The organism is Variovorax sp. AC103, from assembly GCF_979254005.1.
The window spans coordinates 1-54484 of sequence record NZ_CEEDFC010000025.1 but is presented as its reverse complement, the minus strand read 5'-3'; the positions used below and the strand labels follow the sequence as shown (position 1 = coordinate 54484).

The window sequence follows — 54484 nt, the reverse complement described above, 5'->3', positions numbered from 1 at the left end:
ACCCGTCGCGCGCGGCTGAAGGCCGAGGCGCTCAAGGCCACCGGCCTGCCGCCCGGCCCCGCGTGGCGCGCGCTGCAGACCGGTGAGGACGTGCCGTTCAACGGCAAGGTGCTGCGCAGTGCCGACTTTGCCGAGACGCAGGTCGACACCGCGGCCGCCGTGCTGGGCGGCGACAACGCCGCTCCGGCGCTGCTGCACGACGCCTGCCAGGGTGCGCAACTGCTGGTGCACGAGGCCACCTACACGCAGGACGTGCTCGACAAGGTCGGCCCCGGCCCGATGCACAGCTCGGCGCGCCTGCTGGCCGAAGCCGCGCAGGCCGCCGGCGTGCCGAACCTGGTGCTCACGCATTTCAGCGCGCGCCATCAGAACGACGAAGGCATGGCGGCGTTGATGGCCGAGACGCAGGCGCACTACGGCGGCCGTGCGTTCCTGGCCAACGACCTGGATGTATTTGCGCTCGACAGTGCCGGCACGGTGACCGTAGCGCGTGCGCAAGAAGAAAAAACGAAGAAGGGAGAAGACCAATGAACAGCACCGAAGAATTCCTGCGCTCCGCCCACCCGATAGCGCCCGCTGTGCGCGCGCAGATCATGGACAACCTGCGCGACATCGAAGCGAAGCACGACGTCACCGTGCTCTTCGCCTGCGAATCCGGCAGCCGCGGCTGGGGCTTCGCCTCGCCCGACAGCGACTACGACGTGCGCTTCATCTACGTCAACCGCCTGCCGTGGTACCTCACGGTGCAGCCGCGCCGCGACGTGATCGAAGTGCCGATCAGCGGCGACCTCGACATCAACGGCTGGGACCTGCGCAAGGCGCTGGGCCTGATGCGCGAGTCGAACCCGACGCTGCTCGAATGGCTGCGCTCGCCCGTGGTGTACCGCGACGACGCGGCGGCGATGCCGCGTTTTCGCGCGCTGTCGGAGGCGGTGTTCTCCAACGCGCGCGGCTGGCACCACTACGCCTCGATGGCGAAGAAGAACTTTCGCGAGCACCTGCAGGCCGACGAGGTGCGCTACAAGAAGTATCTCTACGTGCTGCGCCCGCTGCTGGCCGCGCGCTGGATCCGCGCACAGCCCGGCGTGCCGCCGATGCGCTTCGCCGACCTGGCGCAGGGCACGCTCGATGCGGTGCGCGACGCCGCGCTGATCGACGAGATCAACGCGCTGCTCGAGGTGAAGATGCGCGCCGGCGAAGCCGCGACCAGCCCGCGCTGGCCCGGCATCCATGCGTTCATCGAGTCCGAGCTGGCGGCCAACGCGGCCGAGCCGGTGACGCCGCTGCCGTCGGCCGACGGTTCGGGGCTGGATGCCTTCCTTTGCGAGACGGTGCTGCGCTTCGATGCGGCGGCGGGGGCAAGGGCAACGGTTGCAGACGAAGGAGGCCACGCATGATCGAGCTCGACGGCTCGCAAGGCGAGGGCGGCGGCCAGATCCTGCGCACCAGCCTCGCGCTGTCGGTGGCCACGGGCCAGCCGCTGTCGATCGAGAAGATCCGCGCGGGCCGCGCCAAGCCCGGCCTCATGCGACAGCACCTGGCGTGCGTGACCGCGGCCGCGGCCATCAGCGGTGCGCAGGTCGACGGGGCCGAACTCGGCTCGCAGTCGCTGCGCTTCGTGCCCGGCCCGGTGCGCGCGGGCGAGTACCGCTTTGCGATCGCCAGCGCGGGCAGCTGCATGCTGGTGCTGCAGACGGTGCTGCCGCCTCTGCTGCTGGTCGGTACGCCAAGCACGGTGCACCTGAGCGGCGGCACGCACAACCCGATGGCGCCGCCGTTCCACTTCCTGGAACGTGCCTTCGCGCCGCTGGTGCGTCGCCTGGGTGCCGATCTGCAGCTCACGCTGCGCCGCTGCGGTTTCTACCCGGCGGGCGGCGGCGAGGTCGACGCGCTCATCGTGCCGGCGGCCGGCGCGCTGCAGCCTTTCGACCTGATGGCGCGCGGCGCGCACCAGTCCGGCTACGCGGAATGCCTGGCCCCCGGCCTGCCGCGCCACGTGCCCACGCGCGAGCTCGACACGCTGGGCGGTGCGATGGGCTGGTCTGGCGAGCAGCTGCGCTTCGGCACGGCGAGGCAGAACGAGGGCCCGGGCAATGCGCTGCTGGCCACGCTGGCCTACGAGCACGTCACCGAGGTGTTCACGGCCTTCGGCGAGAAGTCGCTGAGCGCCGAGCAGGTGGCGCACGGGCTGGTGAAGGAGCTGCGCGAATACCAGAAGAGCGAGGCGGCGGTCGGTCCGCACCTGGCCGATCAGCTGGCGCTGCTGCTGGCGCTTGCCGCGTGGCAGGGCCAGAAGGCCTGCGCCTTCACCTGCAGCGAGGTGACGGAGCACACGCGCACCAACTGCGCGGTGATCGAGCGCTTCCTGCCGGTGCGCTTCGCCATCACCGAAAGCCGCCAGGCTTGCACGGTGCAGGTCGCGCCGCTTGAAGGCAAACCCGTTCGCCCAGGCTCAGCCCGCTGAACGGAAAACTCCTTTCCGCCCGTGGGGTTGAACGGGACCGTGCGCGCGTGAACACTCGCGTGGACGCACGATTCCCCCGCAGAAAGACAGCACCATGCCGCTCCAGCCCTTCATCTACAACAGCGTTGCCCAGCGTGTGGTGTTCGGTGCCGGGTCGTTGCAGCACCTGGCGCGCGAGATCGACGCGCTGGGCGCGCGGCGCGCCCTGGTGCTGTCCACGCCCGAGCAGCGGCCGCAGGCCGAGCGCATCGCCGACATGCTGGGCGCGCACGCGGCCGGCGTGTTCGACCGCGCGGTGATGCACGTGCCCATCGAGACCGCGCGTGAAGCCCGCGAGGTGGCGCAGCGCCTGGGCGCCGACTGTGCCGTGGCCATCGGCGGCGGCTCGACCACCGGGCTGGGCAAGGCCATCGCGCTCGACTCGGGCCTGCCGATCCTGGCCATTCCGACCACCTACGCGGGCTCGGAGATGACGCCGATCTACGGCATCACCGAGGCCGGCATGAAGAAGATGGGAAAAGATGTCAAGGTGCTGCCGCGCACCGTCATCTACGACCCCGAGCTGTCGTTGACGCTGCCCGTGGGCATGAGCCTGACCAGCGGCATCAATGCCATCGCGCACGCCGCCGAAGGGCTCTACGCGGTCGATTCGAACCCGGTGATGGACCTGATGGCGCAGGAAGGCATTGCCGCGCTGGGCCGTGCGCTGCCCGCCATCCGCGCCACGCCCAAGGACCTGGGCGCGCGCAGCGACGCGCTCTACGGCGCCTGGCTGTGCGGCACGGTGCTCGGCAACGTGGGCATGGCGCTGCACCACAAGCTGTGCCATACGCTGGGCGGCAGCTTCAACCTGCCGCATGCCGAGACGCACACCATCGTGCTGCCGCATGCGCTGGCCTACAACGCCGAGGCGGCGCCGCATGCGATGGCCCGCATCGTGAAGGCGCTGGGCGGAAGCAGCGCCGCGCAGGCCGTGTACGACCTGGCACGCGACAACGGCGCGCCGGTCGCGCTGCGCGACATCGGCATGAAGGAATCGGACCTCGACCTGGCCTGCGCGCATGCGCTGCAGAACCAGTACCCCAACCCGCGCCCTCTGGCGCGCGATGCGATCCGTGACTTGCTGCAGAACGCCTGGGAGGGTGTGCGGCCCTGATTCGCGGCAGGGCCGCGTGGCGTCTTACAGGCCGGCCTGGCGCGTGAACGACACCGTCGGCTTGTTGTAGGCCGACGGCACCTGGTCGCGGTAGAACGCGCGGCGGTCCAGGCTTTGCAGCGGGTTGTGGGCGGCGGCCACGGCCTGCTCGCGCACGGCGCTGCGATCGAGCGTGGAGTTGACGGCCACGGTGCCTTCGGCGGCGCTGTCCGAATAGGGATTGCCGGCGCGCGCGGCGGCCACGGCCTCGGCCTGCACGTCGGCGCGGCTGGCGTACGAGGTGAGGGCGTGCACGCCTTCGTAGGTCTCGGCGTGGGCGCCGGCGGCACCCAGCATGGCGAGGGCGGAGATGGCGATGAGTTGCTTGGTGTTCATGGTGAGAGTCCCTTGGTCTGTCTCTGTGGGCGGCGGACATTCGTCGTTGCCACGGCATGCAGTGTGAAACCGCATCGTGGTTGGCGATGTGCGTTTGCGCACCGCTTTCGGCGATTACCGGGGGACTGGCGCCTGCGGTGGGTACAGCACCGGGAGGGCTTCGGAGCGGCCGCGCACGGCGAGCATTTCGGGCGTGCCCATCGCCCCGGCCGCGCCCGCCTGCTCGGCGGCAAACAGCGACACGACGAGCCGCGATGCAGCCATCTTGGAGTGGTCCTGCAGCCGGCTTGCGGTGTTCACCACTTCGCCGATGGCGGTGAAGGTGGTGGTTTCGAGGTAGCCCACCTCACCTACCGCCGCGCGGCCCGCGTGCAGGCCCATGCCGAACTCCAGCCGTTGGCCGAACTGGGCCTCGAAGCCTTCGCTCCATGCGTCCATGCGCTCGCCGATCAACTCGGTGGCGCGCAGCGCCTGCCGGCAGGCCGTGGGCAGGTCGGCCTCGAGCCCGAAGATCGCCATCACGCTGTCGCCGATGAACTGGTTGGGCACGCCGCCGCTCTCGCGCACGGCGGCGCCCACGGTGGCGAAATAGCGGTCGAGCACATAGGCCAGGTCGAAGGGCCATTGCCGCTCCGACAGGCCCGACCAGCGCCGCAGGTCGACGAACAGGATCGCCACGTCGCGCTCGCGGCCGAAGTTGCCCACCGGCGCGGGCCGGCCTTCGTTGGGCCAGGGCGCGAACAGCGGCGTCACCTCGATGTCGCCGCGCGGGCGCAGCTGGCAGGCCAGGCGCACGTCGCCCGGTGCGCGCACGCGCTCCAGCGTGCGCTGCTCGTCGCGGCCCGGCTCGCCGACGTGCGCTGCCGGGCCGGCCACGCGCACGCGGCAGGTGGAGCAGCGCGCCCGCCCGCCGCAGATCGACACATGGTCGATGCCGTGCGAGCGGCTCGCCTCCAGCACGCTCCAGCCGCGCGGCACCTGCACCGTGCGGCCGGGGTAGCGCAGCGTGACCGAGGGCTGGCGCGTCCAGCGTGCAAACCCGTTGCGCCCCCAGCGTGCGGCCAGCAGGGCGAGCAGCGCCAGGCCGTAGGTCCACTTGATGTAGCGTTCAGCCGCGTTCAGCGCCTGGCCCTGCTCGGGCGTCGGCAGCACGACCGGCGGCACGCCGGCCCACTGGAACTCGCGCCCCATCGACACGAAGCCCATCGCCGCCGCCAGCGGCAACACCACCGCCACGGCCAGCAGCAGGTGCGAGAAGCGCCGGTATGCCGGTTGCACCCGCAGCGCGAAGTGCAGGCCCAGGCAGCCGTGCGCCCAGGCCGCGAGCATCATGCCCAGCTGCGCGGCGGCGCCCTGCCAGTCCCACAGGCCCCAGACCACGCGCACGTAGGAGCCTTCGATGCCGTAGGCCAGGTAGGCGCCGCGCATGGCCGTGAGGTGGGTGGCCAGCAGCAGCGGCAGCGCGAAGCCCAGCAGCACGCGCAGGCCCTCGAGCGGCGGCATGCGCAACGTGCGGCGCTCCCACAGCGCGACGACGGCCAGCGCCAGGTGCGTGGCGGCCGCACCGTACAGCAGCGCGGTACCGGGCAGGCTGTGCCAGAACTTCTGCACGCCGCGCAGCACGGTCTCGGCCACCGTGAACGAATAGATGCCCAGCGCATGGTTCAGCAGGTGGAACGTGATGTAGGCCATCAGCACCAGGCCGCTCACCCAGCGGAGATTGCGCCGTGTGGGCGGTCTCAGCGAAAAAGGGGAGGGGTGGGAACGTCTGTCCATGAACGGGTTCGAAACGGCACCCGAGCATAATGCGCGCGCCCCCACCGACCCCCGGCATGGCCAAACCCGAATCCGCACCCTCTTCTTCTTCCGCGGCTCCCCGCTCCAGCCTCGCGCTGCGCCACGTCGCGCTGCTCCAGGGCCTGCCCGACCGGCGCCTGGACCTGCTGGCCCAGCAGTGCCTGTGGCACAGCGTGGAGGCGGGCAAGCCCTTGCTGCTGCGCGCCGAGCAGCAGGGCGAGGTGTTCCTGCTGGTCTCGGGCCGGGTGCGGGTGACGACCTATTCGGCCAACGGCCGGCAGGTGACCTTCCGCGACTCCGTGGCCGGCGAGCATTTCGGCGACATCGCCGCCATCGACGGCGGTCCGCGCTCCGCCGACGTGGTCACGCTGGAGCCCAGCGTGGTAGCCAGCCTGGACCGCGCCGCCTTCATGGCCCTGCTGCGCGACGAGCCGCTGGTGGCCGAGCGGGTGATGCAGCGGCTGGCCTCGCTGGTGCGCCAGCTGTCCGAACGGGTGATCGACCTGAGCACCCTGGGCGTGCAGAACCGGCTGCATGCCGAGCTGCTGCGACTGGCCCGTGCCGTGGGCGTCGAAGGCAACCAGGCCCTGCTGGCGCCGGCGCCCAAGCACGCGGCGCTGGCCAGCCAGATCAGCACCAACCGCGAGCAGGTGACCCGCGAGCTCAACGTGCTGGTTCGCAGCGGCGTGCTGCGCAAGGACGACAAGGCCCTGCTGGTGGCCGACGTGGCCCGCCTGGAGCTGATGGTCTCGCAGGTCAGGGGTGACGCCGGCTGAGCCGCAAGGCGCTCAGTGGCAGCTCAGTGGCCGCTCAGTTGTAGCGGCCGTTGCGCCCGCCGATGCTGAAGCGCCCCGCGCCCAGCAGCACCACGGTCAGCGCGCCGAACAGGTACAGGCCCTGCAGTTCCAGCGCCCAGCCGCCTTGCTTGCCCAGCGCAAACAGGTCGGCCATGTGCACCAGGCCGAAGGCCACCAGCATGTTGATGACCACCACCGCTGCGGCGGCGCGGGTGAAGACGCCGGCAATCATCAGCAGCGGCGCGACGATCTCTCCCACGTACACCAGGTAGGCCAGCCCGCCCGGCAGCCCGGCCTTCGCCAGCATGCCGCCGATGAAGCCCACGCCGGCCGACAGCTTGAAGATGCCGTGCAGCAGCACCAGGAAGCCGACCGTCAGGCGGATCACCAGCTTGCCGGCGTCGTCGGTGCTGGTCGGGGACAGGGCGGACGGCGACGATGCGATCGGCGCACGCGGGGTGTTGGCGGCTACAGCCTGGGTGTTCATGGCAGATCCTTGGAAACGGGAAGGGTCCGCCACGGAATGCGGCGGTTGCGCTTCCAGTGTGCGCAGCTGCCGCAATGCGGGATGTGCGTTTACGCACATGTTCTGGCGCAAAGGCCGCCTGGCGCGCTCAGTGGCTGCCGAAATGGCCGGTCCATTTGCGCTCCCAGTCCATCTTCTGGAAATGCGCCGCCATGAAGTCGATGAAGCTGCGCACCTTGGCCGACAGGTGCTTGCGGCTCGGGTAGGCCAGGTTGATGGTCAGGTGCGGCAGGTCCCAGTCGTCCAGCGCGGGCACCAGCCGGCCGGCCACGATGTCGTCGTAGACGATGTAGGTCGGCTGCACCAGGATGCCCATGCCGTCGAGCGCGGCGGCGCGCAGCACCTGGCCGTCGTTCGACTCCAGCAGCCCGGTGACCGACACTGTGCGGGTCTCGCCCGCGCGGCTGAAGCGCAGCTCGTTCGGGTTGTTGGCGTGGGTGTAGATCAGCAGCTTGTGCTGCGCGAGCTCGTCCAGCGTCTTCGGAAACCCGTGCTGCGCAAAGTAGCGCGGCGACGCCGCCAGGATGCGCCGCGTCTCGCCCAGCCGGCGGATCGTCACGTTCGAGTCGGGCTCGTACTCGCGCGTGCGGATCGCCACGTCGATGTTGTTGTCGATCAGGTCGAAGTAGCGGTTGGCCGCCTCCACGTGCACCGTCACGCCCGGGTAGCGCTGCGTGTACTCGCGCAGCAGCGGCGCGATGTGGTGGATCGAGAAAGAAAGCGACGCCGTCACGCGCAGCACGCCGGTCGGGTTCAGCGCGGTGGCGTTCACCGTCGACTCCGCGTCCGACAGGTCGGCCAGGATGGTCCGTGCGCGGCCGCAGAACTCGCGGCCGGTGTCGGTGAGGTACAGGCGGCGCGTGTTGCGCTCCACCAGCCGTGCGCCCAGCCGGGCCTCGAGCGCGCTCAGGTGACGGCTGGCCGCGGCATTCGACAGGCCCAGCGCCTCGGCCGCGCGGCTCAGGCTGCCGGCGTCGGCGATCTGCACGAGCAGGGCGATCTCGGTCCAGCGGTCCATGGGCGTGTGTCTCCGGGCTTTTCGGCCTTGTCTTTTGTCGGGCCGGGGGATTTTGGCGCAGTGCCGGGGCCGACCGTTCCGCTGGGCGGAAAAATCATTTGCGCCCCGGGTGCTTCCAGGGGATACGGCCGGGGCCTACAGTGCGCCGTACCCCCGAGATCCATGGAGACAACCACGATGCGCAACCTCGACCAGGACAACATCACGCAGGCCGTGCTCGCGCGCTTCGCCAACACGCCCAGTCCGCGCCTGCACGAGATCATGACCAGCCTCGTGCAGCACCTGCACGCCTTCGCGCGCGAGGTGAAGCTCACCGAGGAAGAGTGGTTCCAGGGCATCCAGTACCTCACGGCCACCGGCCAGAAGTGCGACGACAAGCGCCAGGAGTTCATCCTGCTGTCGGACGTGCTGGGCCTGTCGATGCTCACCATCGCCATGAACAACGACAAGCCCGCCGGCTGCACCGAGGCCACCGTGTTCGGCCCCTTCTACTTCGAGGGCGCCCCCGAGTACGAGCAGGGCGCCGACGTGGCCAACGGTGCCGCGGGTGCGCCTTGCGACGTGCATGCCACGGTGCGCGGCCTGGGCGGCGAGCCGGTGGCCGGCGCGGTGGTCGACGTGTGGCAGGCCGACGAGGGCGGTCACTACGACGTGCAGCACGAAGCGCTCGACCACTCCGAGAACCGCGGCCGCCTGCGCACCGCACCCGACGGCTCGCTGCACTTTCGCAGCGTGCTGGCCGAGGCCTACCCCATTCCGGTCGACGGCCCCGTGGGCGACCTGCTGCGCGCCACCAAGCGCCACCCGTGGCGGCCCGCGCACCTGCATTTCAAGATCGAGGCGCCGGGCTACGAGCCGCTCATCACCCACGTGTTCCGCGACGGCGACCAGTGGCTCGACTCCGACGCGGTGTTCGCGGTGCGCCAGTCGCTGGTGGCGCCGTGGACACAGCAGGCCGACGGCCGCTGGCGGCTCGACTTCGACTTCGTGCTGAACCCCTTGAAGCAGCCGGCCTGAGTGGCGCCAGCGCCCTGCAGGCCCTGCGCGAAAGGCGATCGCCGCCCGGCCAGCGGGCGTGGCCTCATCCTGCTACGCTCGCCGAGCCCGCCGCCCCGGTGGGCTTTTTTCTGCGTTGCGTTTTCCCATGGCCTTTCCCCTGATCACCGACCCGCATTTCTATGCGGTCGCCATTCCCGCCGTGCTGCTGCTCGGCATCAGCAAGAGCGGCTTCGGCGCCGGCTTCGGGTCGCTCGCGGTGCCGATGATGGCGCTGGCCGTCACGGTGCCGCAGGCGGCCGCCATCCTCATGCCGCTGTTGCTGCTGATGGACGTGCTGGGCCTGGCGGCGTTCCGGCGCGACTTCGACCGCTCGCTGCTGAAGTTCCTGATTCCGTTCGGCCTGCTGGGCACGGTGATCGGCACGCTGCTGTTTCGCATGCTGTCGGCGCACACGGTGGCGGGCATCGTGGGCGTGTTCACGCTGCTGTTCCTGGCGCAGCGCCTGCTGTTCCCGCCCAAGCCCGACGACCCGCTGCCCTCGCGCGGCGTGGGCGCGGTGCTGACCACGGTGTCGGGCTTCACCAGCTTCATCGCGCATGCGGGCGGGCCGCCGATCAACGCCTACGTGATCCCGCTGCGGCTCACGCCGGTGGTGTTCACGGCCACCATGGCGTACTTCTTCTTCGTCGTGAACCTCAGCAAGTGGGTCCCGTATGCGTGGCTCGGCCTGATCGACCTGCGCACGCTGGCCACCTCGCTGGTGCTGATGCCGATCGCGCCCTTCGGCGTGTGGGTCGGCATTCGCATTGCACGGCGCATCGATGCGACGTGGTTCTATCGCTTCGTGTACCTAGGCATGCTGCTCACCGGCCTGAAGCTCGTCTACGACGGCTTCCTGGCCTGAGGCCGGCGCAGCCACACCCCTTCGGGATGCAGCCAGGGGCCAGCTCAGTACTCGACGATCGACTTGAAGCCGCCGAAGATCATCCGCTTCGCATCGAACGGCATGGTCTTCGGGTCCATCGACGCGATGCGCGGGTCGGCCATGACCTTGGCGTTCACCGTGTCGCGGTGCTTGCGCGACTTGTAGCTGATCCAGGAGAAGGCGACCGTCTCGTCGGCCTTCTGCTTCACGCTCTGCGGAAAAGAGGTGAGCTTGCCGGGCTTCACGTCGTCGGCGATGCACTCCACGTATTCGAGCGCGCCGTATTCCATCCAGACCTTGCCGGCCTTGCGCGCGAGCTTGCGGTAGGCCTCGACGTTGGCGGTGGGTACGGCGACGATGAATCCGTCTACATAGCGGGCCATGGTGCTTCTCCTGAACAAAGGGTGGAAACGTTGAAGGAAGAAAAGCGGCACTTGCATCGCGTGCTGCTCATGAGGCCGCCGTGCCGCGGGGTGCTGCTTCTTCGTTGTTCGGCGCCGGCCCCGGCATCGCGGAGCGAAGCATCAAGACCCCGATGAGGCCCGCGGCCGCCGCGAACACGGCGCCGACGAGAAACGCCAGGTTGTAGCCGCCGGTGAGCGCCAGCGGCAATTGCGCGCCGGCCGCTTCCATCGACGCGGTGCGCGCCGCCGCGGCGCTGGCCAGCACCGCCAGCCCGAGCGCGCCGCCCATCATGAAGGCGGTGTTGACCACGCCCGAGGCCAAGCCCGAATCGGCGGGGCTCACCTCGCTCATGGCGGCCAGCAGCACCGGGTTGAACGCCATGCCCGCGCCCAGGCCGAGCAGCATCATGCCGGGCAGCACGTCGACCACGAAGCTGCCGTTCACCGGTGCGCGCGCGAACAGTGCCAGGCCGATGGCGGCGAGCCACAGCCCTGCGGCCAGCGGCTTGCGGATGCCGAAGCGCATCACGATCCTAGCGGACAGGCCCAGCGAGAACACCGCCATGATCACGTTCGCCGGCAGGAAAGCCAGGCCGATCTGCATCGGCGTGTAGTTCAGCACCAGCTGCATGTACAGCGCGGAGATGAAGAACCACGCGAACATGGCCGCGGCCCACAGCACGCCCACCACGTTGGCCACCGACACGCTGCGCAGGCGGAACAGGCCCAGCGGCATCAGCGGATGCCGCACGCGCGACTCGATGGCGATGAACGCGGCCAGCAGCACCACGGCGGCGCCGAGCATGCCCAGCGTCTGCGCGGAGCCCCAGCCGGCCTCGTTGCCGTTGACCACGCCGTACACCGCGAGCATCAGCGACAGCGTGACCGTGACCGCGCCCGCCACGTCCAGCTTTTCGCCGTGCGCATGGCCGCGCGCGCCGGGCAGCAGCGCCACGCACAGCGCGTACACGGCCACGCCGATCGGCAGGTTCACCAGGAAGATCCAGTGCCAGCTCAGCGTGCTCGTGAGCAGCCCGCCCAGCAGCACGCCGATGCTGCCGCCGCCCGCGCACACGAAGCCGTACACGCCCATGGCCTTGGCGCGGTCGGCCGGTTCGGTGAAGAGATTCATGATGAGCGAGAGCGACACGGCCGACACCACCGCGCCGCCCAGCCCCTGCACCGCGCGCGCCGCCACCAGCAGGCCCTGCGAGGTCGACACCCCGCAGGCCAGCGAAGCCAGCGTGAACAGCACCAGGCCCGCGAGGAACACGCGGCGGTGTCCGTACAGGTCGCCCAGGCGCCCGCCCAGCAGCAGGAAGCCGCCGAAGGTCAGCATGTAGGCGTTCACCACCCAGACCAGCGAGGTCTCGCTGAAGCCCAGGTCGGTGCGAATGGAGGGCAGCGCCACGTTCACGATGGTGGTGTCGAGCACGATCATCAGAACGCCCAGGCACAGCACCATCAAGGCGAGCCAGCGCTTGCGGTTGTCGGGTTGCGCAGTCATGAGAGGTGGAGCTCCTCGAAGCGTCGCTTCGCTTACTTTTCGGTGGCGGCCTTCAGATTGGCGAGGCCTGCTTCAAAGTCCTTGCCGATCATCTGGTCCATGTTGAAGAAGATGCCCATGAGCTTGGCGATGTACGGGTTCTCTCCCTGCATCGACCAGGTGACCTGGGTCGCGTTGCCTTGGGGCTGCAGCGTGAACTCCGCGAGGTTGTGGCCTTCCAGGGGCTTGGTGAAGTCGAGGTTGATGCCGACCTTCGACGCAGGCGTCGACTCCACGATCTCCATGCGCCCCGCACCCGCCTTGCCGTCGCTCTCCCAGGCATAGGTGGCGCCCTTGCCGCTGGCGGCGCCGCCGAAGCTGCGCTTCATGGCGGGGTCGAGCTTCTCGTAGGGCGACCACGTGCCCCAGCGGTGGAAGTCGTCGATCAGCGGAAAGATCTTCTCGGGCGGTGCGTCGATGCGCGCGGTGCGTTCGACGCGGAAGGTGCCGGGCCGCGTGGCCGCGAAGATCAGCAGCGCGGCGACTGCGACGACGATGGCGAGTGCGATGGTCTTGAGCATGGAAAGCGTCTCTGGAGGCTGTGTATGAAAGTGAAAGGCGTGCGGGGATGGATCAGCCGGGTTGGTGCACCACCAGCAGCCAGCCCAGGCCGAAGCGGTCGTTCAGCATGCCGAAGCTGGAGGTGAAGAAGGTGGGCATCAGCGGCTGCAGCACCTGGCCGCCGTCGGCCAGCGCGTCGAACCACTGGCGCGCTTCGGCGTCGGTGCTGGCGGTGAGCGCGAGCATCACGCCCTTGAACTCGGCCTGGCCCGAGCAGCGGCCGTCGGAGGCCATGAGCTCGGTCTCGCCGATGCGCACCACCGCGTGCATCACCTTGTCGCCGGCGGGCATGGCGCCGCCGCAGCCGGCGTCGGCGTTGTCCGAAGGCGGGGACGACGGTGCGGGAGGGGCCTCGCTGTAGCGCATCAGCTGCACGACCTCGGCACCGAGCGCCTTCTTGTAGAAGCCGAGCGCTTCGTCGCAGCGGCCTTCGAACGAGAGGTAGGACTGGACTTTCATGGCAATTCCTTTGGAAGGATGAGGGTGGGTCGGCAGGCCCCGGTGTCATGGCCGCAAACCATCTGAAAGGATCGAAGACAAGTTGTGTACACCGTCCACAAAGAATAGCAGGGATAATGGACAGTGTCCACATGGAATTTCGATGAAGCTCAACAACGTCCCTGAAAGCCTGCCTGCCGCCCGCAGCACCTACCGCCACGGGGATCTGCGCCGGGCCTTGCTGGATGCGGGCATCGAGCTGGCGCGTGACGGTGGCCCCGACGCGGTGGTGCTGCGCGAAGCCACGCGGCGCGCGGGCGTGGTGCCGAACGCGGCGTACCGGCATTTCGGCAGCCGCCAGGAACTGCTGCTGGCCGTGCGCGGGGCGGCCCTGGCCGCGGCGGCGGGCGCGATGGAAAAGGAACTGGCCGTGCTGCCCTGCGACCAGCCGCCCGCCGACTTCGCGCGCGCGCAGGTGCGCGCCATCGGCACCGCCTACCTGGGGTTCGCGCAGGCCGAACCGGGCCTGTTTCGCACCGCGTTCGTGATTTCCGACGAAGGCCGCGGCGAAATCGGCCCCGACAAGGCCGGCGCGAGCGGGATGGACCCGTTCCAGCTGTTGGGCAAGGCGATCGACCGGCTCGTGGATGCCGGCGTTCTCGACCCGGCACGGCGCCCGAACGCCGAGTACCTCGCGTGGTCGGCCGTGCACGGGCTGGCGCTGCTCATCATCGACGGGCCGCTGCGCGGCATGGGCGCCGAGGTCATCCAGCCGCTGGGCCAGCGCCTCATCGACATGGTCGAGCGCGGGCTCTAGAAGCCGGGCGCTGCAAGGCCTAGAGGTAGATCTTCTGCAGCAGCTTGATCAGCGTCTCGCGCTCGCGTGCGCTGAGCCTGGCGCTTGCTTCGGCTTCCAGCTGCACCACGGCCTGCTCGGCCTCGCGGATCAATGTCTCGCCGGCCGGCGTCAGGTGCAGGCCCACGGCGCGCCCGTCGTGCGGATGCGGCCGGCGCTCGATGAGGCCGCGGCTGTCCAGCGTGGCCACCAGGCTCACCAGGTTGGGCGGCAGGATCTCCAGCGTGTTGCACAGCTGGCGCGACGTGGCGCCCGGGTTGTGCGCCAGCAGCGAGAGCACGGAAAAGTCGATCTGCTTGAGCCCGTAGGGCGCCATGCGTTCCGAGAAGAGGTCGGTGACGATGAGCCATGCGCGCCGGGCGTTGTAGCCGACCAGGGTTTCGAGCATGCGGGCATCGAGCCGGTCCGGCTTGCCGGGCGGCGCCGGTTCGCTCCTGGCGGCAACTGATTTGGCGGGGGTGGATTTCCGTGGCGTCGACATGGCGTGAGCGTAACGCGCGGCAGCGGGCACCAGCGCTACTTGTCGGCACCGGCGGGCGCAGCCGCGTGCGTGAGCGCCACCGTCTCGCAGGCCTTCTTGACGATGCCCAGGCGCATCTCGAACTCGGGCAGCACCCAGCGCCGGAAGGCGGCCGCCGAGCGAGCCTTGCCCGCGTCCTCGGGCGCCACCGCCTCGATGCGCGCCCAGGCCCACGCCATCATCGTGAGCATCGTCACGCGCAGGTAGTCGTCCGCCACTTCGTACGGCAGCACCGGGTTGGCATGCGCGGCCATGGCCACGGTGGTGCCCAGGTAGCGCAGCTGCGCCAGCCGGCGCTGCACGTCGGCATCGGCCTCGCGCGAGGCGTCCAGCGTGTCGCGCAGCTCGAGCAGCACGCCCGACATGCCGGCGCCGCCGTCGGGCAGCACCTTGCGCACCAGCAGGTCGATGGCCTGGATCTCGTTGGTGCCCTCGTAGATCATGGTCACGCGCGCGTCGCGCACCACCTGCTCGATGCCCCATTCGCGCACGTAGCCGTGGCCGCCGAACACCTGCAGGCATTCGCTCGCGCCCTGGAAGGCCTGCTGCGTGCACGCGGCCTTGAGCACCGGCGTGACGAACGAGCACCAGCGCTGCGCGCGCTCGCGCGCCTTGGGGTCGGCGTCGTGCGCGGCCACGTCGAGCATCAGCGCGCTGCGGTAGGCCAGCGTGCGCGCGCCGTCGATCCAGGCGCGCTGCGTGTCGAGGATGCGGCGCACGGCCGGGTGCTCGGCGATCAGGTCGGCGCTTTCGCTGCCGCGGCTCGCGGGCACGGGGCCAGGCGCGCGCATCTGGCGGCGTTCGGCGGCATAGGCGTCGGCCTTCTGCCAGGCGGCGTCGAGCAGGCCGATGCCCTGCAGTGCCACATGCAGGCGCGCCGAATTCATCATCACGAACATCGCGGCCAGTCCGCGGCCGGGCTCGCCGACCAGCCAGCCGGTGGCGTCGTCGAAGCGCATCGTGCAGGTGGGGCTGCCGTGCAGGCCCATCTTTTCCTCGATGCGCTCGCAGTGCACCGCATTGCGTGCGCCGTCGGGCAGCAGCTTGGGCACCAGCGCCAGCGACAGGCCCTTGGGGCCGGCCGGCGCATCGGGCAGGCGGCACAGCACCAGGTGCACGATGTTCGGCGTCAGGTCGTGCTCGCCGCCCGAGATGAAGATCTTGCCGCCGCTCACGCGCAGGCTGCCATCGGCTTGCGGCACGGCGCGCGTGCGCACCTGGCCCAGGTCGCTGCCTGCGTGCGCCTCGGTGAGGCACATGGTGGCGAGCCATTCGCCGCTCGCGATCTTCGACAGGTAGCGCTGCTTCAGCGCGTCGCTGCCGTGGTGCTTCAGGCAGGCATAGGCGCCATGCAGCAGGCCGGGCGCCATCGTGAGGCCGTGGTTGGCGGCGGCCAGCCATTCATAGAGCACGGCTTCGAGCACCGCCGGCAGGCCCTGGCCGCCGTCTTGCGTGGCGGCCGACAGCGCGGGCCAGCCGCCGTCGACGAAGGCCTGGTAGGCCGCGCGAAAGCCGGGTGGCGACACGACTTCGCCGTTGGCAAAGCGGCAGCCGATTTCATCGCCGCCGCGGTTGATCGGCGCCACCACTTCGCCGACGAATCGGCCGGCCTCCTCGAGCACCTGCGACTGCAGCGCCTCGTCGACTTCGGCGAAGGGCGCGAGCGCACGCAGGCGCGCGGGCGCGTCGAGCACGGCGTTCAGCAGGAAGCGGATGTCGTCGGGGCGGGGCTGGTAATCCATCGGGGGCTCGGGTTCGGAACAGGTTCGGGAACTAGGGGGCCTTGCAGACGAAGCTGCTGGCGCGCTCGGTGTCGCCGCCGGCGTAGGTGGCGACTTGCGGATAGGGGCACAACGGCCGCGTGCGTTGCGCCGACCAGCCGGCCGGCACTTCGGCATTGGGCACCGGCGTGCCCGCGCCGCGCGCGGAGGCGGTGACCGAGGCGGGCGCCTTGCCCTGCTCGACCCAGTCGACCAGCGCGCTCAGCATGTCGAACTGGTCGGTGGCCGGGCCGCCCGCGCAGTGGTTCATGCCGGGCACCGGAAAGTAGCGCGCGAACGAAGACGCATCGCCGCCGTTCGCGGCCTGCACGCGCTCGTACCAGGCGGCGGTGTCGTCCGACGAGAACACCGGGTCGCTGGTGCCGTGATAGACGATCATGCGGCCGCCCTTGTCGCGCAGCGCGCCCAGGTTGGCGGCGTCCGGCGGCGTCATGAACGACAGCGCCGATTCGCGGAACACGCCGTCGGTGGCCGCGATGCGCGGCGCGTCGCGGTCCATGTCGAAGCCCAGCGCGAAGGGCAGGCCCTGCGGCCGGTCGGCCTGCGGTGGCGTGCTGAAGATGAAGGCCACGGCGCCCGCGTCGCGCGTGGGCGGGCTTGCGAACTTCCACTCGCGCCAGTTGGCGCCGCTCACGCCCGCGTCGAACGGGAAGCTGCTGTAGATCGGCTGGCCCGCGCTGTTGCGCGCGCCCTTGAACACGTTGGCGAGCGCGTTCTTCTGCGGTGCGCCGAGGCACATGCCGTCGCGTGCACCCACTGCACCGGCGGCGCAGGTGGGCACGTCCCGCTGGATGTCGAAGCGCGTCTTGCAGGCCTGCACGTTCGACACGATGCCGTCGGCCAGGCCGTCCAGCGCATCGCAGCGCTGCAGCACCTTGTCGGCCACCAGCTTCATCTCCGCGGGCGTGAAGGCGCTCTGCAGGTCGGGGTCGCCGGTGGGTGTCTTCGCACGCGCAACGGCCGCGTACTGCTGCGCGCCATAGAGCTGCGCCACCGCCGCCTTCGGCAGGTTGAAGCCGGGGTCGCCCGCGAGGATGCCGTCGTACTGGTCGGCCGATCGCACCGCCGCCACCATTGCGTGCCGCCCGCCGTTGGAGCAGCCGCCGAAGTAGGAGCGGTCGGGGCCGCGGCCGTAGGCCTTGGCGATGAGGTTCCTGGCCATCGGCGTGAGTTGCGCGACGGCGTTGTAGCCGTAGTCCAGCCGCGCCTGCGGGTCGAGCCCGAAGCGCGGGCCCATCGCGCCGGCATGCCCCGCGTCGGCGCTGATGACGGCAAAGCCCATCTGCAGTGCGCTGCTGCTCGGGCCGCCCCCGCCGATGCCGCCGAGCGCGGGCACGACCACGCCGTCGAGCCCGCCGTTGGCCTGGTAGAAGAAGCGCCCGTTCCAGGCGGCAGGCAGCCGCATCTCGAAGCCGATGGCGTAGCGCTGGCCGTCCACGGGGCTCGTGCGTTCGTTCATGCGGCCCTGCACCAGGCAGTGCGCGGGCGCGGCCATGGCCACGCCGCCGACCGTGACGGTGCCGGCGGGCACGTCGGTGACCGAGGTGTAGACCGTGCCCGGCAGCGCGGCGCGGGCGGCCAGGTCGGTGCAGGCCCGCAGCGTGCCGGGGCGCGCGGCGGCCAGCGGCGCATGCGGCGCAGGCGCACGGCTGGCACACGCCGCGAGCAATGCGGCAACGCCGAGCGCGGTCGCGCACAGGCCAAGGGGAAGGTGGCGCTGCTGTGTCATGTCGTCTCCTTGCCGCGAACGCTGCGGCGTCTTGGTGTCAGGCCGCCTTCTTGGCTGCACCCAGGTAGGTGTCGATCACGCGCGAGTCGACGGCCAGCTTCTTCGCTTCGCCTTCGAGGCTCACGCTGCCCATTTCGAGCACGTAGCCGTGGTCGGCCACTTCGAGCGCGGCGCGCGCGTTTTGCTCCACCAGCAGGATGGTCACGCCCGTGGCACGCAGTGCGTCGACCGTGCGAAAAATTTCCTGCACCACCAGCGGCGCCAGGCCCAGGCTGGGCTCGTCGAGCATCAGCAGCGTAGGGCGCGACATCAGCGCGCGGCCCACCGCCAGCATCTGCCGTTCGCCGCCCGAGAGCGTGCCGGCCAGCTGCGCCCGGCGTTCCTTCAGGCGCGGGAACAGCGTGTAGACCTCGTCGATGCGGTCGCGCCATTGCTTGTTGCGCAGCCGCACCTGGCGGAAGGCGCCGAGCACCAGGTTGTCTTCCACCGGCATGGTGGCGAACAGCTCGCGCTTCTCGGGCACCAGCGCAATGCCGAGCATCACGCGTTCTTCGAGCGACAGCGCCGCAATCGGCTGGCCCATGAACTCGATGACGCCCTTGGCGGGCAGCACGCCCATCAGCGCATTGAGCAGTGTGGACTTGCCGGCGCCGTTCGGGCCGATCACGGTGACCACGCTGCCCTGGTCGGCCTCCAGGTCGATGCCGTGCAGCACCTCGGCGCGGCCGTAGCCTGCGTGCAGGTCGCGGATGCGGAGCAAGGGGGGTGTTTTCATCTCGGATGCTCCAACGCGCTGCGTGTGACGCACGATGCATGAAACCGGCAGGGGCAAAGGCCAGGAACACCGCGGAACCGGCTTTGCCGGGCCGCCAGTGTTGCCCCCGGCGAGGGGGAAGGAGAAGCGACACGAAGTGCGCGAAGCCTGGGGGAGTGCTTCATCCTAATGCTCCGTGCCCAGGTACGCGGCGCGCACCTTGTCGCTCTGCTGCACCTCGGCGGGCGTGCCCTCCATCAGGTGCGTGCCGAATTCCATCACCACGATGTGGTCGCAGATGTCCATCACCAGCCCCATGTCGTGCTCGACCAGCAGGATGCTCATGCCTTCGCCGCGCAGTTGGCGCAGCACCTGGCCCAGCGCTTCCTTTTCCTCGTGGCGCAGGCCGGCCGCGGGCTCGTCGAGCAGCAGCAGGGCCGGGTCGGCGCACAGGGCGCGCGCAATTTCCAGCAGCCGCTGCTGGCCCATGGCCAGGTTGCCCGCGATCTCGTGCAGGTGGTCGCCCATGCCCACGCGCTGCAGCTGGCGCTCGGCCTCGCGGAACAGCGCGCGCTCTTCGGCGCGGTCGATGCGCAGCATGGCGGCCACGGCACCCTTGCGCCCGCGCAGATGCGCGCCCAGCGCCACGTTTTCCAGCACCGTCATGTCGGCCACCATCTTCACGTGCTGGAAGGTGCGCGACACGCCGCGCTGCGCGATCTGCCGCGCGCCCAGCCCGCCGATGGCCTCGCCCCGAAAGCGCACCGCGCCGCCCGAGAGGCTGAGCACGCCGGTCACCAGGTTGAAGGTGGTCGACTTGCCCGCGCCGTTCGGCCCGATGAGGCCGACGATCTGACCGGCGCGTGTCTGGAAGCTGATGTCGTTCACCGCCACCAGCCCGCCGAAGGTCTTGCGGATGGCCTGCACGTCGAGCACCACCTCACCGGCGGCCGGCTTGGCGCGCGCGGGCAGGTCCTTGGCGCCTTGCCAGTCGACGCTGCGGCGCGGCCGCGGCAGGCGCCGGTCGATGAATGCCCAGAGCCCGTCGGGCAGGTACTTGAGCACCAGCACGATCATGATGCCGAACACGATCAGCTCGTAGCTGCCGGCCGTGCCGATGAGCTTGGGCAGCAGCACCTGCAGCTGGTCTTCGAGCAGCTTGACGATGCCCGCGCCGGCAATGGCACCCCACACGTGGGCCGCGCCGCCGAGCACGGCCATGAAGAGGTACTCGATGCCCATCTTCAGCCCGAAGGGCGAAGGGTTCACCGTGCGCTGGAAGTGCGCGAACAGCCAGCCCGAGATCGAGGCGAGCATGGCCGCGAGCACGAAGATCCCGATCTTGAAGCGCAGCGTGTTCACGCCCATGGCTTCGGCCATCTGCGAGCCGCCCGCCAGGGAACGGATGGCACGGCCGCTGCGCGAGTCGAGCAGGCGGATCACCGCGAACGCCGCCAGAATCGCGAACGTCCACACCACGCCGTAGAACAGGCGCTGCTGGCCGAACTCGAAGCCGAACAGCGACAGCCCTTTCACGCCCAGGATGCCGTCGTACTTGCCCAGCGCGTCGAGGTTGCCCATGAGGTAGTACAGCGCCAGCGCCCACGCGATGGTGGCCAGCGGCAGGTAGTGGCCCGACATGCGCAGCGTGATCGCGCCGATGAAGGCGGCGCTGAGGCCGGTGAGCGCGAGCCCGATGAACAGCGTGACCCACGGCGACAGGCCGGTGTTCACCGTGAGGTAGGCGGTGGTGTACGCCCCGATGCCCACGAACGCCGCCTGCCCGAAGGAGGTGAGGCCGCCCACGCCGGTGAGCAGCACCAGGCCCAGCACGGGCAGCGTGTAGATGCCGATGTAGTTGAGCTGGATGATCCAGAAGTCGGGCAGCGGCAGAAAGGGCAGTGCGATGAGCACCACGATCAGCGCGAGCGGGCCCCAGGTGCGCAGCGCGCTCTTGTCGGGCACGCGGGCCGACGAAGGGTTCAGGAGCGCTTCCATGTCAATGCTCCTCGTCCGAATGGCCGCTGGTCAGCGAGCGCCACAGCAAGACCGGCAGGATGATGGTGAACACGATCACTTCCTTGAACGAGCTGGCCCAGAACGAGCCGAACGCCTCGATGACGCCCACGGCCAAGGCACCGAGCAGCGCACCCGGATAGCTGGCGAGCCCGCCGATCACGCCGGCGACGAAGCCTTTCAGCCCGATGAGAAAACCCGAGTCGTAGAACACCGTGGTCGTCGGTCCGATCAGCAGGCCCGACAGCGCGCCGATCAGCGCCGCCATCGCAAAGGTCAGTTGGCCTGCGGCCTGCGTCGAGATGCCCATGAGCCGGGCGCCCAGGCGGTTGACCGCCGTCGCGCGCAGCGCCTTGCCGTACAGGCTGCGCTCGAAGAACAGCCACAGCAGCACGATCAGCGCGGCCGACATCGCGAAGATGATCAGCGCCTGACCGCTCACGTTCAGCGGGCCGAGCGCCATGCGCTCGTCCCAGAACGGCGGGTTGCGAAAACCTTCCGCGCCGAAGAACAGCAGGCCCAGGCCCGTCATCGCGAAGTGCACGCCGACCGAGACGATCAGCAGCACCAGCGAACTCGCGCCCGCCAGCGACTGGTAGGCCACGCGGTACACCAGCGGCCCGAAGGCCGTGACGATGAACACCGTGAGCAATGCCTGCACGCCGATCGGCAGGTTGCGCGGGCCGGCCCAGGCCGACACTGCGCAGATGACGGCCGGCAGCACGAAGGTGCGCAGCGCGGCCTTCAGCCCGCTGGCCGCGCTGCCGCTGTGGCGCCAGGTGGTCGCCAGGTCCATCAGCGCGGCGACGCCGGCCAGGATCAGCAGCAGCCACACCGTGCCCGGCGTCTTGCCGGTCTGGAAGATCGCCAGCGTCAGCGCGCCGTACGCCACGAATTCGCCCTGCGGGATGAAGATGACGCGGGTCACCGTGAAGACCAGCACGATGCCCATGCCCAGCAGGGCATAGATCGCGCCATTGGTGAGTCCGTCCAGCGTCAGGATGCTGGCGATCGAGAAGTCCATGGCGTGGGGTACAGGCTGATGCGTTGAAGGCTGCCGAAGTGGATTACTGCTCGACCTTGAACGCGCCGTTCACCACCTTGAGCATCACGCCGGTCTCGGTCGTGTAGCCCCAGTGGTCTTGCGCGGTCCAGTTGAGCACGCCGTGCGCGAGCACGGTGCGGCCCATGCCTTCGAGCGCGTCGCGCAGCGCGGCGCGGAACTCCGGCGTGCCGGGCTTGGCCTTCTTCAGCGCGACCGGCACGGCCTTCTCGAGCACCGTGAGCGCGTCGGCCGAGTGGCCCGCGAACTGGTTGCGCGAGCCGGGGCCGTACGCCTTCTCGTAGCCCTGCACGAAGGCCACGGCGGCGGCCTTCGACGGGTGGCTGTCGGGCAGCTGTTCGGCCACCGTGGCGGGGCCCGACACCACGAAGGTGCCCTCGGCGTCCTTGCCGGCGGTGCGCATCAGGTCTTGCGTGGCGGCGGCGTGCGTCTGGTAGACCTTGCCCTTGAAGCCGCGCTCCATCACCGCCTTCTGCGGCATGCCGGCGCCGCTGCCCGAGGCCACGATCAGGATGGCGTCCGGGTTGGCCGACGTGAGCTTGAGCACTTGGCCCGTCACGCTGGTGTCGGCGCGCGCGAAGCGCTCGGTGGCGACGATCTTGATGCCGTTCTTGGCGGCCTCGGCGGTGAGTGCCTTCAGCCACAGCTCGCCGTAGGCGTCGGTGTAGCCGAGGAAGCCGACCGTCTTCACGTTCTGCTTCTTCATGTGCGCGACCACGGCGTAGGCCATCACGTCGTTCGACTGCGGCAGGCGGAAGAACCACTTGTCCTTGCCCGGCGGCAGGCCGGCCGGCGCGGTCGACAGCTGCGGCGTGCCGGCTTCGGCCGTCACGTCGGCCATGGGAATGGCCACCGGGGTGGCGCTGGAGCCGACGATCACGTCGACCTTGTCTTCGGTCACCAGGCGCTGCGCGTCCTTCACGCCGGTGGTCGGGTCGGTGGCGTCGTCGAGCACCACCACCTTGAGCGTTTCGCCCGCGATGGTCTTGGGCCAGATCGCGATGCCGTTCTTCACCGGAATGCCCAGGCCCGATGCCGGACCGGTGAGCGGCTGCACCACGCCGATGGTGATGTCGGCATGGGCGGCGCCCATGGCAATGAGCGCCAGCACGGCGGCCAGGGTGGTCTTCTTGAAGGTCATCGTTGTCTCCTGATGTGGAAGCGGGAAGAAGGAAGGCTCAGCGCGGCGCCATGCGCAGGGCGCCGTCGAGGCGGATCACCTCGCCGTTGAGGTGGCCGTTGGTGACGACGTGGCAGGCCAGCTCGGCGAATTCCGAGGGCTTGCCCAGGCGCGGCGGAAACGGAATGGACGCGGCCAGCGAGTGCTGCACCGCCTCGGGCAGTTCCAGCAGCAGCGGCGTGGCGAACAGGCCCGGTGCCACGGTGCACACACGGATGGCGTGCTGCGCCAGGTCGCGCGCCATCGGCAGCGTCATGCCCACGAGCCCGCCCTTGGAGGCGCTGTAGGCCTGCTGGCCCACCTGGCCGTCGAAGGCCGCGACGGACGCAGTGAAGAGCATCACGCCCTTTTCACCGTTGTCGAGCGCGGCAAGCTTGGCGCAACGCGCCGCGAACAGGCGCGCCATGTTGTAGCCGCCGATCAGGTTGATGTTGACCACGCGCACGAAGTCTTCGAGCGGCGCGGGGTTGCCGTCCTTGCCGACGATGCGCTTGGCGCTGCCGATGCCGGCCACGTTCATCAGGATGCGCGCAGGGCCGTGCGCGGCCTCGGCCTTGTCGAGCGCGGCGTTCACGCTGTCGGTGTCGGTGATGTCGCAGACGCAGGCCACGGCGCGGTCGGCGCCAAATTCTTCGCCGATGTCGGCGGCCACTTTCTCTGCGAGCGCGGCGTTGCGGTCCAGCACGGCGACCTTGGCGCCCAGGCGCGCGAGCTCGCGTGCGGTGGCTTCGCCCAGGCCCGATGCGCCGCCGGTGACGAGAGCGGCTTGTCCTTCGATCTTCATGGTGTGTGGTCTCCTGGAATGTCTAGCGCGGTGTGAGGGTGAAAGGCAGGGTTCCCGCGTGCATCGCATCGGCCAGCGCGGCGCGGTGCTTGAGCACGGCGCGCTGGTTGATGGAGCCCTTGTCGGTCACTTCGCCCTTGTCGATGGACGGCGGCTCGGCCATCAGGTGCAGCCGCGCGATGCGGTTGGCGCTGCCGGTGCCCATGGCCGCCAGGTCGTTGGCAACCTGCTGGAAGTGCGCCTGCACCGGGGCGCTCTCGAGCACCTGCTGCATCGGGGCGTCGGTGCCGAGACCTGCCAGTTGGCGCACCTTCTGCGTCGGAAAGATCAGCGCGCCGACTTCCTTCAGGTTGATGCCGGTGAGCACCGCGTCCTGCACGTAGGGCGCGCCGGCCGCGATGATCTTCGCGCGCAGCGGGCCCACGCTCACGAAGGTGCCGGTGGCGAGCTTGAAGTCTTCGGCGATGCGGCCGTCGAAGCGCAGTCCGCGGTGGATGTTGTCGTCGGCGATCCACTTCACGGCGTCGCCGGTGGAGAAGAAGCCTTCGTCGTCGAAGGCCTCGGCCGTGGCCTCGGGCGCACGCCAGTAGCCCGGCGTGATGTTGGGGCCGCGGTAGCGCACCTCGGTCTTGCCGTCGACGTCGATCAGCTTGAGCTCGATGCCCGGCGCGGGCAGGCCCACGTCGCCCGACTTCACGTCGGGGCCCGTCACGTACAGCGCGAACGGGCCCGATTCGGTCATGCCCAGGCCGGTGCCCATGACGATGCGCTCGCCCACTTCGGACTCCTGCGTCTTGTGCAGGCTGTCCCACACGGGCTGCGACAGCGCGGCGCCCGAGTAGAAGAACATCTTCACGCGCGACAGCAGGTTGCGGCGCAGCACGGCGTCGGTTTCCATCGCCTGTGCGATGGCCTCGAAGCCGGTGGGCACGTTGAAGTAGATGGTGGGCGCGATCTCGCGCAGGTTGCGCAGCGTCTCGGCCATGCCGCCGGGCGTGGGCTTGCCGTCGTCCACGTAGAGCGTGCCGCCGTTGTCCAGCACGATGCCCACGTTGTGGTTGCCGCCGAAGGTGTGGTTCCAGGGCAGCCAGTCGACCAGCACCGGCGGCTCGTCGCCCAGCGCGGGAATCGACTGGCGCAGCTGCTGCTGGTTGGCGCACCACATGCGGTGCGTGTTGATCACGGCCTTGGGCATCTTGGTGGAGCCCGAGGTGAAGAGGAACTTGGTGATGGTGTCGGGGCCGGTGGCGCGCATCGCTTCGTCGATGGCGGGCGTGGCAGGCGTCGAGGCCAGCGCGTCGAACGAGGTGACGGCGCGGCCCTCGAGCGTGCCTTCGGCGATCACGACCTCGGTGCCGGCGGGAACCACGGCGGCGATGGCGCGGCCGTAGCGCGCGGCGTCGGTGGCGAACACCAGGCCGGGTGTCAGCGTGTCGAAGACGTGGCGCAGCTTCTCGAAGTCCTGGCTCACGAGCGAGTAGGGCGGCGAGACGGGGCAGTAGGGCACGCCGGCGTAGAGGCAGCCGAGCGCGAGCAGCGCGTGATCGATGCCGTTCTCGCTCAGGATGGCCACGGGGCGCTCGGCGTTCAGGCCCCGGTCCAGCAGGGCCTGTCCGATGCCGCGCGCCTTGTGCAGTGCCTGCGCGTAGCTCACGCGGATCCAGTCGCCGGTGCTGCCGTCGGCCAGCCGTTCGCGGCGGGCGATGAAGGTGCGCTCGGGCTCGACGTCGGCCCAGTGCTGCAGCCGGTCGGTCATGCGGTCCCGGTAGGGCTCGAGCGGGGTCTCGGCCTTCAGGTACCGCGTGCCCGGTGCGCCGTCGCGCAACGTGGCGCGCGTCACGCCGAAAGCCAGCGGGCGGTAGCGGACGGCCGGGGCGGCCTCACCCACGCGAGCGGCGGTCATCCCTTGCTCACCTTCGCGCCGCGGCCTTCGAGGAAGTCGCGCACGCGTTCCTTGGCTTCGGGCGCGGCCTGCACGATGCCGGAGATGAGCGCCTCGGTGAAGAAGCCGTGGTCGGCCGACTGCTCGGCGATGCGCGGCAGCGCGTGCATGAGCGCGTAGTTGGTCAGCGGTGCGTTGGTGGCGATGCGCCTGGCGAGTTCCAGGGCCTTGTCGAAGGCGGTGCCTTCGTCCACCAGGTACTGCGCGAAGTTGGCGCGCTCGCCGTCCTCGGCGTTGTAGACGCGCCCCGTCATCATCATGTCGGTCATGCGCGCCACGCCGACGAGCTTGGGAATGCGCACCGAGCCGCCGCCGCCCACGAAGATGCCGCGCGAGCCTTCGGGCAGCGCATAGAAGGTGCTCCGGTCGGCCACGCGGATGTGGCACGCGCTGGCCAGCTCCAGCCCGCCGCCCACCACCGCGCCATGCAGCGCGGCCACCACCGGCACCGGCCCGTGCTGGATCAGGTCGAGCGCGGCATGCCACATGCGCGAGTGCTGCAGGCCCTGGCCGGCGTCGCGCTCCTTCAGTTCGCTCAGGTCGAGGCCGGCGCAGAAGTGCGGGCCTTCGCCGTCGAGCACCGCGGCTCGCACGGTGGACGGCAGCGTCTCGAAGGTGTTGCGCAGCGCGAGGATCAGGCCGTCGGACAGTGCATTGCGCTTGGCACCGCGCGTGAGGCGAACAATGGCGACTTCGTCGCTGATCTCGATGTGAAGGTCTGGATTGGTCATGATGGTGTTCGGGGTTGCGTTGGATTATGGTTATGAGAAATAATCAATTCAAGGCGCTTGAGGCCTCCATTCCCTAGGGACTTACCCGTACCGGAGACAACGACATGGACCATCAGAACCTGATCGCGATCGACATCCACACCCACGCCGAAGTGAGCTGCTGGAACCCGTTCGACAACTACGGCGAGGAGTACGACCGCGCCGCCGACAAGTACTTCGGCTCCAGCGGCCGGCCCACCATTGCGGAGAGCGTGGCGTACTACCGTGAAAGAAAGATCGGGCTGGTGATGTTCATGGTCGACGCGGAGTCGAACATGGGACGGCGCCGCATCCCGAACGAGGAGATCGCGGAGCACGCGCAGAAGAACAGCGACATGATGATCGCCTTCGCCAGCATCGATCCGCACAAGGGAAAGATGGGCGCGCGCGAGGCACGCCGGCTGATCGAGCAGCACGGCGTGAAGGGCTTCAAGTTCCACCCGACGGTGCAGGGCTACCACCCGTACGACAAGATGGCCTGGCCGATCTACGAGGTGATCGCCGAGTACGGCCTGCCGGCCATCTTCCACACCGGCCACAGCGGCATCGGCTCGGGCATGCGCTGCGGCGGCGGCCTGCGGCTGGAGTACAGCAACCCGATGCACCTGGACGACGTGGCCATCGACTTCCCCGACATGCAGATCGTCATGGCCCACCCCAGCTTTCCCTGGCAGGACGAGGCGCTGAGCGTGGCCACGCACAAGCCCAACGTGTGGATCGATCTGTCGGGCTGGAGCCCGAAGTACTTTCCGAAGCAGCTGGTGCAGTACGCCAACACGCTGCTGAAGGACCGCATTTTGTTCGGCAGCGACTACCCGCTGATCACGCCCGACCGCTGGATGCGCGACTTCGAGGTGGCGGGCTTCAAGCCCGAGGTGATGCCGGGCATCCTGAAGGGCAACGCGGTGCGCCTGCTGGGGCTGGACAAGCCGGCGGCACCGGCTGCCCCCGTGGCTTCAGCGCCCTGAACCCGCGCGGCGCGCCGGGTCGGCGGCGTCGTTCCAGTGGTGTTCGGTCAGGGCCTCGTAGCGTTGGAGCGAGACGCCCAGTTCCTTCTTGCGGCGCTGCGCCACCGCGGTGATCAGCGCATTGCAGACCGAGAGCGCCGCCGTGTAGGAGTCGAACGGCGATGCGCTCGACGTGCGCACCAGCAGCAGGTGGTCGGCCGATGCGGCGGCCGGCGTCGTCGGCCCGTCGGTCATCACGATCACCTTCGCGCCCTTCTCGCGAAAGTACTTGGCCGTGCGCGCGATGGCCAGCGAGTGGCGCCTGAAGGTGGGCGTGAGCAGCACGTCGTGTTCGTCGATCCACAGCAGCTGGTCTTCGAGCAGCAGCGGGCTCGCCGAGGTCAACGAGCGCACGTCGGGCAGGCACATGTTCAGGTGCAGGGCCAGGTGGTTGGCCAGCTGCGCGCCGTGCCGCTGCCCGAGCACGTGCACACGCACCTTGCGCTGCGTGAGCAGCCGCACCGCGCCTTCGAACGCACCCACGTCGAGCGCGGCGAAAGTGGCGGCCAGGTTGTGCTGGTCGTGCAGCAGCGCGTTGTCCAGGCAGGTGCGAACGGAGGCGTCCCCCTCGATGCCGGCGCCGGCGCGCGCGGCGGGCGAGGCCAGCAGCGCGGTGACTTCCAGGCGGGCTTCCATCTGCGCCTGCGCATAGCTCTCGTAGCCCAGCTTGGCGAGCAGCCGCACCACGGTGGAGGCGCTGGTGCCGACCTTTCTTGCAAGGCTCGTTGCAGATTCGAGCAGGCCCTGCGGATGCTGCGCCTGCAGCTCCGCGATCAGGAGCCGCTCGCTTTTCGTGAGCTTCTTGCCGTAGCCCGAGATGCGTTGGTTCAGATTCATGGTCGCGGGCATTCTGCATGCCAAGGGAGGCCAGTCCCAATTTTGCAGTATCTATTGCAAAAATGAAATCGTCTTGCAACAATGCGCGCACTTTTAAACTGGACCCACCGCATCAGGACGCCTCATGAATTCCACCTTCACCGTTCCCGCCCTGCGCCGCCGCACGATGCTCGGCGCCGGTCTTGCCGCCCTGCTGCCGCTGGCGGCGCGGGCCGAGGCCTGGCCGTCGCGCCCCGTCACGCTGGTGGTGCCGTTCCCGGCGGGCGGCTCGGTGGACCTGATCGCGCGGATGTACGCCGATCCGCTGTCGAAGGCGCTCGGCACGCCGGTGGTCATCGACAACCGGGCCGGCGCGGGCGGCTCCATTGCCAGCGCACAGGTGTCGCGCGCCAAGCCCGACGGCTACACGCTGGTGGTGTCCTCGCAAAGCTCGCACCTGGCCAACCCGCTCACGCAGGCCAACCCGGGCTACGACCCGATCAAGGACTTCGCGTCCATCAGCCAGCTGGCGCGCTCCATCAACGTGCTGCTGGTGAACCCCGCGGTGCCGGCAAAGACCTTCAAGGAGTTCGTCGCGCTGGTGAAGTCGCGCCCGGGCGAACTCAACTTCTGCAGCGCGGGGCCGGGCAGCATGGGCCAGCTCAACGTGGAACTGATGAAGTCGCAGCTGCAGCTCAATGCCACGCACGTGCCCTACCGCGGCGGCGGTCCGCTGGTGACCGCGCTGATCTCGAACGAAGTGCAGTTCGGCCTGGACAACCTCGCGCCCTTCCTGCCGCACATCCAGGCCGGCAAGCTGCGCGCGCTGGCGGTGGCGTCGCCGACGCGCGTCGCGGCGCTGCCCGACGTGCCGACTTTCGCCGAGCTGGGCTACCCGGTGCTGAACACCACCTCGTGGATCGGCCTGGCCGCGCCCGCGAAGACGCCGCCCGAGGTCATCGCCGCGCTGCACAAGGCGGTGCGTTCGGTGGCCGACCAGCCGGCCATGGCCGAGGCGCTGCTGTCGCGCGGCTCGCTCACGCCCGAGGTGCAGACGCCCGCGCAGTTCACGGCCATGATGTCGGAGCGGCTCGCGGTCTACGGCGAGATGGTCCGGCGCGCCGGCATCCGGGGCGAGTGACGCCATGACCGACGCATCGTTCGCTCCCGACACCGCGCCGCTGGAGGTGCTGCCGCGCGACATCTCGGCCTACCGGCAGGGCAACACCGGCATCGACTACGTGCACCGCTTCGCATCGGGCTTGCCCGGACCGCACGTGCTGGTGAACGCGCTGACGCACGGCAACGAGATCTGCGGCATGGTCGCGGCCACGCACCTGCTGGACGCGGGCGTGCGCCCGAAGATAGGCACGCTCACCGTGAGCTTCGCGAACGTCGAGGCCTACGAGGCCTTCGACATCGAGCGGCCCTACGAGAACCGGCAGCTGGTGCACAACCTCAACCGCATCTGGTCGCCCGCCATGCTCGACGGCGCGCAGCAAAGCCCCGAGCTGCGCCGCGCGCGCGAACTGCGGCCCGTGCTGGACGCGGCCGACTACATCCTGGACATCCACTCGACGCGCGCGCCGGTGCAGCCCTTCTGGGTGTACCCGGAGTTCGAGCGCAATGCGGGGCTGGCGCTGGCCATCGGCAACCCGCTGGTGCACCTGGTGATGCCCGTGGGCGGCGCTCCGGGCACGGGTGTGACGGCGTATGGCCGGCATGGTGAAGCAGGCGTCGACGGCGGCGCGCTGGTGGTGGAGTGCGGCCAGCACTTCAGCCAGTCGGCGGCCGACCTGGCCACCGATGTGACGCTGCGTTTCCTGGCGCACCTGGGCTTGGTCGACGCATTGCCGGGCGCACCGGCAAGGGCGCCCGCGCGCCGCTTCCGGCTGCTCGAAGTGCACATCGTCAAGACCGAGGGCTTTGCCTTCGCCCGGCCCGTGCTCGGCTTCGAGACCTTCCAGAAGGGCGAGCTGATCGCCGTCGATGCGGGCCAGGAAATTCGCTCGCCCTGCGACGACTGCACGATCTTCATGCCCACGCGCGCCGCACTGGTCGGGCGCGAAGGCGTCTACCTGACGGTGGCGGTCTAGGCGCCGGCGCCCGTCAGGGCCTCTGCTCCGCCGACGGCTCGTCTTCTTCCAGCCGGTCCCAGTCGCGGCCCGAGCGCTTCTGGCGCTCCTCGCGCTCGCGCGCCATCTGTTCCTCGAACTGCTGGCGGCCTTCCTTGTTGGCCGCGATGAGCTTGGCGCGGTCCTTGTAGTGCGGATAGATCTCGTCGGTGAGCCTCAGGTTGCGCAGGCGAAAGCGCATGGTCGATTCGCGCGCCTCGTGCGCCGGCCAGTTCAGCGCCTCGAGCACCGAGCGGGCGCTGCGCAGCGACGACTCGAACACCTCGCGCTCCACATCCGTCACGCCGCGGTCGCGCAGCTGGAACAGGTGCGTCACGTTGCGCGCCCGCGCAATGATGCGGGCCTGCGGAAAGTTCTCTTTCACCAGGTCGACGATGTCCAGCGACTGCTCGATGTCGTCCACCGCCACCACGATGGCCTTGGCCGAGCCCGCGCCCGCGGTGCGCAGCAAATCGAGCCGCGTGGCGTCGCCGTAGAACACGCGAAAGCCGAACTGGCGCAGGCCTTCGACGGTGTCGGCGTCGTGGTCGAGCACGGTCACGCGCAGGCCCTGCGACATCAGCATGCGCCCGACGATCTGGCCGTAGCGGCCGAAGCCGCAGATCAGCACCTTGGCGTCCTGCTGCTCCGAGATTTCCTCCAGCTGCGGGCCGGTGTTGCGGCTGTAGCGCGGCAGCACGAACTTGTCGAGCAGCACCAGCAGCAGCGGCGACAGCAGCATCGACAGCGCCACCCCGCCGATCAGCAGCGAGGTGATTTCGGGCGGCAGCACGTCCGGGCCCGCGGCCTGGAACACCACGAAGGCGAACTCGCCGCCCTGCGCCAGCAGCAGCGTGAACACGGGGCGCTCCTGGTAGGCGATGCCCATCGCCTTGGCGAGCGCGTAGATCACCACCAGCTTGATGGCCATGAAGCCGACCACCAGCGCGGCCATGATCCAGGGGCTGGCGATGAGCACGCCGAAGTTGATCGACATGCCCACGGCAATGAAGAACAGGCCCAGCAGCAGGCCCTTGAAGGGCTCGATGTCGGTCTCCAGTTCGCGCCGGTACTCGCTCTCGGCCAGCAGCACGCCGGCGAGGAAGGCGCCCAGCGCCATCGACAGCCCGACCAGCTGCATCAGGGCGGCAATGGCCACCACCAGCAGCAGGGCGGCGGCGGTGAAGATCTCGGGCGTGTTGCTGCGCGCAATCCAGCGCAGCACGGGGCGCAGCAGCAGCCGGCCGCCGAGGATGATGCCGCCGATCACGCCAATGATCTTGGCCGCCTCCAGCGCGCGGTCGAGGCCGGTGATGGCCTGTTCGGCCGCGGTGGCGCCGGCCAGCAGCGGCAGCAGCGCCAGGATGGGGATCGCGGCCACGTCCTGGAACAGCAGGATCGAGAAGCCCGCCTGGCCGCTGGGCGTCTTCAGCAGGTTGCGCTCGCCGAACACCTGCAGCGCGATGGCGGTGGACGACAGCGCCAGTCCCAGCGCGGCCACCAGCGCCACGCGCCATTCGGCGCCCACGGCATAGCCCGCGGCGAACAGCACGGCGGCGCAGCTCAAGACCTGCGCGGCGCCCCAGCCGAAGATGGGCCGGCGCAGGTTCCACAGGCGCTTGGGCTCCAGCTCGAGGCCGACGAGGAACAGCATCAGCACCACGCCGAACTCGGCGAAGTGCAGCACGTCTTCCACGCTGGACACGAGTCCCAGGCCCCAGGGGCCGATGGCGATGCCGGCCACGAGGTAGCCGATGATGGAGCCGAGCCCGAGGAACTTCGACAGCGGCACCACCAGCACGGCGGCGCCCAGGTAGATCAGGCTGCTGGTCAGCCAGGCGGGTGCGTGTTCCATTCAGGCCGCCTTGCTTGCAGAGACGCTGGCCAGCCCGTGGGTGATGGCCGCATGAAAGGCGTTGGAGACGATCTTGTCGATGTGCTCCGGCTCGGCCGGCCGGTCGCTCTCGGGCACGGGGCAGGCCACGCAGGCGTCGATCTCCTCGATCTCGGGCCATGCGGGGTAGCTGCCCAGGCGCTGGGCGAAGGTTTCGACGTGCGAGGCGACCTCGGCCTCGGGCGCGCTGCGCGCGCCGTGGAACATGAGCGGCGGCAGGAAGCGCATGCCGCACAGCGCGGCGGTCTGCTCGTAGGGCGGCAGGAAGGCGTCGAAGAAATAGCGGTGGTAGTTCTGCGGGTGGTAGCTGGCCTCGGGGCTGCCGGTGGTGGCGACCAGCCAGAGGTCCTTGCCCTGCAGCGCGTTGCCGCCGGGGCCGTAGGCCCAGCCGTAGGCGAGCACGTCGTCGAGCCAGAGCTTCTGCAGCGCGGGCATCGAGTACCACTGGATCGGGTGCATCAGCACCACCAGGCTGGCCTTGGCCAGCCGGGCCTGCTCGGCCTCGACGTCGATGGCGTAGTCGGGGTAGCTGCCGTACAGGTCGTTGACGTCCACACCCGGCACGGCACGGGCGGCGGCCAGCATGCGGCGGTTGACGCGGGAGTCGCGCCAGTGCGGGTGGGCGGCGAGCACGTAGACGCCGCTGCTTTGCGCGGCAGGGTTTCCCATGGATGTTGTTGTAGTCATCCCGCGAACATAGCGCAGTCGCGGCGGCCTTGCCGGGCAAAACGGGGGCCAGCCACTACCATGGAGCCCGTTCCCAGTTCTGGAGGAGAGCGCTATGCCGGTGGTTCTGGTCGCCAACCCCAAGGGTGGCGTAGGCAAGTCGACGATCGCAACGAACGTTGCGGGCTACTTCGCAAGCCGCGGCCACGCCGTGATGCTGGGCGACGTGGACCGGCAGCAGTCTTCGCGGCTCTGGCTGGGGCTGCGTCCGCCGCAGGCCCGGCCCATCGCCACCTGGGAGGCCTCTGGAGACAGTTCGGTGGTGCGGCCGCCGCGCGGCACCACGCATGCTGTGCTCGACACGCCGGCCGGCCTGCACGGCTGGCGTTTCAAGGAGGTGCTGGCGCTGGCCGACCGGGTGATCGTGCCGCTACAGCCGAGCATCTTCGACATCTACGCGACGCGCGACTTCCTCGACCGGCTGCTGGAGAGCCGCCGCGCCGAGAAGACGAAGATCGGCCTGGTCGGCATGCGCGTGAACGCGCGCACGCTGGCGGCCGACCGGCTGCACGAATTCATCGCGGGGCTGGGCGTGCCGGTGATCGGCGAGCTGCGCGACACGCAGAACTACGTGCAGCTCGCGGCGCGCGGGCTCACGGTGTTCGACATTGCGCCCGGCCGCGTGCAGCGCGACCTGGCGCAGTGGCAACCCGTCTGTAGCTGGCTCGACGCCTGAGGGTGTCCCCCGGTTTTCCCTGAGCCGGCTTGTCGCGAGCCCGACAGCCGGTCGAACAGGCCACGCGCCAGAATGCCCCGCATGACAAAAAAGACATTCCAGACCCTTCAGGACCTCTCCGCCTGCGTCGGCCAGGAAGTCGCCGTGAGCGACTGGATCACCATCACGCAGGAGCAGGTGAACCAGTTCGCCGAGGCGACGGGCGACCACCAGTGGATCCACGTCGACGTGGAGCGTGCCAAGGCCGGACCCTTCGGCGGGCCGATTGCGCACGGCTTTCTCACGTTGTCGCTGCTGCCGAAGTTCTTCGAGGTGGCGATCGAGGTGGTCGAGTCGCGCATGGGCGTGAACTACGGCATGAACCGGGTGCGCTTCATGTCGCCGGTGCCGGTGGGCAAACGGCTGCGCGCACGCATGAAGCTGCTCAGCTCGGAGCCGATTGCCGACGATGGCTTCCAGATGACCTGGGAGACCACCATCGAACTCGAAGGCGCCGCCAAGCCGGCTTGCGTGGCCGAGTCGGTGGCGCGCCGCTACCGCTGAGGCGGCGGTCTTCGTGTCTTACAACCGGCGGTCGGTCACTTCACCGTAGGTCGCCGCGCCCTGGCGGGTGATGCTCAATGCGCTCTGGCGCACGGTGCCGCGGTCGGTGCTGCCGTCCCGCGCCTGCAGCGCGCCGGTGCCGCCGTTGCTGACCTTGAAGGGCTGGCGCGCATCGGCCTGAACCTGCGCGCGCGACAGCGTCGACTGGAAGGGCTGGGGCGGCAGCGGGTTCTGTTCTCCCTGGAAGGCCTGGGCGCCGCTGGCGAAGGCGAGCGTGGCGAAGGCGGCAGAGGCAATCGACTTGGCGTTCATGGTGAGACTCCTGTGGAAAAGCGTTGAACAGAGGTGCCGGCTCGCTTTGCGGCCGGCACGTCTGTTCATACGGCGCGCGCCGCCGATCGGATGCGCTGCGACCCTCCCCACGGGATGCGACTTTGTTTCCAGGTGTCAGCCGAAGCCGTTCTGCCGCCAGGCTTCGAACACGGTGACCGCCACCGCATTGGAGAGATTCAGGCTGCGCTGGCCCTCGCGCATCGGCAGCCGCAGCTTCTGCGCGTCGGCAAAACCGTCGCGCACCGCGAGCGGCAGGCCGCTGGTCTCCGAGCCGAACACCAGCCAGTCGCCGGGCTGGAAGCGCACGTCGTGCACGGCGCGGGTGCCGCGCGTGGTGAGGGCGAACATGCGCTCGGGCGCGGGCTGCTCGGCGGCGAGCAGGGCGGGCCAGTCGGCGTGGCGCTTCACTTCGGCGTACTCGTGGTAATCGAGCCCGGCGCGGCGCAGCAGGCGGTCGTCCATCGAAAAGCCCAGCGGCTCGACCAGGTGCAGCGTGCAACCGGTGTTGGCCGCCAGGCGGATCACGTTGCCGGTGTTCGGCGGAATTTCGGGGTGGACCAGGACGATATGGAACATGCGCCCATTGTCGGCGGGCCGCACCAGCCGTTCAGCGCGGCGGATCGGTGCGGGCCAGCACCACGGCCGTGATGTGCGCCGCGCCGGCCAGCCGCAGTGCCTCGGCCGCGACGAACAGCGAAGCGCCGCTGGTCATCACGTCGTCGACCAGCACGATGCGCTTGCCCCGTACCTTTTCCGCGCGCAGGGGTTCGACCGCGAAGGCACTGCTCAGGTTGCGCAGGCGCTCGGCGCGTGGCAGGCCGCTCTGGGCGGGCGTGTCGCGGGTGCGCAGCAGCAGGGTGGGGTCGGTCTTGGCGGGCGACAGCCGCCGGGCGAGTTCGAGCGCCTGGTTGAAACCACGCTCGCGCAGCCGTGCGGGCGCCAGCGGCATGGGCAGCACGATGTCGCACTGTTCCAGCGCCGGCTCGACCCACGGCGCGCTGCGCAGCAGGGTGGCGAACGGGCCGGCCCAGCCCGCGTCGCCTCGGAACTTGAAGCTGGCAATGGCATCGGGCCAGGGCCATGCGTAGGTGCAGGCGGCAAGGCACGCGTCCAGCGGCGGCGGGTGCCTTACGCAGTCGCCGCAGCGGTTCACGCCTTCGGGCACCGGCAAGGCACAGCCACCGCACCGCGCGGCGGGCGGTGCGAAGCGGGCCACGCAGGCGTCGCAGACCGGCCGCGAAGGCCAGGCGCGGCAGACCGCGCACTGGCTGGGCAGCCGGGCAAGCAGGGAGGTGAAAGGCCGTGAAGGCAATAAAGGCCACAGGGCCCGATGGCTGCGCATGTCTCAATATACTCACGGCCCCATGGCCACCGACCCCACAAGACGACCGCCGACCATCGATGCCACGGCGGCCGCCCGCTGGCGTCGTCTCGCGCCTGCCGACGGCTCCCCCTGGCTGCACGAGGAAATCGGCCGCCGCATGGAAGACCGGCTGCAATGGATCAAGGCCCAGCCGCGCACCTGGGCCGACTGGGCGCCGTTGCGCGGCGGCCTCGAAGCCCACGAGCTGGTCGCCCGCCGCTACAAGGACGCCGCGTCGTTCGTCATCGAGCCGGAGCCCGTGCTGGCCGCCGCGACCGCGCAGGCGCTGAGCGCCCCGTGGTGGAGCGCGCGTCGCTGGCAGGGCGGCAAGGCGCGCTTCGACGCCACGCCCGAAGAAGGCGTCGACCTGCTCTGGGCCAACATGTCGCTGCACATGGCGGCCGACCCCGAGGCGCTGATCTCGCACTGGCACAAGCTGGTGGCGACCGACGGCTTCCTGATGTTCTCCTGCCTCGGCCCCGACACCGTTCGCGAGCTGCGCGCGCTGCACGCCCGCCTGGGCTGGCCGGCCGCCGGCCATGAGTACACCGACATGCACGACTGGGGCGACATGCTGGTGCATGCCGGCTTCGCCGAGCCGGTGATGGACATGGAGCGCATCGTGCTGACCTGGGCCACGCCCGAGGCGGCGCTGGCCGAGTTGCGCGGGCTGGGCCGCAACCTGCACCCGGGGCGCTTCGCGGCGCTCCGCGGCAAGGCCTGGCACCAATCACTGAAGAAGGCGCTGCCTGAGCTCGCGCCGGCCGACGAAGGCGGCGGGCGCATCGCGCTGACCTTCGAGGTCATCTATGGCCACGCGTTCAAGCCGGCGCCGCGCGTGTCGCTGGCAGCCGAAAGCGCGGTGTCGCTGCGCGAGATGCGCTCGATGCTGCAACGGGGTCGTCCGGGCGCCTGACCGCGGCTGCAAAAGAGAGCGGTAAATGCCTGTCGCACAAGCCGTTTTTTGCCTACTAGTAGTGACCCGTAGGCGTCCCACAGGGCACCCGGGCGCAGGTATCTACCCGCTACAATCCGCCGTTGCGTGGAACTCGCGGGTACTGTCCCGTGAACGAGGGGTGTCGGATCCTGTTTGTACGAGGGGTTTGGCAACCGTCGACGCACCGATTTGCTGAACTCGCCCGTGTCGAATTCCGTGTTTCGATTTGCCACCGTCTCAGGCCAGAACATCCACTGGTTCCTGAAGCGGAACTGCTCGGTGACGCCGAGCCAGCTGGGCTGGCTCTACGCCTCGCTGTGCGTGGTATCGCTCGGCATCGGCACCCTGTTCTGGCTGCACGGTGCGCCGCTGGTGCTGCCTTTTGCCTGGCTCGAACTGGCAGCCGTCGGGTTTGCGTTCATGGTCTATGCACGGCATGCGACCGACGGCGAGAAGATCGCGCTGCAGGAAGGTCGCCTCGTCGTCGAGCTCGAGAACGGCGGGCACTACGAGCGCACTGAATTTCTTCCGCACCAGGTGCGGATCGAACCGCAGACCGGCGATCGCTCGCTGATCGAGGTTTCGGGACAGGGTCGATCGGTCAGGGTGGGGCGCTATGTACGCCCGGAGTTGCGTGCCGCTCTGGCCCGCGAGATTCGCATGGCGTTGCGCGGCGCCTGAGGGGGCTCGCGCAGTGCCGCACGGTTGGGTTTGTCGAAAAAATTGAAGAAACGTGAACACGATGAAGAGCATTTGGCGCAACAAGTACAGGCCGGCGAATCTGTTGCTGGCGGCCGGCGCGGCTTTCAGCAGCGCGGCGCACGCAGTCAACGATCTGCCCGGCGGCCCTTCGGTTCGCCAGCTGAATCTTCCGATCGGCGTCACCAAGATCGCGCAGGAACAGCATTTCCTGCACACGGTCATGATGATCCTGTGCACGGTCATCTTCGTCGCCGTGTTCGCGGTCATGTTCTATTCCATCTGGAAGCACCGCAAGTCGGTCGGCCACAAGGCGGCCAACTTCCATGAGTCGGTGGTGGTCGAGGTCATCTGGACCATCGTGCCCTTCCTCATCGTGATCGTGATGGCGCTGCCCGCCACCAAGGTGCTGGTGGCCCAGAAGGACACCACCAACGCCGACCTCACGATCAAGACCACGGGCTACCAGTGGAAGTGGGGCTACGACTACCTGAACGGCGAAGGCGAGGGCCTTGCCTTCATCTCCACGCTCGACAGCTCGCAGCGCGCCATGTCCGACGCGGGCGCCAAGGGCGTGATGCCCAACGACTACCTGCTCAAGGTCGACTACCCGCTGGTCGTGCCGGTCAACAAGAAGGTCCGCATCATCACCACCGCCAACGACGTGATCCACGCGTTCGCCGTGCCGCAGCTGGGCCTGAAGCAGGACGCGATTCCCGGCTTCGTGCGCGACACCTGGTTCCGCGCCGAGACCATCGGCGACTACTACGGCCAGTGCCAGGAGCTCTGCGGCAAGGAACACGCCTACATGCCGATCCACGTGAAGGTGGTCTCCGCCGGTGACTACACGGCCTGGGTGGCCGATCAGCGCAAGGTTGCCGCCGCCAAGCTCGACGACCCGACCAAGGTCTGGACGCTGCCCGACATGCTGGTTCGCGGCGAGAAGGTCTATGCCTCCAATTGCGCCGCCTGCCACCAGGCCAACGGCAAGGGCGCGGGCCCGATCAAGGCGCTCGACGGCGATCCGAAGGTGCTCGACGCCGACCACACGGTGCAGCTGCACGTGCTGCTCAACGGCCAGAACAACGGCGCCATGCCGTCGTGGAAGCAACTGAGCGATACCGACCTCGCGGCCGTGGCCACGTACACCAAGAACAGCTGGTCGAACAAGACGGGCCAGCTGGTGCAGCCGGCCGAAGTGCAGGCCCTGCGCGGCAAGTGATACGGCAGCGCCCCGCGAAGAAGAAATTGCAAGGAACAACGACATGAGCGCAGTCCTCGACCCCCACGGTCACGCCCCCCACGGCGAGCACGCACACGACGAGCATCACGACCACCACGCGCCCACCGGCTGGCGCCGCTGGGTGTTCGCGACCAACCACAAGGACATCGGCACGCTCTACCTGCTGTTCAGCTTCACGATGCTGATGGTGGGCGGCGTGCTCGCGCTGCTGATTCGCGCCGAGCTGTTCCAGCCCGGCCTGCAACTGGTGAACCCCGAGCTGTTCAACCAGTTCACCACCATGCACGGCCTGATCATGGTGTTCGGCGCCATCATGCCGGCCTTCGTGGGCTTTGCGAACTGGATGATCCCGCTGCAGGTGGGCGCCTCCGACATGGCGTTTGCGCGCATGAACAACTTCAGCTTCTGGCTGCTGATTCCCGCGGCGCTGATGCTGGTGGGCTCGTTCTTCATGCCCGGCGGCGCACCCGCGGCCGGCTGGACGCTGTACGCACCGCTCACGCTGCAGATGGGCCCCTCGATGGACGCCGGCATCTTCGCGATGCACATCATGGGCGCGTCTTCGATCATGGGCTCGATCAACATCATCGTGACCATCCTCAACATGCGCGCCCCGGGCATGACGCTGATGAAGATGCCGATGTTCTGCTGGACCTGGCTCATCACCGCCTACCTGCTGATCGCCGTGATGCCCGTGCTCGCCGGCGCCATCACGATGACGCTGACCGACCGCCACTTCGGCACCAGCTTCTTCAACCCCGCCGGCGGCGGCGACCCGGTGATGTACCAGCACATCTTCTGGTTCTTCGGCCACCCCGAGGTCTACATCATGATCTTGCCGGCCTTCGGCATCATCAGCCAGGTGGTGCCGGCCTTCGCCCGCAAGCGCCTGTTCGGCTACGCCTCGATGGTGTATGCCACCTCGTCCATTGCCATCCTGTCGTTCATCGTGTGGGCGCACCACATGTTCACGACCGGCATGCCACTTACCGGCCAGCTGTTCTTCATGTACGCGACCATGCTGATCGCGGTGCCCACGGCCGTGAAGATCTTCAACTGGATCGCCACGATGTGGCAGGGCTCGATGACCTTCGAGACGCCCATGCTGTTCGCGGTCGGCTTCATCTTCGTGTTCACCATGGGCGGCTTCACCGGGCTGATCCTGGCGGTCGCACCGATCGACACGCAGCTGCAAGATACGTACTACGTGGTGGCCCACTTCCACTACGTGCTGGTGGCCGGCTCGCTGTTCGCGATGTTCTCGGGCTTCTACTACTGGGTGCCCAAGTGGACCGGCGTGATGTACAACGAAACGCGCGGCAAGGTGCACTTCTGGTGGTCGCTGATCTCGTTCAACGTCACTTTCTTCCCGATGCACTTCCTGGGCCTGGCGGGCATGCCGCGCCGCTATGCCGACTACCCGATGCAGTTCGCCGACTTCAACGCCGTGGCGTCGGTCGGTGCGTTCTTCTTCGGTTTCGCGCAGGTCTACTTCTTCCTGTTCGTCGTGTTGCCCACCATGCGCGGCAAGGGCGAAAAGGCTGCACAAAAGCCGTGGGAAGGCGCCGAGGGCCTCGAGTGGGAAGTGCCGTCGCCGGCCCCGTTCCACACCTTCGAAACCCCGCCCAAGCTCGACGCGACCGCCAGCAAGGTGATCGGCTGATCGAAGAATCCAGCGCACGATGACACCCGAACAGAAACGCAACAACCGCCGCATGGGGCTCACGCTGGCTTCCATTGCCGTGGTGTTCTTCGTCGGCTTCATTGTTCGCATGGTCTGGTTCAGCGGTCGCTGAACCGGCACTCACGTACGCAACGAGCGGGAGCACGCGCATGAGCCTCGGTCAACGCATCCGGCGCGCCAACGTCCGCATGGTCGGCAAGCTGGCCGTGGTGGCCTGCGGCATGTTTGCCTTCGGCTATGCGCTGGTGCCGATGTACCGCGCGATCTGCGAGATGACCGGCATCAACATCCTCGCGCTCTCCGAGCTCGAGGTGCCGGGCGGCGCGAGCGGCGGCAAGAATGTGCGCGTGCCCGACAATACGCAGGTCGACATGACCCGCACCATCACCGTGGAGTTCGACTCGAACGTGCGCGGCGGCCTGTGGGACTTCAAGCCCGCGGAGCGGACCCTCCAGGTGCACCCGGGTCAACTCAACACGGTGATGTACGAATTCCAGAACGTGCAGAACCGCCGCATGGCCGCGCAGGCCATTCCGAGCTACGCGCCGCAGCAGGCCGCGCCGTATTTCAACAAGCTCGAGTGCTTCTGCTTCAACCAGTACACATTGGAGCCGGGCGAGAAGAAGCAGTGGCCGGTCGCCTTCGTGATCGACCCCAAGATTTCCAAGGACGTGAAGACCATCACGCTGTCGTACACCTTCTTCGAGGTGGGCGGCAAGACACCCGCGGCCCCGGTGGCCGCCGTTTCGAACACCGCCGATGAGCCGCGTTCGTGACCGATCCGTCCGACCCGCTCCGGCCCCGGCCGAAGGCTTCGCTGTGGGACACGGTGAAGGCGGTGGGCTGGTCGTTCTTCGGCGTTCGCAAGAACAGCGCCTACCAGGAAGACCTGGGCAAGCTGAACCCGCTGCACATCATCGCGGTGGCGTTCGTGGCCGTGATCGTCTTCGTGCTGGGGCTGGTGTTGCTGGTGCGCCATGTGGCCGCGGCCTGATGAACAAGCAAGAAACCCGCGACGCGCAGAATCCATTGAATCCCGAGAAGAAAGAAAGCCAGGAGCTGATATGAGTTCAACCACCCACGGCACCACGCCCTACTACTTCGTGCCCGGACCTTCGGCCTATCCGGTCTCGGCCGCGATCGGGCTGTTTTTCGTGATTCTGGGCGCCGCGCAATGGATCAACGGCCACGAGTGGGGCGCATGGTCCCTGCTGGTCGGCATGGTGGTCTGGCTCGGCACGCTGTTCGTTTGGTTCCGCACGGCCATCGGCGAAAGCGAGAGCGGCCAGTACGGCCACAAGATCGACCTCTCGTTCCGCTGGAGCATGAGCTGGTTCATCTTCTCGGAAGTGATGTTCTTCGGCGCGTTCTTCACCGCACTGTGGTGGGCCCGCACCCACGCGCTACCCACGCTCGGCAGCCTGGACAACGTGATCCTCTGGCCCGACTTCAAGGCCGTGTGGCCCAGCGTTGCCGCCGGTGTCACCGGTTCGCCGGCCGGCATCGTCGAGCCCTTCCAGACGGTCGGCCCGTTCTGGCTGCCCACGATCAACACCGCGCTGCTGCTCAGCTCGGGCGTGACGCTCACCATCGCCCACCACGCGCTGCGTGCCGGCCACCGTGCACAGACGATCCGCTTCATGTGGCTCACCGTGCTGCTGGGCATCGTCTTCCTGGGCGTGCAGGGCTACGAATACCACCACCTGTACACCGAACTGAACCTCAAGCTCAGCTCGGGCACCTACGGCTCGACCTTCTTCATGCTGACCGGCTTCCACGGCCTGCACGTGTTCATCGGCATGCTGATGCTGCTGTTCATCACGCTGCGCCTGCAAAAGGGCCACTTCACGCCGGAGCGCCACTTCGGCTTCGAGGGCGCGGCCTGGTACTGGCACTTCGTGGACGTGGTCTGGCTGGGCCTCTACATGCTGGTTTACTGGCTTTGAGCGAACCTCGCGGCATTCCACAAAAAAGGCGCCGGAAGGCGCCTTTTTCATGGTTCTCGTGGAACGAGCACCATCTACTTGCCGACGGGGAGCCCGGTGGGCTGGATGTAGCCGAGTTTCCAGGCGAGCAGCATGCAGAGGAACAAAAACACCGACAGGCCGATCCGAAAGGTGAGGGCGCGCGCCATGCCGCCGCTCTTGGCGCGCCCGTCGCGCCCGTCCTTCAGCATGAAGTACAGGGCGAACGCGAGGCTCGCGAAGATGCCCACGAACATCAGGGCGACGAAATATTTCATGACCCGCATTATCGGCCGCAGGCCTCGCCCCATCCAGTGACTCCTGAACCCCTGTACCCCGAAGAACGGCGCCGCCCCGGCCGTTTCTGGGTGATCACCCTTGCTGCCGTGTTGACGCTGGCGGCCACTGTCTCGCTCGGCCGCTGGCAGCTGTCGCGTGCGGCCCAGAAGGAGGCGCTCCAGGCCAGCATCGACGCGCAGAAGCTCAAGCCGCCGCTCACCCAGGCCGAATTCCTGGCCATGGACCGGGCCACCGACGCGCTGCACCGCCCCGTGCGCCTGCGCGGCCTCTGGCTCACGCCGCAGACCGTGTACCTCGACAACCGCCAGATGCACGGCACGCCCGGCTTCTATGTGCTGACACCCTTTGCACTCGAAGGCACCGAACAGACGGTGATGGTGCAGCGCGGCTGGATCCAGCGCAATTTCGTCGACCGCACGCAACTGGGCGCGGTCGAGACGCCCGCGGGCATCGTGGAGGTCACGGGCCTGATCGAGGCGCCGCCGAGCCATCTGCTGGAACTGGGCACTTCCGCGACCGCCCCGGCGGCTGGTGCTTCGGCGCCCGCCGCAGCGGCCTCTGCGCCGCTCGCCCCGACACCGGCCGTCGAAGGGTATTCGCCCATCCGGCAAAATCTCGACCTGGAGGCCTTCCGCGCCGAGACCAAGCAGCCGTTGCGCACCGATGTGTCGCTGCAGCAGACCGGTGCGGCCTCCGAGGGCCTGCAGCGCGACTGGCCGGCCCCGGCGCTGGGCCTGGAGAGGCACTACGGTTACGCATTCCAGTGGTTCGGCCTGTCGGCCCTCGTCGTCATCCTCTATGCCTGGTTCCAATTCATCGCACCCTTCCTCCGCTCAAGGCACCGCGCCCGCAATGGCCGCTTCTGACGAGCCGCTGGGCCTGACGGTGCATTCGATGCCGTCGCCCAACCAGGCGCTCGACGGGGCCGAGGGCCGGCGCACGATCGTCGGGCGCTGGAAGATGATCGCCGTGATGCTGATGTGCGCGGCGCCGGTCATTGCCTCGTACTTCACGTACTACGTGATCCGGCCCGAAGGCCGCAGCGTGTACGGCGAACTGATCGATCCGCAGCACGAGTTGCCAAGGCTGACGGCCTTCGACCGCAACGGCGCACCGGTCGATTTCGCCACGCTCAAGGGCCAATGGCTGCTGGTGGCCGTGGCCGACGCGGCCTGCAATGCGCTGTGCGAGCAGCAGCTGTACCTGCAGCGCCAGTTGCGTGAAAGCCTGGGCCGCGAAAAGGACCGCATGGACCGCGTCTGGCTCGTGAGCGACGCCGCTCCCGTGCCCCACCGCCTGGACAACGGCCTGCGCGGTGCGACCGTGCTGCGCGTGCCGGCGGACCAGATCGCCAAATGGCTGGCACCGGTGTCGGGCCACACACTGGCCGAGCACCTCTACGTGGTCGACCCGATGGGCAACTGGATGATGCGTTTCCCCGCCCGCATGGACGCGGCCGGCGCCAGCCGTGCCAAGCGCGACATCGACCGCCTGCTGCGCGCCTCTGCGTCGTGGGACGAACCGGGCCGCTGAGACCGAGCGCATGGACACGAGCTCGCTCTACGATCTGACGCCCATCGCCTGGCTCATGGCCGCCGGCGTGCTGATCGCGCTCGGCCCGCTGGTGTGGGTGTGGCGCCGCAATGCCGGCGCCGGCCCAGCGCGGCGGCTGCATGCGCTGACCGTGCTCACGCTGTTCCTCACCTTCGACCTCACGCTGTTCGGCGCCTTCACACGCCTCACCGATTCGGGGCTCGGCTGTCCCGACTGGCCCGGCTGCTACGGCAACGCCAGCCCGGCCGGCGCGCGCCATGAAATCGCGATGGCGCAGGCGGCCCAGCCGACCGGCCCCGTCACGCACGGCAAGGCCTGGGTCGAGATGGTCCACCGCTACCTGGCGACGGGTGTCGGCGTGTTGATCCTCACGCTCGCGGGGGCCACGTGGATCGTGCGGCGCCGCCAGCGCCGCGCGCCGCCACCGTCTTCTTCGAAGGAGGGCGATCACCATCACGCCACGCTCAGTGCATGGTGGCCGGCCTTCACACTGGTCTGGGTCTGCCTGCAGGGCGCCTTCGGCGCGCTCACGGTGACGTGGAAGCTGTTTCCGGCGATCGTCACGCTGCACCTGCTGGGCGCGGTCGTGCTGCTGGCCTTGCTGTGCATCCAGGCCGTGCACTACCGCCAAGCCGCCGCGCAGCGGCTGCCGACGCCTGTGTCGCCGGCGCTGCGCAACGGCCTCGTCATGACCACGCTGCTGCTGGTGCTGCAGATCGCGCTCGGCGGCTGGGTCAGCACCAACTACGCGGTGCTGGCGTGCACCCAGTTCCCGACCTGCCAGGACAGCTGGTGGCCGGCGATGAACTTCGCGCAGGGCTTCGAGATCTGGCGCCACCTGGGCGTGACCGGCGAGGGCCAGCCGCTCGATTTCTCGGCGCTCACCGCCATTCACTACGTGCACCGGCTGATGGCCTATGCGGTGTTCGTCGCGCTCGGCGTGCTCGCGTGGCGCCTGCGCCGCATCGACACGTTGCGACCGCAGGCGCACTGGCTTGCCGGGCTGGCGCTGCTGCAGCTCGCCACGGGCCTGGGCAACGTGCTGCTCGGCTGGCCGCTGGCCGCGGCCGTGCTGCACACCGGCGGCGCCGCGGCGCTCGCTGTGGTGCTGACCTGGGCGCTGTGCGAAAGCCGCCGCGCGGCCTTGTCCAGCGTCCACGGCGCATCCACCGCGGCCGTGCGCGCCGACGACAATGCACGCGCGACCCCCAACCCGAAGAAAGCCACCGCGTGAGCACCCCGATCCCCGTTCAGCACACCAGCGCCGCGAATGTGCTGCGCCAGTTCTACGCGCTGACCAAGCCGCGCGTGGTGCAGCTGATCGTGTTCTGCGCGCTGATCGGCATGGTGCTGGCCGTGCCCGGCCTGCCGAGCTGGGCCGACGTGCAGCGCGGCGTGCTGGCCTGCATCGGCATCTGGCTGGTGGCGGGCGCGGCGGCGGCGTTCAACTGCCTGGTCGAGAAGGGCATCGACGCGAAGATGAAGCGCACCGCCTGGCGGCCCACGGCGCGCGGCCAGCTCAGCGACATGCAGGCGCTGGTCTTCTCGGCGCTGTTGTGCGCCGCGGGCTCGGTGCTGCTGTGGTTCACCGTGAATCCGCTGACCATGTGGCTGACCTTCGCCACCTTCGTCGGCTACGCGGTGGTCTACACCGTGATCCTCAAGCCGCTGACGCCCCAGAACATCGTGATCGGCGGGGCGTCGGGCGCCATGCCGCCGGTGCTGGGCTGGGCCGCGATGACGGGCGACGTGGGCCCCGAGGCGCTGATTCTTTTCCTCATCATCTTCCTGTGGACCCCGCCGCACTTCTGGGCGCTGGCGCTCTACCGCGTGGAGGACTACCGCAAGGCCGGCCTGCCGATGCTGCCGGTCACGCACGGCAACGAGTTCACGCGGCTGCAGGTGCTGCTGTACACCTTCATCCTGTTCGCGGCCTGCCTGATGCCCTTCATCTACGGCATGAGCGGCTGGCTGTACCTGGCGGTCGCGGTGGCGGTGAGCATTGGCTTCACCGGCTACGCGTTCGCGCTGTGGCGCAACTACTCGGACGCCCTGGCGCGCAAGACCTTCCGGTTTTCGCTGATCCACCTGAGCGTGCTGTTCCTGGCGCTGCTCATCGACCACTACCTTCGTTGAATACCCTCTCCATGAACAAGCGCCAAGCCCTCAAGTCGATCGCCACCGCCGCCGGCTGGGTGGGGGCGAGCGCGGCCCTGGGCCTGGGGCTGTCGGCCTGCAGCGGCGAGACCAAGCAGAACTTCAATGCCGTGGACATCACCGGCGCGGACTACGCCCGCGACTTCTCGCTGAAGGACGCCGACGGCAAGGTCCGCACCATGGCCGACTTCAAGGGCAAGGTGGTCGTGCTGTTCTTCGGCTACGCGCAATGCCCCGACGTGTGCCCGACCACCATGACCGAGATGGCGCAGGTCAAGCAGCAGCTCGGCAAGGACGGCGACAAGCTGCAGGTGCTGTTCCTCACGGTCGACCCTGCGCGCGACACGCCCGAGGTGCTCAAGGCCTACATGGGCGCGTTCGATCCTGGCTTCGTCGCGCTGATTCCCACCGCCGACGAACTGGCCGCCGTCGCCAAGGACTTCAAGGTCTACTACAAGAAGGTCGACGGCAAGACGCCGACGAGCTACTCGATGGACCACTCTGCCGCAAGCTATGTCTATGACACGCAGGGCCGCCTGCGGCTCTATGCGCGCTACGGCGCGGGTGTGGCGCCGATGGTGGCGGACCTGAAGACGCTGCTTGCTTCCTGAGATGGCGTCGACGTCGCCCGTGCCTCTGGCCGGCTCGGTCGCGCACCTGAAAGAGCGCAAGGGCGCCTTCCGCATTGCCCTGATTCCGCCCGAGGTGCTGCGCGCCCTCAACGACGGCTTGCTAGAAACCGTCAACCTCAACGAATTCATGGCGCTGGAGCTGCCCCAGCTGGCGCGCAGCGTGGCGGGACACATCGGCCTCGATGCGAAGAGCGAACGGCTGGTCGATACGCTGGCCATGTTGAGTGCCTTCAAGCCGATGCAGCGCCACGGGCACATCGCACGTGCGCTGTACGACCTGGCGGCGCTGCACGGTGAGCGCGATGCGGTGGCGCACCGGCTGGCCACGCATGAAAGCGACGTTGCGCGCTGCTGGGCCGCGCAGTGGGTCACGCTGTCCGGCCTGGCGCTGCCGGCGCAGCTGGCGGTGGCGCGCCGCTTTGCAGCGGATCCGCATTTCGGCGTGCGCGAAATTGCCTGGATGGCGGTGCGCGACGCGGTCATCGCGTCGCTGGACGAAGCGCTGGGGTTGCTGCAGCCCTGGGTGTTCGACACCGACCCCTACATCCGCCGTTTCACGAGCGAGCTCACGCGCCCGCGCGGCGTTTGGTGTGCGCAGATCGAGGCGCTCAAGACCGAGCCGTGGCGTGCCTTGCCGCTGCTCGAGCCGCTGCGCGCCGACCCCAGCCGCTATGTGCAGAACTCGGTGGCGAACTGGCTCAACGACGCGAGCAAGAGCCAGGGCGAGTGGGTCGACACGCTGTGCGCGCGATGGCTGGCCGAGTCGAACGTGCCCGAGACGCGCTACATCGCCAAGCGCGCGATGCGCACGCTCTCCAAATGAAAAAGCCCGGCGCTGCCGGGCTTTGTTCGAGGGGAAGATCGGTTTACGCGTAGTCCGCGAGCGCCTTCTTCATCTTCTTCATCGCGGCGACTTCGATCTGGCGGATGCGCTCGGCGCTCACGCCATACACCGCGGCCAGCTCGTGCAGTGTCATGCCGCCCGAACCGTCGTCGTTCACCTTGAGCCAGCGCTCTTCCACGATGCGGCGGCTGCGGTCGTCCAGCGCCTCGAGCGCGGTGGCGATGCCGTCGCTCGACAGGCGGTCGCGCTGCTGCGATTCGAGCAGTGCCGTCGGTTCCTGCGTGGCGTCGGCCAGGTAGGCGATGGGGCCGAAGCCTTCGTCGCCGTCGTCGGACGGGCCCGGATCGAGCATGACGTCGCCGCCCGACAGGCGGGTTTCCATCTCGAGCACTTCTTCAGGCTTGACGTTGAGCCGGGTCGCCATTTGCGACACCTCTTCGGGGCTCAGCGTTTCGCGGTGCGTGCCGTTGTCGGCCGCGGCCGAGTCGGCCTTGAAGCTTTGCTTCATCGAGCGCAGGTTGAAGAACAGCTTGCGCTGCGCCTTGGTCGTCGCGACCTTGACCATGCGCCAGTTCTTCAGGATGTACTCGTGGATCTCGGCCTTGATCCAGTGCATGGCGTAGCTCACGAGCCGCACGCCCTGGTCGGGATCGAAGCGCTTCACGGCCTTCATCAGGCCGACGTTGCCTTCCTGGATCAGGTCGCCGTGCGGCAGACCGTAGCCCAGGTACTGTCGGGAAATGGAAACCACGAGGCGCAGGTGCGACAGCACGAGCGCGCCGGCGGATTCGAGGTCGTTCTGGTCGCGCAACTTGCGTGCGAAGCCCTGCTCTTCTTCGAGCGTGAGCAGCGGCAGGCGGTTGGCGGCCGAAATGTAGGCATCCAGGTTGCCCAGCGGGGGAACCATCGACCATGGATTGGCGACGGCCAGCTGGTTGGCAGAGACTCCAGACAGCGTTGTCATCAGGGAAACTCCTTTGTATTGGCCATATTAGCACTCGGTTAGAGGGAGTGCTAAGCCCGGGGTTCCCTTGAATGGCTATCGCGGGAATAGTCTTTGGCTACCAGCGTATGCCCAGCTTTAGAAAAAGCCTGGACAGTACGAACAGCGGGCCGACCCACAGATATTGGATGTCTTCGAAGAACGAAGGTTTCTTGCCTTCTATCTTGTGGCCCACGAACTGGAAGACCCACGCCACCACAAAGATAGCGGCTGAAATCGGCAATACAAGTCCGCCCATCGCATGCACCAGCCCCAGCGCCAGCGCAGTCAGCAGCAACATGGTCAGCAGGAAGGCAGGCGCGCGCAGCAGCGCGTAGTAGACGAGGCTGGCCGCCACGAAGCCGTACGCCACCCAGGGATGCACCGCGAACAGCAGGCCCACGATGCTCAGCATGATGGCCGGAATGGCCACGAAGTGGATCAGTTCGTTGGTCGGGTTGCGGTGGCTCTCTTCGTAGTGCGTGAGCAGCCGGTCGACCTTGCGGTCGCTCGAGGCCAGCGGGGCGGCGGCGGTGGGGGTCATTCGAAGTCTCCGTGGGCGCCGTGCGATGCGGCGGGGCTCCCATGGTGCCGACAGAAAAGGCCGATGGCAAGCGCCCAGGCCATGTGAAATTGCTATCAATAAAGTAGCATTAAGAACTACAGCCACGCGCGCTCCCATGACTTTTTGCACTGTCACCAAAAGGTTACGCCGCTAAGATCGTCGCGTGTCACCCATCGACTCTGCACCCGCGCCCGATTCACCTGCCGCGCAGGCCGGCCCGCCCGCCCACGCTCCCACGGCGATCCTCGTCGTGGACGATCACGACCTGCTGCGCCTGGGCGTGTGCGCGCTGGTGCAGGCGCAGGCCGCCTCGTCGGGCGCGACCATCGAGGTGTTCGAGGCCGGCAACGCCGCCGACGCGCTGGCGCTGTACGAAACCCACCAGGCGTCCATCGGCCTCGTGCTGCTCGACCTGGCGCTGCCCGACACCCACGGCCTGAGCGGCCTGGCCGAGTTTCGCCGGCGCTTTCCGTCCGCGCGCATCGTGGTGCTCTCGGGCACCGGCAACAGCGCGCTGGCGCAGGGCGTGCTCGCGCTGGGGGCCGCTGCCTTCCTGCCGAAGTCGGCCGACCTGAAAGAGGTGGTGAGCTTCATTCGTGCCTGCGGCCTGCTGGACCCCGGCGCGGCCGAACTGCCGCCGCCTGTGGTGCCCAAGTCGCTCGCTGGCTATGCCGAGTTCGCCCATGCCAGCGCCTGGCAGGAGCTTACGCCGCGACAGATGCAGGTGCTGCAATGGGTGCTCGAAGGCAAGGCCAACAAGGAAATCGCGCAGCTCGCGAACCTGAGCGAAGGCACCGTGAAGAACCACGTCTCGACCATCCTGCTGCTGTTCGGCATGCGCTCGCGCGCCCAGTTGATCAGCACGCTGCACTGACTTGAACGTGCCGACCCAGGCGTCCAGCGATCCGCTCGCCGGCCACACGCTCGCCCAGCGGGTGCTGCGCGAGAACATCGCCTCGGTCTACAGCACCTACATCGCCTCGACGCTGACGCACATCGCCTTCGTGCTGGTGTTCGGCGCCATCATCTATTCGCAGCTGAAAGACCCGAGCCTGCTGTTCTGGGCGGGCACGCTGCTGGCGGCCGACCTGTACGTGCTGTTCACCCCGCGCTGGACGCCCGAGCGGCCTGCGGGTGAAAGCGCTTACTGGGCGCGCAAGATCTCGCGCATGGTCACGCTGGTGAGCATGGTCACGGCCGTGGTGCCCTGGCTCATCGTGCCGCACGACAACCTGCCCATGACCTCGCTGCTGCTGGCCGTGATCGTCGGCAGCTGCGCGCGCGCGGCGCAGTCGCTGTGGCCGCTCAAGCCGGCGCTGTTCGGCTACACGATGCCGATGTCGATGGGCATGATCACCGCGCTCGCCTGGCAGGGCGACGGCCTGCACCTGTTCCTGGCGGCGGCCGGCGCGGCCTACCTGCTGCTGACCCTGCACGCGGGTGTGGGCCAGCACAAGCTGCTGACCGAGTCGCTCATGCTGCGCTTCGAGAACGAGGCGCTTGCCGCGCGCCTGGGCGAGCAGATTGCCGCCACCGAACGAGCCAGCGAGGAAAAGACCCGCTTCCTCGGTACCGCCAGCCACGACTTGCGCCAGCCGCTGCACGCCATTGCACTGTTCGGCGCCGCGCTGGAAAACGAGCTGCGCGACCGCCCCGAGGGCCGCAACGCCGCGCGCCTGATGCGCGCGGTGAACGCGCTGGGCGCCTCGCTCGACACCATGCTCGACATCTCGCGCCTGGACGCCGGCGTGATCACGCCGGCCCCCCAGCCGGTGCAGCTCGACGCGCTGTTCCTGCCGCTCAACCACACCTTCGCCGCGCGTGCCGAGCACCAGCAGCTGCAGCTGCGCGTGCGCGCCAGCGGCCTGTGGGTGCGCAGCGACCCGCAACTGCTGCACCGCATGCTGTCCAACCTGATGGACAACGCGCTGAAGTACACCGCCCGCGGCGGCGTGACCGTCACGGCGCGCGATCGCGGCGACGCCGTGTGGATCGAGGTGCGCGACAGCGGCATCGGCATTGCGCCCGAGCAGTCGAGCCGGATCTTCGAGGAGTTCTATCAGGTCGACAACCCGGGCCGCGACCGTTCGAGGGGGCTGGGCATCGGGTTGTCGATCGTGCAGCGGTTGTCGCGCCTGCTCGGCCATCCGGTGCAGATGCACTCGCGGCCCGGGCGCGGCACGTTCTTTCGTGTGGTGGTTCCGGCCGTCGGTGCCCCGGCCGGCGCCTTGAGCGCCGTTGCAGCGGCGCCGTCGGCGTTGCGCCGGGCCCCGATGCCCGCGCTGCCCGCACGTGTGCTGCTGCTGGACGACGAACTGGAAATCCGCGAGGCCATGATGGGCCTGTTGCGCTCCCATGCCGTCGACGCGCACGCCGTGGCCGACGAGGAGGCAGCGGCCGACGCCCTGCGGCGCGCCGCCGCCGAGGGCCGGCCCTTCGAACTGCTGCTGTGCGACTACCGCCTGGCCGACGGCGCCGACGGGCTCGACGCCGGCCTGCGCCTGAGCCAGGGTGCCGCGGGCGAGGGTGGCGGCGCGGCGACGCCATTGCTGCTCATCACCGGCGAGACCTCGCCGGACCGGCTGATGCGCGTGCGCGAATCGCGCGTGCCGGTGCTGTTCAAGCCGGTGGCCGCCGAGTCGCTGCTGCGGGCCATGGCGCAGGCCGCGCCTTCCGCCTGAACGCGACCGCCGCACGTCGATTTTGTCAGTTTGAAGATATTGGTATTCATATGAATGCCAATGCAATCTTTAGCCGACCGATGTCGTGACTTTCGGCACTGGCCGACTGCGAGGCCAACCTTTAACTTCGAGTTGCTCCCGGTTTGCCCGGGCGCGCCATGCAACCGGGCTCGCCCCCGCGTTGCCTCAAAACAATCGGAATGGAGGTTTCTCTCAATGAAGTTCAAGCTCGCGGCGGTCGCCGCTGCAGTGGCTGCCACCCTCGCGCTCGCGGCGTGCGGCGGCGGCGGTGGCGACAACGGCGCCTCGTTCGCGCCCATCGGCAACATTGTCGTGCCGCCGCCTCCCGCACCCCCTCCGTCGGCGGAGCCACCAGCGCCCGCACCGGCACCGGCACCGGCACCCGCCACGAGGACCTTCATGTACGAGCAACTGCCGTACCCCGCCGACACCGCCGGCTTCCTGAACGACCTCAACACCGAGGGCGCGAAGGGGTTCATGTTCCTGAGCCCGCTGGGTTCGGGCGCGTCCGTGGGCCATGTCTATGTGAAGAACGGCGACGCCACCTATGTGTACGAGCTGAAGGCGCCTCCGGCGGATGCCAGCGCCTTCCTGTCGCAGGCCAACGAGGCGGGCAGCCGGGGCTTTCGCTGGGTCGGCGCGATGGGCGTCGGCGGCACGACCACGGTGATGATGTACCGCAAGGACAGCGACGTCGACGCCACCTACACCTACCGCACCGACGCCTCGGCCACCGACAAGGACGCCTTCCTGGCGCAGGTGAATGCACAGGGTGCGGCGGGCTACTTCAACACGGCACCAGGCTACGTTTTCGGCGGTGCCAACACCGCGGTGTTCGAGAAGAGCTCGGCCGGCGGCGCCACCTACGCCTACGAACTGGGCGACACCGCTGCAGACACCAGCGGGGCGCTGGCGCAGTTCGAGGAGAAGGGCGCGCGTGGCTTCCGCTACCGCTTCCCCTACATCTTCGGCGGCTTCACGGGCAGCGTCTTCGTGAAGGACCTGTCGCAGTCCAGCACCTTCAACTACCAGGCGCTGACCGAGGAAGCCACGCTGGACGCCGAGATCGCCCAATCCAATGCCGTGGGCGCGAACGGCTACGGCTTCGTCGGCCCGCTGAACGTGGGCACCGAGCTGCGCAACTACTACTACAAGCCCAACAACTGCACGGGCATCCTGCTGTGCAAGCCGACGAACCCGTTCGGGCTCTGACGACAAGCTTGCGAGGAGCGGACGGCTTGCCGTCCGCCAGGAAGAAGGCTCGATAGACCGGGAAACCTGGGTGGACCGAGCCGGAGAGGGCAGGGAGACAGGGAGAGAAGAAAAGAAGAAAAAAGAAAACGGCCCCAGCGCAAGCGGGGGCCGTTTTTTTTACGTTCGCTGCCGGGGGCGGTATCAGCCCAGCAGGGCCTGCGCGAACTCGCGCGCGTTGAAGGTTTCCAGGTCTTCCAGCTTCTCGCCCACGCCGATGAAGTACACCGGAATCGGCCGCTCGCGCGCAATGGCGCACAGCACGCCGCCCTTGGCCGTGCCGTCGAGCTTGGTCACGATCAGGCCGGTGAGGCCCAGCGTCTCGTCGAAGGCCTTGACCTGCGCGAGCGCGTTCTGGCCGGTGTTGCCGTCGATCACCAGCAGCACCTCGTGCGGCGCCGTGGCGTCCGCCTTGGTGACCACGCGCTTGATCTTCTTGAGCTCGTCCATCAGGTGCAGCTGCGTGGGCAGGCGGCCGGCCGTATCGACCAGCACCACGTCCTTGCCGCGCGCCTTGCCGGCGTTCACCGCGTCGAAGCTCACGGCCGACGGGTCGCCGCCCTCGTTGCTCACGATCTCCACCGTGTTGCGGTCGGCCCAGACCAGCAGCTGCTCGCGCGCCGCCGCCCGGAAGGTGTCGGCCGCGGCCAGCAGCACCGAGGCGCCTTCGTTGGCCAGGTGCTTGGTGAGCTTGCCGATGGAGGTGGTCTTGCCCGCGCCGTTGACGCCGGCCACCATGATCACGGTGGGCGTGAACTGGCCGATGACCAGGGGCTTTTCGAGCGGCCGGAGCAGGTCGGCCACGGCCTCGGCCAGCAGCACCTTGACCTGCGAAGCGTCGGTGGCCATCTGGCGCTTGACGCGCCCGCGCAGGTCCTCGAGCAGGAACTCGGTGGCCTTGACGCCGGTGTCGGCCATCAGCAGCGCGGATTCGAGCTCTTCATAGAGCGCGTCGTCGATCTGCGCGTTGACGAACACGGCCTGGATGCCGCTGCCGGTCTTGCGCAGGCCGGTCTTGAGCTTGTCGAACCAACCCTTGCGCTCGGTGGCGACGACGGGGGCGGGGACAGGCGCGGGAATGGGTGCCGGCGCAGGTG

General features: G+C 68.7%; 58 protein-coding genes (1 of these 58 cut by a window edge). 30 read left to right on the top strand and 28 right to left on the bottom strand.

Annotation, left to right across the window (positions count from 1 at the left end; translation table 11 throughout):
- The 4 genes from AC0IYU_RS28935 to AC0IYU_RS28920 all read left to right on the top strand — a co-directional run.
- Positions 1–531, top strand: the 3' portion of a protein-coding gene (locus tag AC0IYU_RS28935; RefSeq protein ID WP_472124263.1) for a ribonuclease Z. The gene continues 456 nt to the left of window position 1, outside the view; the window shows 531 of its 987 coding nt (coding positions 457–987); the start codon falls outside the window, past its left edge; it ends in the stop codon at positions 529–531.
- Entirely contained in the window at positions 528–1397 is an 870-nt protein-coding gene (locus AC0IYU_RS28930) for a nucleotidyltransferase domain-containing protein (RefSeq protein ID WP_472124261.1), read from the top strand. The genes AC0IYU_RS28935 and AC0IYU_RS28930 overlap by 4 nt, the downstream gene beginning before the upstream one ends.
- Complete coding sequence (gene rtcA, locus AC0IYU_RS28925; protein WP_472124258.1) at positions 1394–2464, top strand: RNA 3'-terminal phosphate cyclase; 1071 nt, start codon at positions 1394–1396, stop codon at positions 2462–2464. The genes AC0IYU_RS28930 and rtcA overlap by 4 nt, the downstream gene beginning before the upstream one ends.
- Positions 2465–2558: 94 nt before the next feature.
- The gene (locus tag AC0IYU_RS28920) at positions 2559–3620 is read left to right on the top strand and encodes a maleylacetate reductase (RefSeq protein WP_472124255.1); all 1062 of its coding nucleotides are present in this window, start codon (positions 2559–2561) and stop codon (positions 3618–3620) included.
- Between the two features lie 24 nt (positions 3621–3644).
- On the opposite strand, the gene AC0IYU_RS28915 is transcribed toward AC0IYU_RS28920, so the two are convergent.
- Positions 3645–3995: an alpha/beta hydrolase gene (locus AC0IYU_RS28915; protein ID WP_472124253.1), complete on the bottom strand. Its 351-nt coding sequence runs from the start codon at positions 3993–3995 to the stop codon at positions 3645–3647.
- A gap of 114 nt (positions 3996–4109) precedes the next feature.
- Positions 4110–5771: an adenylate/guanylate cyclase domain-containing protein gene (locus AC0IYU_RS28910; protein ID WP_472124251.1), complete on the bottom strand. Its 1662-nt coding sequence runs from the start codon at positions 5769–5771 to the stop codon at positions 4110–4112.
- A 56-nt stretch (positions 5772–5827) separates the two neighbouring features.
- Here AC0IYU_RS28910 and AC0IYU_RS28905 point away from each other — a divergent pair, with 56 nt between their 5' ends.
- Positions 5828–6568, top strand: coding sequence for a Crp/Fnr family transcriptional regulator (locus AC0IYU_RS28905; protein WP_472124248.1), 741 nt, complete (start codon positions 5828–5830; stop codon positions 6566–6568).
- 34 nt (positions 6569–6602) lie between these two features.
- Here AC0IYU_RS28905 and AC0IYU_RS28900 read toward each other — a convergent pair whose 3' ends face one another.
- Positions 6603–7076, bottom strand: coding sequence for a DoxX family protein (locus AC0IYU_RS28900; RefSeq protein WP_472124245.1), 474 nt, complete (start codon positions 7074–7076; stop codon positions 6603–6605).
- A gap of 127 nt (positions 7077–7203) precedes the next feature.
- Positions 7204–8133 carry a LysR family transcriptional regulator gene (locus AC0IYU_RS28895; protein ID WP_472124242.1) on the bottom strand — a complete coding sequence of 310 codons (930 nt, stop codon included), beginning with the start codon at positions 8131–8133 and terminating at the stop codon, positions 7204–7206.
- A 177-nt stretch (positions 8134–8310) separates the two neighbouring features.
- On the opposite strand from AC0IYU_RS28895, the gene AC0IYU_RS28890 reads away from it, so the two are divergent.
- Positions 8311–9150 (top strand): intradiol ring-cleavage dioxygenase, encoded by an 840-nt coding sequence (locus AC0IYU_RS28890; RefSeq protein WP_472124240.1) that lies wholly within the window; start codon positions 8311–8313, stop codon positions 9148–9150.
- Between the two features lie 127 nt (positions 9151–9277).
- Positions 9278–10036 carry a sulfite exporter TauE/SafE family protein gene (locus tag AC0IYU_RS28885; RefSeq protein WP_435485038.1) on the top strand — a complete coding sequence of 253 codons (759 nt, stop codon included), beginning with the start codon at positions 9278–9280 and terminating at the stop codon, positions 10034–10036.
- Between the two features lie 44 nt (positions 10037–10080).
- Here AC0IYU_RS28885 and AC0IYU_RS28880 read toward each other — a convergent pair whose 3' ends face one another.
- The 4 genes from AC0IYU_RS28880 to AC0IYU_RS28865 form a co-directional block, all read right to left on the bottom strand.
- Positions 10081–10440: a DUF1428 domain-containing protein gene (locus AC0IYU_RS28880; RefSeq protein WP_472124237.1), complete on the bottom strand. Its 360-nt coding sequence runs from the start codon at positions 10438–10440 to the stop codon at positions 10081–10083.
- A 67-nt stretch (positions 10441–10507) separates the two neighbouring features.
- Entirely contained in the window at positions 10508–11968 is a 1461-nt protein-coding gene (locus AC0IYU_RS28875; protein ID WP_472124233.1) for a DHA2 family efflux MFS transporter permease subunit, read from the bottom strand.
- 32 nt (positions 11969–12000) lie between these two features.
- On the bottom strand, positions 12001–12528 hold the full coding sequence (locus tag AC0IYU_RS28870; protein ID WP_472124230.1) for an SRPBCC family protein: 528 nt from the start codon (positions 12526–12528) through the stop codon (positions 12001–12003).
- 52 nt (positions 12529–12580) lie between these two features.
- Complete coding sequence (locus tag AC0IYU_RS28865) at positions 12581–13027, bottom strand: VOC family protein (RefSeq protein ID WP_472124227.1); 447 nt, start codon at positions 13025–13027, stop codon at positions 12581–12583.
- A gap of 142 nt (positions 13028–13169) precedes the next feature.
- Between AC0IYU_RS28865 and AC0IYU_RS28860 the strand changes: the two genes are divergently transcribed.
- Positions 13170–13823: a TetR/AcrR family transcriptional regulator gene (locus AC0IYU_RS28860; RefSeq protein WP_472124225.1), complete on the top strand. Its 654-nt coding sequence runs from the start codon at positions 13170–13172 to the stop codon at positions 13821–13823.
- Between the two features lie 19 nt (positions 13824–13842).
- Here the strand turns inward: AC0IYU_RS28860 and AC0IYU_RS28855 are convergent, their stop codons facing one another.
- The 10 genes from AC0IYU_RS28855 to AC0IYU_RS28810 form a co-directional block, all read right to left on the bottom strand.
- Positions 13843–14343 carry a MarR family winged helix-turn-helix transcriptional regulator gene (locus tag AC0IYU_RS28855; RefSeq protein ID WP_472124223.1) on the bottom strand — a complete coding sequence of 167 codons (501 nt, stop codon included), beginning with the start codon at positions 14341–14343 and terminating at the stop codon, positions 13843–13845.
- Positions 14344–14378: 35 nt separating this feature from the next.
- Complete coding sequence (locus AC0IYU_RS28850; protein WP_472124220.1) at positions 14379–16124, bottom strand: acyl-CoA dehydrogenase family protein; 1746 nt, start codon at positions 16122–16124, stop codon at positions 14379–14381.
- A gap of 31 nt (positions 16125–16155) precedes the next feature.
- Entirely contained in the window at positions 16156–17892 is a 1737-nt protein-coding gene (locus AC0IYU_RS28845; protein ID WP_472124217.1) for a tannase/feruloyl esterase family alpha/beta hydrolase, read from the bottom strand.
- 37 nt (positions 17893–17929) lie between these two features.
- On the bottom strand, positions 17930–18667 hold the full coding sequence (locus AC0IYU_RS28840) for an ABC transporter ATP-binding protein (RefSeq protein WP_472124214.1): 738 nt from the start codon (positions 18665–18667) through the stop codon (positions 17930–17932).
- Positions 18668–18832: 165 nt separating this feature from the next.
- Positions 18833–20644 carry a branched-chain amino acid ABC transporter ATP-binding protein/permease gene (locus AC0IYU_RS28835; RefSeq protein WP_472124211.1) on the bottom strand — a complete coding sequence of 604 codons (1812 nt, stop codon included), beginning with the start codon at positions 20642–20644 and terminating at the stop codon, positions 18833–18835.
- A 1-nt stretch (position 20645) separates the two neighbouring features.
- Positions 20646–21686 (bottom strand): branched-chain amino acid ABC transporter permease, encoded by a 1041-nt coding sequence (locus tag AC0IYU_RS28830; RefSeq protein WP_472124209.1) that lies wholly within the window; start codon positions 21684–21686, stop codon positions 20646–20648.
- A gap of 43 nt (positions 21687–21729) precedes the next feature.
- A complete protein-coding gene (locus tag AC0IYU_RS28825; protein ID WP_472124206.1) occupies positions 21730–22866 on the bottom strand; it encodes an ABC transporter substrate-binding protein in 1137 nt (378 codons plus the stop codon).
- Between the two features lie 37 nt (positions 22867–22903).
- On the bottom strand, positions 22904–23689 hold the full coding sequence (locus tag AC0IYU_RS28820; protein ID WP_472124203.1) for an SDR family NAD(P)-dependent oxidoreductase: 786 nt from the start codon (positions 23687–23689) through the stop codon (positions 22904–22906).
- 22 nt (positions 23690–23711) lie between these two features.
- Positions 23712–25592, bottom strand: a complete 1881-nt coding sequence (locus tag AC0IYU_RS28815) for a feruloyl-CoA synthase (protein WP_472124200.1) — start codon at positions 25590–25592, stop codon at positions 23712–23714.
- Complete coding sequence (locus AC0IYU_RS28810; protein ID WP_472124197.1) at positions 25589–26362, bottom strand: crotonase/enoyl-CoA hydratase family protein; 774 nt, start codon at positions 26360–26362, stop codon at positions 25589–25591. The genes AC0IYU_RS28815 and AC0IYU_RS28810 overlap by 4 nt, the downstream gene beginning before the upstream one ends.
- Before the next feature lie 104 nt (positions 26363–26466).
- Between AC0IYU_RS28810 and AC0IYU_RS28805 the strand changes: the two genes are divergently transcribed.
- A complete protein-coding gene (locus tag AC0IYU_RS28805) occupies positions 26467–27369 on the top strand; it encodes an amidohydrolase family protein (protein WP_472124194.1) in 903 nt (300 codons plus the stop codon).
- On the opposite strand, the gene AC0IYU_RS28800 is transcribed toward AC0IYU_RS28805, so the two are convergent.
- Positions 27358–28245 (bottom strand): MurR/RpiR family transcriptional regulator, encoded by an 888-nt coding sequence (locus tag AC0IYU_RS28800; RefSeq protein ID WP_472124191.1) that lies wholly within the window; start codon positions 28243–28245, stop codon positions 27358–27360. The two genes, AC0IYU_RS28805 and AC0IYU_RS28800, sit on opposite strands and share 12 nt — an antisense overlap.
- Positions 28246–28369: 124 nt before the next feature.
- Between AC0IYU_RS28800 and AC0IYU_RS28795 the strand changes: the two genes are divergently transcribed.
- Positions 28370–29365 (top strand): Bug family tripartite tricarboxylate transporter substrate binding protein, encoded by a 996-nt coding sequence (locus AC0IYU_RS28795; protein ID WP_472124188.1) that lies wholly within the window; start codon positions 28370–28372, stop codon positions 29363–29365.
- Positions 29366–29369: 4 nt separating this feature from the next.
- Positions 29370–30320: a M14 family metallopeptidase gene (locus AC0IYU_RS28790; RefSeq protein ID WP_472124185.1), complete on the top strand. Its 951-nt coding sequence runs from the start codon at positions 29370–29372 to the stop codon at positions 30318–30320.
- Positions 30321–30333: 13 nt separating this feature from the next.
- On the opposite strand, the gene kefC is transcribed toward AC0IYU_RS28790, so the two are convergent.
- Positions 30334–32193 (bottom strand): glutathione-regulated potassium-efflux system protein KefC, encoded by a 1860-nt coding sequence (gene kefC, locus AC0IYU_RS28785; protein ID WP_472124182.1) that lies wholly within the window; start codon positions 32191–32193, stop codon positions 30334–30336.
- Positions 32194–32919, bottom strand: coding sequence for a glutathione-regulated potassium-efflux system oxidoreductase KefF (kefF, locus tag AC0IYU_RS28780; RefSeq protein WP_472124179.1), 726 nt, complete (start codon positions 32917–32919; stop codon positions 32194–32196).
- A 94-nt stretch (positions 32920–33013) separates the two neighbouring features.
- On the opposite strand from kefF, the gene AC0IYU_RS28775 reads away from it, so the two are divergent.
- Entirely contained in the window at positions 33014–33634 is a 621-nt protein-coding gene (locus AC0IYU_RS28775; RefSeq protein ID WP_472124176.1) for a nucleotide-binding protein, read from the top strand.
- A gap of 72 nt (positions 33635–33706) precedes the next feature.
- Complete coding sequence (locus AC0IYU_RS28770; protein ID WP_435447364.1) at positions 33707–34177, top strand: MaoC family dehydratase; 471 nt, start codon at positions 33707–33709, stop codon at positions 34175–34177.
- Positions 34178–34195: 18 nt separating this feature from the next.
- On the opposite strand, the gene AC0IYU_RS28765 is transcribed toward AC0IYU_RS28770, so the two are convergent.
- The 3 genes from AC0IYU_RS28765 to AC0IYU_RS28755 all read right to left on the bottom strand — a co-directional run bounded on the left by AC0IYU_RS28765 (position 34196) and on the right by AC0IYU_RS28755 (position 35852).
- Positions 34196–34489: a DUF4148 domain-containing protein gene (locus AC0IYU_RS28765; protein ID WP_472124174.1), complete on the bottom strand. Its 294-nt coding sequence runs from the start codon at positions 34487–34489 to the stop codon at positions 34196–34198.
- Between the two features lie 135 nt (positions 34490–34624).
- Positions 34625–35086, bottom strand: a complete 462-nt coding sequence (gene trmL, locus AC0IYU_RS28760) for a tRNA (uridine(34)/cytosine(34)/5-carboxymethylaminomethyluridine(34)-2'-O)-methyltransferase TrmL (protein ID WP_472124172.1) — start codon at positions 35084–35086, stop codon at positions 34625–34627.
- Positions 35087–35117: 31 nt separating this feature from the next.
- A complete protein-coding gene (locus AC0IYU_RS28755; RefSeq protein ID WP_472124169.1) occupies positions 35118–35852 on the bottom strand; it encodes a phosphoribosyltransferase family protein in 735 nt (244 codons plus the stop codon).
- Positions 35853–35874: 22 nt separating this feature from the next.
- Between AC0IYU_RS28755 and AC0IYU_RS28750 the strand changes: the two genes are divergently transcribed.
- From AC0IYU_RS28750 to AC0IYU_RS28715, 8 genes are all read left to right on the top strand, one after another.
- Positions 35875–36789, top strand: coding sequence for a class I SAM-dependent methyltransferase (locus tag AC0IYU_RS28750; RefSeq protein WP_472124166.1), 915 nt, complete (start codon positions 35875–35877; stop codon positions 36787–36789).
- Positions 36790–37014: 225 nt separating this feature from the next.
- Positions 37015–37491 (top strand): DUF2244 domain-containing protein, encoded by a 477-nt coding sequence (locus AC0IYU_RS28745; RefSeq protein ID WP_435437000.1) that lies wholly within the window; start codon positions 37015–37017, stop codon positions 37489–37491.
- A gap of 61 nt (positions 37492–37552) precedes the next feature.
- A complete protein-coding gene (coxB, locus tag AC0IYU_RS28740) occupies positions 37553–38731 on the top strand; it encodes a cytochrome c oxidase subunit II (RefSeq protein WP_472124163.1) in 1179 nt (392 codons plus the stop codon).
- Positions 38732–38774: 43 nt separating this feature from the next.
- Positions 38775–40415: a cytochrome c oxidase subunit I gene (ctaD, locus tag AC0IYU_RS28735; protein WP_472124161.1), complete on the top strand. Its 1641-nt coding sequence runs from the start codon at positions 38775–38777 to the stop codon at positions 40413–40415.
- A gap of 19 nt (positions 40416–40434) precedes the next feature.
- Positions 40435–40548 (top strand): cytochrome oxidase small assembly protein, encoded by a 114-nt coding sequence (locus AC0IYU_RS28730; RefSeq protein ID WP_286516058.1) that lies wholly within the window; start codon positions 40435–40437, stop codon positions 40546–40548.
- 37 nt (positions 40549–40585) lie between these two features.
- Positions 40586–41212: a cytochrome c oxidase assembly protein gene (locus AC0IYU_RS28725; protein WP_435437003.1), complete on the top strand. Its 627-nt coding sequence runs from the start codon at positions 40586–40588 to the stop codon at positions 41210–41212.
- The gene (locus AC0IYU_RS28720) at positions 41209–41430 is read left to right on the top strand and encodes a DUF2970 domain-containing protein (protein ID WP_435485063.1); all 222 of its coding nucleotides are present in this window, start codon (positions 41209–41211) and stop codon (positions 41428–41430) included. Before AC0IYU_RS28725 ends, AC0IYU_RS28720 begins: the two co-directional genes overlap by 4 nt.
- 70 nt (positions 41431–41500) lie before the next feature.
- Positions 41501–42382: a cytochrome c oxidase subunit 3 gene (locus AC0IYU_RS28715; RefSeq protein WP_472124159.1), complete on the top strand. Its 882-nt coding sequence runs from the start codon at positions 41501–41503 to the stop codon at positions 42380–42382.
- 74 nt (positions 42383–42456) lie between these two features.
- Here AC0IYU_RS28715 and AC0IYU_RS28710 read toward each other — a convergent pair whose 3' ends face one another.
- The gene (locus AC0IYU_RS28710) at positions 42457–42687 is read right to left on the bottom strand and encodes a twin transmembrane helix small protein (RefSeq protein WP_472124451.1); all 231 of its coding nucleotides are present in this window, start codon (positions 42685–42687) and stop codon (positions 42457–42459) included.
- A 27-nt stretch (positions 42688–42714) separates the two neighbouring features.
- On the opposite strand from AC0IYU_RS28710, the gene AC0IYU_RS28705 reads away from it, so the two are divergent.
- Genes AC0IYU_RS28705 through AC0IYU_RS28680 form a run of 6 tightly spaced genes read left to right on the top strand, consistent with a single transcriptional unit; the run spans position 42715 to position 47866 of the window.
- Positions 42715–43566 (top strand): SURF1 family protein, encoded by an 852-nt coding sequence (locus AC0IYU_RS28705; RefSeq protein WP_472124157.1) that lies wholly within the window; start codon positions 42715–42717, stop codon positions 43564–43566.
- On the top strand, positions 43553–44233 hold the full coding sequence (locus AC0IYU_RS28700; protein ID WP_472124154.1) for an SCO family protein: 681 nt from the start codon (positions 43553–43555) through the stop codon (positions 44231–44233). Before AC0IYU_RS28705 ends, AC0IYU_RS28700 begins: the two co-directional genes overlap by 14 nt.
- A 10-nt stretch (positions 44234–44243) precedes the next feature.
- Entirely contained in the window at positions 44244–45488 is a 1245-nt protein-coding gene (locus AC0IYU_RS28695) for a COX15/CtaA family protein (protein WP_472124151.1), read from the top strand.
- Entirely contained in the window at positions 45485–46390 is a 906-nt protein-coding gene (gene cyoE / locus AC0IYU_RS28690) for a heme o synthase (RefSeq protein ID WP_472124148.1), read from the top strand. The genes AC0IYU_RS28695 and cyoE overlap by 4 nt, the downstream gene beginning before the upstream one ends.
- A gap of 11 nt (positions 46391–46401) precedes the next feature.
- On the top strand, positions 46402–47022 hold the full coding sequence (locus tag AC0IYU_RS28685) for an SCO family protein (protein WP_435485066.1): 621 nt from the start codon (positions 46402–46404) through the stop codon (positions 47020–47022).
- A 1-nt stretch (position 47023) separates the two neighbouring features.
- A complete protein-coding gene (locus tag AC0IYU_RS28680; protein ID WP_472124146.1) occupies positions 47024–47866 on the top strand; it encodes a DNA alkylation repair protein in 843 nt (280 codons plus the stop codon).
- A gap of 43 nt (positions 47867–47909) precedes the next feature.
- Here AC0IYU_RS28680 and rpoH read toward each other — a convergent pair whose 3' ends face one another.
- Both rpoH and AC0IYU_RS28670 read right to left on the bottom strand, forming a co-directional pair.
- Complete coding sequence (rpoH, locus tag AC0IYU_RS28675; RefSeq protein ID WP_472124144.1) at positions 47910–48851, bottom strand: RNA polymerase sigma factor RpoH; 942 nt, start codon at positions 48849–48851, stop codon at positions 47910–47912.
- 97 nt (positions 48852–48948) lie between these two features.
- On the bottom strand, positions 48949–49413 hold the full coding sequence (locus AC0IYU_RS28670; RefSeq protein ID WP_472124141.1) for an Mpo1 family 2-hydroxy fatty acid dioxygenase: 465 nt from the start codon (positions 49411–49413) through the stop codon (positions 48949–48951).
- 184 nt (positions 49414–49597) lie between these two features.
- Here AC0IYU_RS28670 and AC0IYU_RS28665 point away from each other — a divergent pair, with 184 nt between their 5' ends.
- From AC0IYU_RS28665 to AC0IYU_RS28655, 3 genes are all read left to right on the top strand, one after another.
- Positions 49598–50308, top strand: a complete 711-nt coding sequence (locus AC0IYU_RS28665) for a response regulator transcription factor (RefSeq protein WP_472124139.1) — start codon at positions 49598–49600, stop codon at positions 50306–50308.
- 7 nt (positions 50309–50315) lie between these two features.
- A complete protein-coding gene (locus AC0IYU_RS28660; protein WP_472124449.1) occupies positions 50316–52115 on the top strand; it encodes an ATP-binding response regulator in 1800 nt (599 codons plus the stop codon).
- Between the two features lie 216 nt (positions 52116–52331).
- Positions 52332–53348: a hypothetical protein gene (locus tag AC0IYU_RS28655; protein WP_472124136.1), complete on the top strand. Its 1017-nt coding sequence runs from the start codon at positions 52332–52334 to the stop codon at positions 53346–53348.
- A gap of 183 nt (positions 53349–53531) precedes the next feature.
- Here AC0IYU_RS28655 and ftsY read toward each other — a convergent pair.
- Positions 53532–54484, bottom strand: a 953-nt coding sequence (gene ftsY, locus AC0IYU_RS28650; RefSeq protein ID WP_472124133.1) for a signal recognition particle-docking protein FtsY, incomplete at its 5' end; no start/stop codon positions are given.

What these genes read in the sequence shown, in the direction of transcription:
- AC0IYU_RS28770 (WP_435447364.1), top strand. Translation starts at nt 33,707, where the DNA reads ATGCCCCGCATGACAAAAAAGACATTCCAGACCCTTCAGGACCTCTCC.
- kefC (WP_472124182.1), bottom strand. Translation starts at nt 32,193, where the DNA reads ATGGAACACGCACCCGCCTGGCTGACCAGCAGCCTGATCTACCTGGGC.
- AC0IYU_RS28750 (WP_472124166.1), top strand. Translation starts at nt 35,875, where the DNA reads ATGGCCACCGACCCCACAAGACGACCGCCGACCATCGATGCCACGGCG.
- AC0IYU_RS28845 (WP_472124217.1), bottom strand. Translation starts at nt 17,892, where the DNA reads ATGACACAGCAGCGCCACCTTCCCCTTGGCCTGTGCGCGACCGCGCTC.
- AC0IYU_RS28870 (WP_472124230.1), bottom strand. Translation starts at nt 12,528, where the DNA reads ATGCTCAAGACCATCGCACTCGCCATCGTCGTCGCAGTCGCCGCGCTG.
- AC0IYU_RS28855 (WP_472124223.1), bottom strand. Translation starts at nt 14,343, where the DNA reads ATGTCGACGCCACGGAAATCCACCCCCGCCAAATCAGTTGCCGCCAGG.
- AC0IYU_RS28695 (WP_472124151.1), top strand. Translation starts at nt 44,244, where the DNA reads ATGGACACGAGCTCGCTCTACGATCTGACGCCCATCGCCTGGCTCATG.
- trmL (WP_472124172.1), bottom strand. Translation starts at nt 35,086, where the DNA reads ATGTTCCATATCGTCCTGGTCCACCCCGAAATTCCGCCGAACACCGGC.
- AC0IYU_RS28895 (WP_472124242.1), bottom strand. Translation starts at nt 8,133, where the DNA reads ATGGACCGCTGGACCGAGATCGCCCTGCTCGTGCAGATCGCCGACGCC.
- AC0IYU_RS28825 (WP_472124206.1), bottom strand. Translation starts at nt 22,866, where the DNA reads ATGACCTTCAAGAAGACCACCCTGGCCGCCGTGCTGGCGCTCATTGCC.
- AC0IYU_RS28755 (WP_472124169.1), bottom strand. Translation starts at nt 35,852, where the DNA reads ATGCGCAGCCATCGGGCCCTGTGGCCTTTATTGCCTTCACGGCCTTTC.
- AC0IYU_RS28900 (WP_472124245.1), bottom strand. Translation starts at nt 7,076, where the DNA reads ATGAACACCCAGGCTGTAGCCGCCAACACCCCGCGTGCGCCGATCGCA.
- AC0IYU_RS28880 (WP_472124237.1), bottom strand. Translation starts at nt 10,440, where the DNA reads ATGGCCCGCTATGTAGACGGATTCATCGTCGCCGTACCCACCGCCAAC.
- AC0IYU_RS28915 (WP_472124253.1), bottom strand. Translation starts at nt 3,995, where the DNA reads ATGAACACCAAGCAACTCATCGCCATCTCCGCCCTCGCCATGCTGGGT.
- AC0IYU_RS28710 (WP_472124451.1), bottom strand. Translation starts at nt 42,687, where the DNA reads ATGCGGGTCATGAAATATTTCGTCGCCCTGATGTTCGTGGGCATCTTC.
- AC0IYU_RS28790 (WP_472124185.1), top strand. Translation starts at nt 29,370, where the DNA reads ATGACCGACGCATCGTTCGCTCCCGACACCGCGCCGCTGGAGGTGCTG.
- AC0IYU_RS28670 (WP_472124141.1), bottom strand. Translation starts at nt 49,413, where the DNA reads ATGACCCCCACCGCCGCCGCCCCGCTGGCCTCGAGCGACCGCAAGGTC.
- AC0IYU_RS28725 (WP_435437003.1), top strand. Translation starts at nt 40,586, where the DNA reads ATGAGCCTCGGTCAACGCATCCGGCGCGCCAACGTCCGCATGGTCGGC.
- AC0IYU_RS28685 (WP_435485066.1), top strand. Translation starts at nt 46,402, where the DNA reads ATGAACAAGCGCCAAGCCCTCAAGTCGATCGCCACCGCCGCCGGCTGG.
- AC0IYU_RS28730 (WP_286516058.1), top strand. Translation starts at nt 40,435, where the DNA reads ATGACACCCGAACAGAAACGCAACAACCGCCGCATGGGGCTCACGCTG.
- AC0IYU_RS28860 (WP_472124225.1), top strand. Translation starts at nt 13,170, where the DNA reads ATGAAGCTCAACAACGTCCCTGAAAGCCTGCCTGCCGCCCGCAGCACC.
- AC0IYU_RS28715 (WP_472124159.1), top strand. Translation starts at nt 41,501, where the DNA reads ATGAGTTCAACCACCCACGGCACCACGCCCTACTACTTCGTGCCCGGA.
- AC0IYU_RS28820 (WP_472124203.1), bottom strand. Translation starts at nt 23,689, where the DNA reads ATGAAGATCGAAGGACAAGCCGCTCTCGTCACCGGCGGCGCATCGGGC.
- AC0IYU_RS28795 (WP_472124188.1), top strand. Translation starts at nt 28,370, where the DNA reads ATGAATTCCACCTTCACCGTTCCCGCCCTGCGCCGCCGCACGATGCTC.
- AC0IYU_RS28835 (WP_472124211.1), bottom strand. Translation starts at nt 20,644, where the DNA reads ATGGAAGCGCTCCTGAACCCTTCGTCGGCCCGCGTGCCCGACAAGAGC.
- AC0IYU_RS28910 (WP_472124251.1), bottom strand. Translation starts at nt 5,771, where the DNA reads ATGGACAGACGTTCCCACCCCTCCCCTTTTTCGCTGAGACCGCCCACA.
- AC0IYU_RS28805 (WP_472124194.1), top strand. Translation starts at nt 26,467, where the DNA reads ATGGACCATCAGAACCTGATCGCGATCGACATCCACACCCACGCCGAA.
- ctaD (WP_472124161.1), top strand. Translation starts at nt 38,775, where the DNA reads ATGAGCGCAGTCCTCGACCCCCACGGTCACGCCCCCCACGGCGAGCAC.
- AC0IYU_RS28875 (WP_472124233.1), bottom strand. Translation starts at nt 11,968, where the DNA reads ATGACTGCGCAACCCGACAACCGCAAGCGCTGGCTCGCCTTGATGGTG.
- AC0IYU_RS28890 (WP_472124240.1), top strand. Translation starts at nt 8,311, where the DNA reads ATGCGCAACCTCGACCAGGACAACATCACGCAGGCCGTGCTCGCGCGC.
- AC0IYU_RS28815 (WP_472124200.1), bottom strand. Translation starts at nt 25,592, where the DNA reads ATGACCGCCGCTCGCGTGGGTGAGGCCGCCCCGGCCGTCCGCTACCGC.
- rpoH (WP_472124144.1), bottom strand. Translation starts at nt 48,851, where the DNA reads ATGACAACGCTGTCTGGAGTCTCTGCCAACCAGCTGGCCGTCGCCAAT.
- AC0IYU_RS28930 (WP_472124261.1), top strand. Translation starts at nt 528, where the DNA reads ATGAACAGCACCGAAGAATTCCTGCGCTCCGCCCACCCGATAGCGCCC.
- AC0IYU_RS28655 (WP_472124136.1), top strand. Translation starts at nt 52,332, where the DNA reads ATGAAGTTCAAGCTCGCGGCGGTCGCCGCTGCAGTGGCTGCCACCCTC.
- AC0IYU_RS28800 (WP_472124191.1), bottom strand. Translation starts at nt 28,245, where the DNA reads ATGAATCTGAACCAACGCATCTCGGGCTACGGCAAGAAGCTCACGAAA.
- AC0IYU_RS28865 (WP_472124227.1), bottom strand. Translation starts at nt 13,027, where the DNA reads ATGAAAGTCCAGTCCTACCTCTCGTTCGAAGGCCGCTGCGACGAAGCG.
- coxB (WP_472124163.1), top strand. Translation starts at nt 37,553, where the DNA reads ATGAAGAGCATTTGGCGCAACAAGTACAGGCCGGCGAATCTGTTGCTG.
- kefF (WP_472124179.1), bottom strand. Translation starts at nt 32,919, where the DNA reads ATGACTACAACAACATCCATGGGAAACCCTGCCGCGCAAAGCAGCGGC.
- rtcA (WP_472124258.1), top strand. Translation starts at nt 1,394, where the DNA reads ATGATCGAGCTCGACGGCTCGCAAGGCGAGGGCGGCGGCCAGATCCTG.
- AC0IYU_RS28885 (WP_435485038.1), top strand. Translation starts at nt 9,278, where the DNA reads ATGGCCTTTCCCCTGATCACCGACCCGCATTTCTATGCGGTCGCCATT.
- AC0IYU_RS28700 (WP_472124154.1), top strand. Translation starts at nt 43,553, where the DNA reads ATGGCCGCTTCTGACGAGCCGCTGGGCCTGACGGTGCATTCGATGCCG.
- AC0IYU_RS28775 (WP_472124176.1), top strand. Translation starts at nt 33,014, where the DNA reads ATGCCGGTGGTTCTGGTCGCCAACCCCAAGGGTGGCGTAGGCAAGTCG.
- AC0IYU_RS28810 (WP_472124197.1), bottom strand. Translation starts at nt 26,362, where the DNA reads ATGACCAATCCAGACCTTCACATCGAGATCAGCGACGAAGTCGCCATT.
- AC0IYU_RS28905 (WP_472124248.1), top strand. Translation starts at nt 5,828, where the DNA reads ATGGCCAAACCCGAATCCGCACCCTCTTCTTCTTCCGCGGCTCCCCGC.
- AC0IYU_RS28830 (WP_472124209.1), bottom strand. Translation starts at nt 21,686, where the DNA reads ATGGACTTCTCGATCGCCAGCATCCTGACGCTGGACGGACTCACCAAT.
- AC0IYU_RS28765 (WP_472124174.1), bottom strand. Translation starts at nt 34,489, where the DNA reads ATGAACGCCAAGTCGATTGCCTCTGCCGCCTTCGCCACGCTCGCCTTC.
- AC0IYU_RS28840 (WP_472124214.1), bottom strand. Translation starts at nt 18,667, where the DNA reads ATGAAAACACCCCCCTTGCTCCGCATCCGCGACCTGCACGCAGGCTAC.
- AC0IYU_RS28680 (WP_472124146.1), top strand. Translation starts at nt 47,024, where the DNA reads ATGGCGTCGACGTCGCCCGTGCCTCTGGCCGGCTCGGTCGCGCACCTG.
- AC0IYU_RS28920 (WP_472124255.1), top strand. Translation starts at nt 2,559, where the DNA reads ATGCCGCTCCAGCCCTTCATCTACAACAGCGTTGCCCAGCGTGTGGTG.
- AC0IYU_RS28850 (WP_472124220.1), bottom strand. Translation starts at nt 16,124, where the DNA reads ATGGATTACCAGCCCCGCCCCGACGACATCCGCTTCCTGCTGAACGCC.